General features: G+C 37.6%; 39 protein-coding genes, 1 tRNA gene and 1 pseudogene. 26 read left to right on the forward strand and 15 right to left on the reverse strand.

The window, feature by feature from the left end; translation table 11 throughout:
• Positions 1 to 169: 169 nt before the first annotated feature.
• Both PVV70_RS08260 and PVV70_RS08265 read right to left on the reverse strand, forming a co-directional pair.
• Positions 170 to 441, reverse strand: a pseudogene (locus PVV70_RS08260) (type II toxin-antitoxin system YafQ family toxin).
• 1 nt (position 442) lies between these two features.
• Positions 443 to 700, reverse strand: coding sequence for a type II toxin-antitoxin system RelB/DinJ family antitoxin (locus tag PVV70_RS08265; protein WP_273758791.1), 258 nt, complete (start codon positions 698 to 700; stop codon positions 443 to 445).
• Between the two features lie 204 nt (positions 701 to 904).
• Here PVV70_RS08265 and PVV70_RS08270 point away from each other — a divergent pair, with 204 nt between their 5' ends.
• Together PVV70_RS08270 and PVV70_RS08275 are read left to right on the forward strand one after the other, a co-directional pair.
• Positions 905 to 1,273 carry a helix-turn-helix domain-containing protein gene (locus PVV70_RS08270; protein ID WP_273758792.1) on the forward strand — a complete coding sequence of 123 codons (369 nt, stop codon included), beginning with the start codon at positions 905 to 907 and terminating at the stop codon, positions 1,271 to 1,273.
• 356 nt (positions 1,274 to 1,629) lie between these two features.
• A complete protein-coding gene (locus PVV70_RS08275) occupies positions 1,630 to 3,021 on the forward strand; it encodes an L-serine ammonia-lyase (protein WP_273758793.1) in 1,392 nt (463 codons plus the stop codon).
• Positions 3,022 to 4,287: 1,266 nt separating this feature from the next.
• Here the strand turns inward: PVV70_RS08275 and PVV70_RS08280 are convergent.
• Together PVV70_RS08280 and PVV70_RS08285 are read right to left on the reverse strand one after the other, a co-directional pair.
• Entirely contained in the window at positions 4,288 to 4,566 is a 279-nt protein-coding gene (locus PVV70_RS08280) for a hypothetical protein (protein WP_273758794.1), read from the reverse strand.
• A gap of 32 nt (positions 4,567 to 4,598) precedes the next feature.
• Positions 4,599 to 5,948 (reverse strand): D-alanyl-D-alanine carboxypeptidase, encoded by a 1,350-nt coding sequence (locus tag PVV70_RS08285; protein WP_273758795.1) that lies wholly within the window; start codon positions 5,946 to 5,948, stop codon positions 4,599 to 4,601.
• Positions 5,949 to 6,179: 231 nt separating this feature from the next.
• Between PVV70_RS08285 and clpS the strand changes: the two genes are divergently transcribed.
• Positions 6,180 to 6,575, forward strand: coding sequence for an ATP-dependent Clp protease adapter ClpS (gene clpS, locus PVV70_RS08290; protein WP_273758828.1), 396 nt, complete (start codon positions 6,180 to 6,182; stop codon positions 6,573 to 6,575).
• Positions 6,576 to 6,581: 6 nt separating this feature from the next.
• Positions 6,582 to 8,933, forward strand: coding sequence for an ATP-dependent Clp protease ATP-binding subunit ClpA (gene clpA, locus PVV70_RS08295; RefSeq protein WP_273758796.1), 2,352 nt, complete (start codon positions 6,582 to 6,584; stop codon positions 8,931 to 8,933).
• 22 nt (positions 8,934 to 8,955) lie between these two features.
• On the opposite strand, the gene PVV70_RS08300 is transcribed toward clpA, so the two are convergent.
• Together PVV70_RS08300 and PVV70_RS08305 are read right to left on the reverse strand one after the other, a co-directional pair.
• Positions 8,956 to 9,378, reverse strand: a complete 423-nt coding sequence (locus PVV70_RS08300) for an HIT family protein (RefSeq protein WP_273758797.1) — start codon at positions 9,376 to 9,378, stop codon at positions 8,956 to 8,958.
• Positions 9,379 to 9,511: 133 nt separating this feature from the next.
• A complete protein-coding gene (locus PVV70_RS08305; RefSeq protein ID WP_273758798.1) occupies positions 9,512 to 9,973 on the reverse strand; it encodes a RidA family protein in 462 nt (153 codons plus the stop codon).
• A 145-nt stretch (positions 9,974 to 10,118) separates the two neighbouring features.
• Between PVV70_RS08305 and PVV70_RS08310 the strand changes: the two genes are divergently transcribed.
• The 14 genes from PVV70_RS08310 (at position 10,119) to lpxB (ending at position 24,183) form a co-directional block, all read left to right on the forward strand.
• A complete protein-coding gene (locus PVV70_RS08310) occupies positions 10,119 to 10,955 on the forward strand; it encodes a cell envelope integrity EipB family protein (RefSeq protein ID WP_273758799.1) in 837 nt (278 codons plus the stop codon).
• A 181-nt stretch (positions 10,956 to 11,136) separates the two neighbouring features.
• Positions 11,137 to 11,916 carry a 30S ribosomal protein S2 gene (gene rpsB / locus PVV70_RS08315; protein WP_273758800.1) on the forward strand — a complete coding sequence of 260 codons (780 nt, stop codon included), beginning with the start codon at positions 11,137 to 11,139 and terminating at the stop codon, positions 11,914 to 11,916.
• Between the two features lie 102 nt (positions 11,917 to 12,018).
• On the forward strand, positions 12,019 to 12,942 hold the full coding sequence (gene tsf / locus PVV70_RS08320; RefSeq protein WP_273758801.1) for a translation elongation factor Ts: 924 nt from the start codon (positions 12,019 to 12,021) through the stop codon (positions 12,940 to 12,942).
• 3 nt (positions 12,943 to 12,945) lie between these two features.
• Complete coding sequence (locus tag PVV70_RS08325; protein ID WP_273758802.1) at positions 12,946 to 13,107, forward strand: hypothetical protein; 162 nt, start codon at positions 12,946 to 12,948, stop codon at positions 13,105 to 13,107.
• Positions 13,098 to 13,817 carry a UMP kinase gene (gene pyrH, locus PVV70_RS08330; protein WP_273758803.1) on the forward strand — a complete coding sequence of 240 codons (720 nt, stop codon included), beginning with the start codon at positions 13,098 to 13,100 and terminating at the stop codon, positions 13,815 to 13,817. Before PVV70_RS08325 ends, pyrH begins: the two co-directional genes overlap by 10 nt.
• Positions 13,818 to 13,854: 37 nt before the next feature.
• The gene (frr, locus tag PVV70_RS08335; protein WP_139413154.1) at positions 13,855 to 14,415 is read left to right on the forward strand and encodes a ribosome recycling factor; all 561 of its coding nucleotides are present in this window, start codon (positions 13,855 to 13,857) and stop codon (positions 14,413 to 14,415) included.
• Positions 14,416 to 15,109: 694 nt separating this feature from the next.
• Positions 15,110 to 15,925, forward strand: coding sequence for a phosphatidate cytidylyltransferase (locus PVV70_RS08340; protein WP_273758804.1), 816 nt, complete (start codon positions 15,110 to 15,112; stop codon positions 15,923 to 15,925).
• Positions 15,926 to 15,940: 15 nt separating this feature from the next.
• Positions 15,941 to 17,089: an RIP metalloprotease gene (locus PVV70_RS08345; RefSeq protein ID WP_273758805.1), complete on the forward strand. Its 1,149-nt coding sequence runs from the start codon at positions 15,941 to 15,943 to the stop codon at positions 17,087 to 17,089.
• 203 nt (positions 17,090 to 17,292) lie between these two features.
• Entirely contained in the window at positions 17,293 to 19,689 is a 2,397-nt protein-coding gene (gene bamA, locus PVV70_RS08350) for an outer membrane protein assembly factor BamA (RefSeq protein ID WP_273758806.1), read from the forward strand.
• A 65-nt stretch (positions 19,690 to 19,754) separates the two neighbouring features.
• Entirely contained in the window at positions 19,755 to 20,801 is a 1,047-nt protein-coding gene (gene lpxD, locus PVV70_RS08355; RefSeq protein ID WP_273758807.1) for a UDP-3-O-(3-hydroxymyristoyl)glucosamine N-acyltransferase, read from the forward strand.
• Position 20,802: 1 nt separating this feature from the next.
• Positions 20,803 to 21,270 (forward strand): 3-hydroxyacyl-ACP dehydratase FabZ, encoded by a 468-nt coding sequence (gene fabZ, locus PVV70_RS08360; RefSeq protein ID WP_273758808.1) that lies wholly within the window; start codon positions 20,803 to 20,805, stop codon positions 21,268 to 21,270.
• A gap of 24 nt (positions 21,271 to 21,294) precedes the next feature.
• Positions 21,295 to 22,119 (forward strand): acyl-ACP--UDP-N-acetylglucosamine O-acyltransferase, encoded by an 825-nt coding sequence (gene lpxA, locus PVV70_RS08365; protein WP_273758809.1) that lies wholly within the window; start codon positions 21,295 to 21,297, stop codon positions 22,117 to 22,119.
• Between the two features lie 2 nt (positions 22,120 to 22,121).
• Complete coding sequence (locus tag PVV70_RS08370; protein ID WP_273758810.1) at positions 22,122 to 22,994, forward strand: LpxI family protein; 873 nt, start codon at positions 22,122 to 22,124, stop codon at positions 22,992 to 22,994.
• A complete protein-coding gene (lpxB, locus tag PVV70_RS08375; RefSeq protein WP_273758829.1) occupies positions 22,987 to 24,183 on the forward strand; it encodes a lipid-A-disaccharide synthase in 1,197 nt (398 codons plus the stop codon). The genes PVV70_RS08370 and lpxB overlap by 8 nt, the downstream gene beginning before the upstream one ends.
• Positions 24,184 to 24,203: 20 nt before the next feature.
• Here the strand turns inward: lpxB and PVV70_RS08380 are convergent, their stop codons facing one another.
• The 7 genes from PVV70_RS08380 to gltX (PVV70_RS08410) form a co-directional block, all read right to left on the reverse strand.
• Positions 24,204 to 24,977 (reverse strand): amino acid ABC transporter ATP-binding protein, encoded by a 774-nt coding sequence (locus tag PVV70_RS08380; RefSeq protein ID WP_273758811.1) that lies wholly within the window; start codon positions 24,975 to 24,977, stop codon positions 24,204 to 24,206.
• Positions 24,978 to 25,058: 81 nt separating this feature from the next.
• On the reverse strand, positions 25,059 to 25,766 hold the full coding sequence (locus PVV70_RS08385) for an ABC transporter permease (RefSeq protein WP_273758812.1): 708 nt from the start codon (positions 25,764 to 25,766) through the stop codon (positions 25,059 to 25,061).
• On the reverse strand, positions 25,763 to 26,485 hold the full coding sequence (locus PVV70_RS08390) for an ABC transporter permease (protein ID WP_273758813.1): 723 nt from the start codon (positions 26,483 to 26,485) through the stop codon (positions 25,763 to 25,765). Before PVV70_RS08390 ends, PVV70_RS08385 begins: the two co-directional genes overlap by 4 nt.
• Before the next feature lie 78 nt (positions 26,486 to 26,563).
• The gene (locus PVV70_RS08395; RefSeq protein ID WP_273758814.1) at positions 26,564 to 27,316 is read right to left on the reverse strand and encodes a transporter substrate-binding domain-containing protein; all 753 of its coding nucleotides are present in this window, start codon (positions 27,314 to 27,316) and stop codon (positions 26,564 to 26,566) included.
• A gap of 468 nt (positions 27,317 to 27,784) precedes the next feature.
• The gene (locus PVV70_RS08400; RefSeq protein WP_273758815.1) at positions 27,785 to 28,537 is read right to left on the reverse strand and encodes a transporter substrate-binding domain-containing protein; all 753 of its coding nucleotides are present in this window, start codon (positions 28,535 to 28,537) and stop codon (positions 27,785 to 27,787) included.
• 673 nt (positions 28,538 to 29,210) lie between these two features.
• Positions 29,211 to 30,506 (reverse strand): citrate synthase, encoded by a 1,296-nt coding sequence (gene gltA / locus PVV70_RS08405; RefSeq protein WP_273758816.1) that lies wholly within the window; start codon positions 30,504 to 30,506, stop codon positions 29,211 to 29,213.
• Between the two features lie 268 nt (positions 30,507 to 30,774).
• Positions 30,775 to 32,205 (reverse strand): glutamate--tRNA ligase, encoded by a 1,431-nt coding sequence (gene gltX, locus PVV70_RS08410; protein WP_273758817.1) that lies wholly within the window; start codon positions 32,203 to 32,205, stop codon positions 30,775 to 30,777.
• Between the two features lie 112 nt (positions 32,206 to 32,317).
• On the opposite strand from gltX (PVV70_RS08410), the gene PVV70_RS08415 reads away from it, so the two are divergent.
• The 7 genes from PVV70_RS08415 to gltX (PVV70_RS08445) all read left to right on the forward strand — a co-directional run bounded on the left by PVV70_RS08415 (position 32,318) and on the right by gltX (PVV70_RS08445) (position 42,506).
• Complete coding sequence (locus PVV70_RS08415) at positions 32,318 to 34,594, forward strand: ComEC/Rec2 family competence protein (RefSeq protein ID WP_273718629.1); 2,277 nt, start codon at positions 32,318 to 32,320, stop codon at positions 34,592 to 34,594.
• Between the two features lie 332 nt (positions 34,595 to 34,926).
• On the forward strand, positions 34,927 to 35,631 hold the full coding sequence (gene rpiA / locus PVV70_RS08420) for a ribose-5-phosphate isomerase RpiA (RefSeq protein ID WP_273758818.1): 705 nt from the start codon (positions 34,927 to 34,929) through the stop codon (positions 35,629 to 35,631).
• A gap of 97 nt (positions 35,632 to 35,728) precedes the next feature.
• Positions 35,729 to 36,286, forward strand: coding sequence for a DUF2059 domain-containing protein (locus PVV70_RS08425; protein ID WP_273758819.1), 558 nt, complete (start codon positions 35,729 to 35,731; stop codon positions 36,284 to 36,286).
• A 205-nt stretch (positions 36,287 to 36,491) separates the two neighbouring features.
• Positions 36,492 to 37,883 carry a glutathione-disulfide reductase gene (gene gor, locus PVV70_RS08430; protein WP_273758821.1) on the forward strand — a complete coding sequence of 464 codons (1,392 nt, stop codon included), beginning with the start codon at positions 36,492 to 36,494 and terminating at the stop codon, positions 37,881 to 37,883.
• A 72-nt stretch (positions 37,884 to 37,955) separates the two neighbouring features.
• Positions 37,956 to 39,335, forward strand: a complete 1,380-nt coding sequence (locus PVV70_RS08435) for a class II 3-deoxy-7-phosphoheptulonate synthase (RefSeq protein WP_273758822.1) — start codon at positions 37,956 to 37,958, stop codon at positions 39,333 to 39,335.
• 125 nt (positions 39,336 to 39,460) lie between these two features.
• Entirely contained in the window at positions 39,461 to 41,122 is a 1,662-nt protein-coding gene (locus PVV70_RS08440; protein ID WP_273758823.1) for an NAD+ synthase, read from the forward strand.
• Between the two features lie 10 nt (positions 41,123 to 41,132).
• Positions 41,133 to 42,506, forward strand: a complete 1,374-nt coding sequence (gene gltX, locus PVV70_RS08445) for a glutamate--tRNA ligase (protein ID WP_273758825.1) — start codon at positions 41,133 to 41,135, stop codon at positions 42,504 to 42,506.
• A gap of 56 nt (positions 42,507 to 42,562) precedes the next feature.
• On the opposite strand, the gene PVV70_RS08450 is transcribed toward gltX (PVV70_RS08445), so the two are convergent.
• On the reverse strand, positions 42,563 to 43,966 hold the full coding sequence (locus tag PVV70_RS08450) for a DEAD/DEAH box helicase (RefSeq protein WP_273758826.1): 1,404 nt from the start codon (positions 43,964 to 43,966) through the stop codon (positions 42,563 to 42,565).
• Between the two features lie 145 nt (positions 43,967 to 44,111).
• A complete protein-coding gene (locus PVV70_RS08455; RefSeq protein ID WP_273758827.1) occupies positions 44,112 to 44,885 on the reverse strand; it encodes an NAD kinase in 774 nt (257 codons plus the stop codon).
• Positions 44,886 to 45,116: 231 nt separating this feature from the next.
• On the opposite strand from PVV70_RS08455, the gene PVV70_RS08460 reads away from it, so the two are divergent.
• Positions 45,117 to 45,193: transfer RNA gene (locus PVV70_RS08460), tRNA-Arg, on the forward strand.
• The last annotated feature ends 614 nt before the right edge of the window (positions 45,194 to 45,807 follow it).

Raw genomic sequence — 45,807 nt, forward strand, 5'->3', positions numbered from 1 at the left:
AAACCTATCAAGGCTTAAAGATGATGTCACGTATTGTGAAGTGGTTAGCCTTTATTGTCTTTATGTTTGTAATTGATTTATCCCGTTTCATGGACGCATTAGGGAATAGCTTCTCACATTTAAAAAAATGGATAGCTAAAAGTTAGAGTATTTTTAATTTTTCATACAATTATTCTTTGAAAAGGTCGGAGTGAGTTCCAGTACGAATAAGATGTAATGTATCTCCTTCAATTCGATAAATAAGCAGCCAATCTGGTTCGATATGACTATCACGGAATCCCGCCCAATCGCCCTTTAGTGGATATCACAATAATGATTTGGTAATGGCTTCTCTTCAATTAGCAGACTCAACAGTGTACGCAGCTTATTCATATTTTTACCGCGTTTTTCCACCTTGCGCACGTCACGCTTAAATTGTCGTGAGCGAACAGGTATCAGCATATTAAATGCCTAAGTCCTTTAAAAGGGCATCAGCGTTCTTAAATGTTTTCCCTTTACCTTCGTCTAATTCCTTTATAGCTTTACGTGTGACACTATTAGGTACTTTAAGCTCAAAAGGTAAACAACCTTCTTCAGCGACACGCAAGAATGTTATGCGGATAAGGTCTGATGCACTTAATCCCATGCGTTCCAAAGTAATCATAGCTTGTTTTTTCATTTCAGCAGGAATACGAGCGCGAACAACAGAATCGGCTTTCATGATTGGTACCTCCATTCATAACCTTTATTATAATGTAGCTACATTGCAGCTTCAAGTCAATTTTTAGAAGTTGATACCCTTTGGGTAGCAGGTATGGCAAAAAAACACCTCGAAAAGAAGTTCTGATTCGTAATAATTGAGGAAAGTTTGAAAAAGATTTGTTAGAATCAGAAGGAATATTTCTTCTCTAACAGGACCTTTTATATGGTTACATCTTTTGGTAAAATTTTACGTAAACTTCGCGTTGAGCACTCAGAACGTCTCTTAGATATGGCTGAGAAATTAGACGTATCTGTATCATTTTTATCTTCAGTCGAGATTGGCAAAAAATCTGTACCTGTTGGTATGGAAGAAAAGATCATAGAGCTTTATGGTTTAGATCAAAAGGAAGCATTACTTTTAAGAAAAGAAGCCTATGCATGTCGAAAGAGTTTTACAATAAAGCCTTCTAATTCATGCAGATGTGAAATTGTTGGCATGTTTGTTAGAAACTTAGAAAATTTTTCGCAACAAGATATAGCAAGATTAAAAAAATTACTGGAGAAATTCGTTAAAAAAGAAGGCGTCCTATAGGACATGTTGCAAACCCTATTCCCTTAACTTTATTCGAGGATCCCTCACAGTAAAAAAGATATGTAAATACAGTAAATTATAACTTTAAAAAAGGTTTGTTAAATTCTAGTCTTGCATGTTAACACTTATTTTACTACGCTTGAAAAATTAAGAGAGTGATGACTCTAAGGGTATTGTCCATTTTAAAGGTTGACTATGGAAAGCACTATAGAAAGAAAGTGTTGGGTGGTAGCAAGACGAGCAACATTCGTGTTTATTGCTGTCATTTTTTTGGTTTATCTCGCAATTTGATTTTAAACGAGACAAACGTTATAAAAAGCGTATGCTCAAACCATACTACAGTTTTGAGGTGATACGTGTTTTTATCTGTTTTTGAACTTTTTAAAATTGGAATTGGTCCTTCTAGCTCGCACACGATGGGGCCGATGACAGCTGCTAATATGTTTTTGCAAAAGATACGAGATTTTTCTCAGTCATCCGATATTCAAGTTTCTCGTATACGTGTTTATCTTTACGGTTCTTTAGCTTTTACAGGTATTGGTCATGCGACAGATAGGGCTATTGTATTAGGACTTTTAGGAGAAAAAGCTTCGACTGTTGATCCTGATAATATGGAATTTCTGTTAGAAAAAGTTATCCGTGAAAAAAAAGTGCAATCAGAAGACCATCCCGCTTACCAGTTTGATTTGCAAAGTGATCTTATTTTTGAACGAAAAGAAATCTTACCTGGACATACGAATGGGTTGGCATTTGAAGGACTTGATACGGATGGGAATGTTCTGTTAAGGCAGATTTATTATTCTATCGGGGGTGGTTTTGTTGTGACTGAGGATGAATTAAGCCATATGAATGGTGACATGCAACCAGAAGCATTTGAGGTGCCATACCCTTTTGATTCTGCGCGTACAATGTTATCAATGGCGGAAAAATCTGGACTTTCGATTGCTGAAATGAAGCGCTTAAATGAAGAAACAAAGATCGAGCGTTCTTCTCTAGATGCAGGACTTGATGAAATTTTTTCAGCGATGACAAATTGTATTGATAGAGGTCTTTCACAAGAAGGTGAGTTGCCTGGTGGATTACGTGTTCTAAGGCGTGCTAAAAAGCTGCATGAAACGCTTTTGAAAAATCAAAAGAAAAATTTCAATTATCCACTTTGGGCAAATGATTGGCTTTCGGTATACGCTATGGCAGTCAATGAGGAAAATGCAGCGGGTGGTCGTGTTGTTACTGCTCCAACAAATGGGGCTGCTGGTGTTGTCCCCGCAGTTTTACGTTACTATCTTCAGTTTAATGATGATTCAGATCAAGAAGGAATACATAATTTTCTATTGACGGCAGCAGCGATTGGCGGTGTTATCAAACATAATGCCTCTATTTCTGGTGCAGAAGTTGGATGTCAAGGTGAAGTTGGAACGGCATCTTCAATGGCGGCGGCGGGGTTGACTGCGGCGTTAGGTGGAACGCCCGCTCAAATTGAAAATGCAGCGGAAATTGCGCTTGAGCATCATTTGGGAATGACGTGTGATCCAGTTGCAGGTCTTGTCCAAGTTCCTTGTATTGAGCGTAATGCAATGGGGGCGGTTAAGGCAGTAACGGCTTCTTCTCTTGCATTATATGGTAATGGGGAACATTTTGTTTCTCTTGATGCTTGTATAGAAACAATGCGTCAGACGGGTCATGATATGAGCGAACGCTATAAAGAAACAAGTAAAGGTGGTCTCGCAGTCAATGCAATATCTTGTTAAGGGCTGGAATATTTTTCAATCCATAACTGGACTCGTTGGGGAAGGATTACATTTCTTTTTCGTAAGAAGGCTTATGTTTTTTGTTTCTTATAAAAAAATTCCAATTTTATTTAAAATCTTGTATCGGTAAAAAATTAAAATAAATAATAGCATATACATTAAAAATATTTGTCAAAATTTTCATGAAGAATAGAATGTAGATATAGGACATTATCGTGTTTCTCATTCGTGAATTTGTTTTACATGAAGATTGTAATACCATTAAAGAACGCGATAAACAAAAGCGTGAGATAATGCATAATCTTCATTATTTAAGGACATCGCTTTAGGTACTTTTGAAAGTTGTAAAGCTGAATTAAAAGGAAATGGCGAGGCTTGGGGTTAATTTTTATCTTTAAAGCTTCATATTTCTTCCCAAATTAGGTTGTCTGCTTATTTCAGAGATTATACAAATAGAGATATGCAATGTTATTGCTTCCATTTGACAGACAAGAGCTGCAACAGCAGAGAAAGCACTAAATCGTCTTAACATTTGTCTGAAACATATTGTTGCTTTGGATTTGGATGTTGATTTGTAGGCAATAGAAAAAGCATGAGCTCTCTTAAGAAAATAACACCATAAAACACAAAATTTATCAGTAATGAACTGAAGAGAAGAGCCTGCTTTTTATATAAAAAACTTGAACAAACGGCAACCATAACACATTTAACTTACGTTTGTTTATTCTTAGAGGTATTCGTAAACACCCATTGCTTTATATTTTTGAGAATTAGATTGAGGATGATTTATGGATAATCCCTGCTGAAGGTATGCTAGGTTGATAAGATGATAAAGAAGAATTTCGTATATCTTTATCATTAGAAGCAATGAAAATAATTAAAAAGCCAGTTGCATCTCTAAAAGTGATTTTATTTTTACAGTGTGTCTGTTGTAGAGGAAATCGTTATTAAGAGAATTTTCTTTATTGCACTTTTACAATAAACTCTAAAATGATAAGCTTTCATCCCATGTAGGGTTCATTTTTTTTTCAGAAAGATATCAAGAACAATTTTTGCTATTAAATCAAAAAGTGAAAAAATATTTTGTATTCTCTGTGTCCTTAAAAAATAGTTTGATTGGAAGCTTGAGGATATTGGATAATTGAAAAAGCCATAAATATAATTCCTACGACTTAATAAAAAAGAATTATGTCTATCAAAGGATTTTCTCAGACTGTAGATGATGGTGCAATAATAAAATAATTTTTTTAGAAAAGGTTTGTATAATTAAATATTTGTCGCTCCTAGACGGATTTTAATAGGTACATTACCAGTTTGACTCGCAACACGTAAATGAATGCGTACAGGAGGCATCATGAGACGACGATTGCGCATTGTTTGACAAATGAGAAGATTAACAAGAGATTGTGTATCTAAGGCAGTTGAATTATATTTTAAACCAGTAAGTTTTACTGCAGCATCGTGAAGAGAAAGCAATGAAAGGAGGGATGATTGCTTCAATAATTTTTCTTTTTCATGGAATGAAGCAAAAGCATTATCTGTCATAATACTATCCTTAACGCAGAATTCAAAAACTTTTAGTAGGCTACAGTATAGCAGTTAAAATTTGCTTTCTTTAGTGTAGAACAAGCATCAAATGCAGCTTTTTTTGATTGAAATCCTGTAAATCGGGCACGGTAATAACGCTGCCCATTTTTTTCAAACAGTTGCATATGTGAAGAGGCACTCTTTAAAGTAGAAAAAGCTGTGTTTTTTGCTTTTAAAAGCAGAGTGTTTGCTTGTTCTTTACTAGGAAGAGAACCAATTTGGATAGCCCATCCGGCATTTGTGGACAAAGAAGCGTTTACAATTTTATGAGTCTCAACCGATATAGCTTTTTGAGGGTTAGGTATTGGTACAATGACTCTATTTACAGCTGTTATTGCAACATTAGAGTTTTTAGGTTGTTCTGCAAATGCTGTCAACATAGTTGAAATTTCATCGTCAAAATCATTTGAATCAGTTTTAATGGTTGGTATAGGAGTTTTTGCGCCAGTGGGTAAGTGATAGTGTACAGAGGCCATTAAACGTTCCCCACTTTTCATTTGGTTTGCTTTGGGCAAATATTGGTTCAATAAGCTAGCCATGTGCTCGTCACGTGCAGTAGATGATTTACCTCCCATAACAACAGCGACAATAGAACGTCCTTCAAGACGCATTGAAGTTGCTAAATTAGAACCTGACATTTGTGTATAACCTGTTTTAATTCCATCGACTCCTTTCATTATTTTGACGAGTTTATTGTGGCTGTTAATTGTATGTCCACGGAAATTAAAACTTTTTATTTTGAACAATTTATATTGTTTTGGAAAATGTTTACGGAGGGCTAATGACAAAGTGGCGATATCTCGTGCCGTAGAGTAATTGTGTACATCTGGAAGTCCTGAAGCATTGGCAAAATGTGTATGTTTCATGCCAAGTTTACGCGCTTTTGCGGTCATCATTCGAGCGAATTTTTTTTCACTCCCTCCAAGATATTCTGCAATGGCTGTAGCAACATCATTTGCAGATCTTGTAATAAGTGCTTTAGCGGCGGCTTCTGCAGAAATTGTTTGGCCTGCTTTAAATCCAATTTTTGTTGGTGGACGCATTGCTGCATAATGTGAAACAGGAATTGGAGTATTGGGTGTCACACGCCCCATCTGCATAGATTCAAACAGGAGGTACAATGTCATCATTTTGGTTAAAGAAGCAGGATAACGTTTCAGTGCTGCATTGGCTTGAAAGAGAGTTTTCCCAGTTGATGCATCTATAACAATAGCCGCATACTTATCAGGATAGGCTCCCTGAGGTGTTGCTGATGCCCAACAACAAGAAAAAACTAACATAACGAAAGAAATTGCTATCTTTTTATAGCAGCGCATAATTTTTTGATCATTAATATACACTTGCAGTATCCTATTTCTCCATTTACCGTGAAAAACCTCTATAAAACTTCCTGTTCTGTAACGTGTTGATGCAGTTTAGACGAATGGTATTACTAATTTGTTTACAGAAATTATTTTATGAGTGACTTAAATTAACCATAAGGGGAAAGTTTTTTCTTATACAAAAGAGTTATTGCAATAGTTTTGAAAGAACTTAAAATTAATAAAAAATTTGCTGCATGGAAAACAATAATGGGACAAATACTCATAATAAACTCTATATCTCATATTATGCATAATGAAAAATCCCGCATTATGCATAATGAAAAGGGCAAGAATTGGGAGGAAGGTAGGCAGGGTGCGGTTATAATACCTAAGGCTAGAACAAAACTCCAAAAACCTAAATTATATCGCGTTCTTTTACTGAATGATGATTACACGCCTATGGATTTTGTTGTTTTCGTTTTGAAAAACTTTTTTAAAAAAAATTTCGAGGAGGCAACGCGGATTATGTTAAATGTTCATCACAATGGGATAGGGGAATGTGGAATTTATACTTATGAAGTTGCTGAAATGAAAATCGTACAAGTGAGGGAATGTGCTCGTCAAAATGAACATCCGTTACAATGTGTAATGGAATGGAAGTGAGGAATTATGCCATCTTTTACACCTAGTCTTGAAGAGGTTTTGCATCGTGCATTAACAATTGCCACTCAAGCGCGGCATGAATATGCAACATTAGAACATCTTCTCCTTGCACTGTTAGATGATGCCGATGCAAATTCCGTTATTCAAGCATGCCAAGTAGATGTGGAGGAATTGCGCGAGCGATTAACCAACTATCTTCGCTCAGAGTTAGATGAACAGATTAGAGCTGATGAGGATACAAAGCCTACAGCTTTTTTCCAGCGTGTCATCCAACGTGCGGTGATACATGCTCAATCTGCTGGAAAAGATGAAGTATCAGGGGCAAATGTTCTTGTTGCAATTTTTTCTGAACGTGAAAGCCATGCAGCCTATTTTCTTCAAGAGATGGGAATGACACGCTATGATGCTGTCCGTTTTATTTCACATGGTATGACGCGTGATGATGGATTATCCATGTTACTTGAAGGACTTGAAGAGCAATTAGATCAGCAGATTTCAGACAATGATGAAAGGGTAACAAGTGCTTTAACGGGTTATTGTATTGATCTCAACTGTAAAGCACGAAATGGAAAAACTGATTTATTAATTGGTCGTGAAAGAGAAATTTCACGCATGATTCAGATTTTATGTCGAAGATCAAAAAATAATCCACTTTTGGTTGGTGATCCTGGAGTAGGGAAAACCGCTATCATTGAGGGATTGGCAAAGCGTATTGTTGATGGGCAAGTGCCTGAATTTTTATCAAATGCTACGATCTTTTCTCTTGATATGGGGGGGCTTGTTGCTGGTACACGTTATCGCGGTGATTTTGAAGAACGATTAAAGCAAGTTATTAAAGAGTTTGAGCTTTATCCAGATGCTATTTTATTTATTGATGAAATTCATACCTTAATTGGAGCTGGAGCAACATTAGGGGGAAATATGGATGCAGCAAATCTTTTAAAACCTGCGTTATCTTCTGGAACTATGCGATGTATTGGGTCGACAACTTACAGAGAATATCGAAAATTCTTTGAACAGGATCGTGCTTTAGAGCGCCGTTTTCAAAAGATTGATATTAATGAACCTTCTGTTTCTGATGCGATTAAGATTTTGCAAGGGATGAAGCCTTACTTTGAAGATTTTCATCAGATTAAATATACAGATCAGGCGATGAAGGCATCTGTAGAATTATCTTCACGCTATATGGTTGATCGTAGATTACCTGACAAAGCAATTGATATTATTGATGAAAGTGGCGCAGCACAAAAGCTGTTGCCACGAAAACAGCGCAAAAAGACTATCGGTGTTAAAGAAATTGAAGCGACCGTTGCGACAATTGCAAGGATTCCACCCAAAACAGTTTCACGGAATGATCAGAAGATATTGAGTAAGCTTGAGAGAGAACTCAAGCATGTTGTTTACGGGCAAGATCAGGCAATTTCCGCCTTGGTTTCATCCATAAAATTGGCGCGAGCAGGTTTACGCGAACCAGATAAACCAATAGGAAGTTATTTATTTTCCGGACCAACTGGGGTTGGAAAAACTGAAGTTGCAAAACAGCTTGCATCATCTTTAGGCATTGAACTCTTACGTTTTGATATGTCAGAATATATGGAACGCCATACGGTAGCGCGCTTAATCGGTGCTCCTCCAGGCTACATAGGGTTTGATCAAGGAGGTCTCCTTACAGATGCCGTTGATCAGAAACCTCACGCAGTCTTATTGCTCGATGAGATTGAAAAAGCCCATCCAGAGTTATTTAATATTTTATTGCAGGTCATGGATTATGGTCGATTAACAGACCATAACGGCAAGAAAATTGATTTCCGCAATATTATTTTGATTATGACAACCAATGCTGGTGCTTCAGATATGGCAAAATCAGCGATTGGATTTGGGAAAGCCCGCCGTGATGGTGAAGATATAGAAGCAATTAATCGGTTATTTACGCCAGAATTTCGTAATCGGTTGGATGCAATTATTCCGTTTGCACCTTTATCTTACTTAACGATCAATCAGATCGTGCAAAAATTTATTTTTCAGCTTGAAGGACAATTAGCTGATCGAGGGATCTGTTTTGAATTAAGCTCTTCTGCAACTTTATGGCTTTCCAATAAAGGATATGATTCTCAGATGGGAGCACGCCCATTAGGACGGGTTATACAAGAATATATTAAAAAGCCATTAGCAGATGAAATTTTATTTGGAAAGTTACGCAACGGTGGCATCGTTCGCGTATTGACACAAAAATCAAATGGCGAAAAAGAAAGATTACAGTTAAAAATTTCCTCTTCTAATCTATCTGTTGGCTCAAAGAAAAGTAAAACGAAAAATTTTAATAAAGAAACTGTAGGAAAGAAAAGCGCAACATCTTAAGAACACGCTACAAGAGGACTTATTACAGGGCAGCACGAATTTTTTTGGCATTCTCTTCAAGTATTTCTGTAGGTGTTATCACTTCATTATGAGGGGTAAGTTCTATTCCTTCCATACGTGGTATAATATGGAAATGGAGATGATAAACGGTTTGTTGACTAGCCGCTTCATTAAATTGCATGATCGTTATGCCATCGGCTTGAAAGGCTTTTTTAACAGCATTAGCGATTTTTTGAACAGCTTTAATAACAGGAAATAATGTTTCAGTATCGGCATCGAGTAAGTTTCGAGAGCCTTTTTTAGGAATGACCAGTGTATGACCTGGTGCTTGTGGCATGATATCCATAAATCCAATAACATCATCATCTTCGTAAACGCGAACAGAAGGGATTTCATTACGAATGAGTTTAGCAAAAATATTGTTATTGTCATAAGCTTGTTTCATACGAATATTTCCTTTTATTGTAAGGGTGAAATTTTAATATCAAAATAGAAAAGTGCAAGGTTTATCAGAGTGTAAGATAAAAAATATTTTGACTTCAGGGATCTTTAAAGAACGCACTGTCTTTAATGAAGATTTAGATTTCTATGATGGCTTCAACTTCTACAGGAACATCCATAGGGAGAGAGGAAACACCAATAGCAGAACGGGCGTGTTTCCCAATTTCACCAAGAATATTGACAAATAAATCAGAAGCCCCATTGGCGACAAAAGGGATATCGGTAAAATGGGAATCAACAGCCACAAAAACAGTAATTTTTACCACGCGTTTTATTCTATTGAGGTCACCCAGAGTTGCTTTGAGTTGAGCGAGAATATTAAGAGCACAAACTTCAGATGCTTTTTTGGCTTGCTCAGTATTCACAGTGCTACCAACTTTCCCGATGGCTATAGGTTTTCCATTCATAAGAGGGAGCTGTCCAGAAATAAAGAGTTGATGGCCACTTTGTGCAGTTGTGATGTAATTAGCAAGGGGTTGCGTTGCTGCAGGAAGAGTGATTCCGAATTTTTCTAAGTTTCTTTCAATCACATTGGTCATAATTTAAACTCCATAGCTATTCTATAAACAGATCATTGCATAACCTATTTTTTTATTGAAGGAAATGTGTGGTTAATTGAGAAATTAGCCTTTTTTGCCTTATTGTATGATGTTATGGAACAGGAATAAAGTTTGGAAGTTGGGAATGATTAGAGCATTATTTACAATAATTTTATATATTGTTTTTTTCTGTACGGTGAGAGCTGAAGAGCCTGTTTTTATTGTGCCTCATCGAGCAATTTATGATTTTCAGCTCGATAATGTTTCTCATGAAATGACAATTTCTGGAATGTCAGGGCGAATGGTTTACGAGCTGACTGGTTCAGCATGCCAAGGCTATAGCACACGGTTTCGTTTCATTAGCCGTCTTCATGTTGAAGATATGCCGGTCCGTTTAACAGATCAACAGACGACGAGTTATGAAGCAGGAGATAGCCGTACGTTTCGTTTTAATGTTACCGATCAAGAAGGGGAAGAGGTTGCGCATCGTGCTGAAGGGGTCGCTGAGCGGACAGGAGATGGTATTACAGTTACCTTAAAAAAGCCAAAGGAAAAAGAGTATAAGCTTGCAATGGCTGAATTTCCAATAATGCAATTAAAGAATATTATTCGCCATGCAAAAGCGGGGGATCATTTTTATAATGTTACTGTCTTTGATGGGACAAATAAAGCGGATAAAGTTATAAAAGAAAGTATTGTTATCGGGGAAAAGAAAGCGCTTTTATCTGATAGCGAGACGGAAAAAATAAAAAAATTGGATAAAGAAAAATATTGGCCTATTACAATCTCTTATTTTGATGATGGTGAAAATAAAGATGGTTTGCCAATTTATCAGAGCAGTTTTCTCTTACATGAGAATGGTGTCATGCGTGATCTTCATATAGATTATGGAACTTTTTCAGTGCGTGCAAAATTGAACAGTCTTGAATTCCTTGAACTTGGACAAGATCTTGATCAATGTGAAAATGCAAATATTAAATGATTGAAGAAAATAGCTTGAAAAAGAATCAAATATTAGTATGTTTGCGCTATTCCACACGCGGAGTTTGGGTGTTTGTAGATAATTTTTTGTAGATAATCTGTGAGAAAAGTCTAGCAAGCATCCGCCGGTAGTAGGTTTTCCTGCTTTTTCCGCGGAGGTTGAACCGGAAAGGATAAGATTTATGGCACTACCCGATTTTACTATGCACCAGCTTTTAGAAGCAGGTGTGCATTTTGGTCACCAGACTCATCGCTGGAATCCCAAAATGACTCCCTATATTTATGGTCAGCGTAATAATATTCATATTATTGATCTTGCTCAGACTGTTCCACTTTTACATCAAGCGCTTAAACTTGTTTCAGACACTGTTGCGCGCGGTGGTCGTATTCTCTTTGTTGGTACGAAACGTCAGGCATCTGAGATTATAGCTGATGCGGCGAATCGTTCTGCTCAATATTATGTTAATGCGCGTTGGCTTGGCGGCATGCTGACAAATTGGAAAACGATTTCTAATTCTATACATCGTTTGCGGAAGCTTGACAAAATTCTTGCTGCTGAAGCACAAGGCTTTACCAAAAAAGAACGTTTAAATCTTGAACGTGATCGCGAAAAGCTTAATCGTGCGCTTGGTGGTATCAAAGATATGGGGTCTGTTCCAGATCTTATCTTTGTTATCGATACGAATAAAGAAAATATTGCGCTTCAAGAAGCAAAACGTTTGGGAATTCCAGTGATTGCCATTATTGATACCAATTGTGATCCTGATGACGTAACGCATCCAATACCAGGGAATGACGATGCTTCACGTGCAATTTCTCTTTATTGCGATCTTTTTGCTCGTGCTGCTCTTGATGGTATTGCACGCCAGCAAGGTGCAATGGGTATCGATTTAGGAGCTCAAGTTGATGCGCCTGTAGAGCCTATTTTGGAAGAAAATGCGGTTTCAGCAGTTTCTGAGTAATATAAAACGCCTAATTAAGGTGCTTTTATTATCTAAAGAAAAAGTTATAGGCGTGCAGAAGGAGTTTGCACGCTTTCATTGTTACAGAATGAAGAGGCAAATATGAGCGTTACTGCTGCACAAGTAAAAGAACTTCGAGAATTATCTGGCGCCGGAATGATGGACTGTAAAGCAGCGTTGGCAGAAACCAATGGTGATATGGAAGCTGCTGTTGATTGGCTTCGTAAAAAAGGCATAGCAAAAGCAGATAAAAAGGCTGGTCGTACAGCAGCTGAGGGATTAATTGGAGTCGTATCAAAAGATTCACATGCAGTTTTGGTTGAGATTAATTCTGAAACAGATTTTGTTGCACGCAATGATGGATTTCAAGACATTGTGCGCAAAGTAGCAACTGCGGCTTTGGATACGCCAGGTGATGTTGAATCTGTTTCTGTTTCTCTTTATCCAGGCTCTGAGAAGACTGTAGAGCTTGCAATTAAAGATGCAATTGGTACAATTGGCGAAAATATGACGTTTCGTCGTTCCGCTAAATTGTCTGTTGAGAATGGTGTTGTTGCGACTTATATACACAATAGTGTGTCTGATGGGCTTGGAAAGCTTGGTGTTTTGGTTGCAATTGAAACAACGGGAAATAAAGAAGCTGCTCTTGCTTTTGGTCGGCAGGTTGCAATGCATATTGCGGCAACCAATCCATTGGCGCTTACAGCACAAGATGTTGATGCTGGTGCTGTTGAACGTGAAAAAGCAATTTTTTCAGATCAAGCACGTCAGTCTGGAAAACCTGAAAATATCATTGAAAAAATGGTAGAAGGGCGTATGCGTAAGTTTTTTGAAGAGGTTGTTTTGCTTTCTCAAGCTTTTGTTATGAATCCTGATATGACTGTTGAGGCTGCTTTAAAGGACGCTGAGAAATCAATTGGAGCTCCAGCAAAAATCACAGGCTTTGTTCGTTTTGCACTTGGTGAAGGTGTGGAAAAAGAGGAGTCTGATTTTGCTGCAGAAGTTGCGGCAGCAGCAAAAGGCTAGTTATTGAAAATTCTTGATCAGGGATTTAAAATCATCATTGGTTTTAGAAACTCTGATGGAAACGATGTAATTATTGTGAGGGCGTCACGTGAAAAAAGTGGTGCCCTTCGTGGTGTCAAAAGCAAAAAGACAATGTGCTTTTGGGGAGATTATGAATGGCATTAACACGTTCGTATAAGCGTATTCTTTTAAAGGCTTCTGGTGAAGCTCTTATGGGAGGACAAAGTTTTGGCATTGATGTTTCTGTTGTCGACCGTATTGCCGCTGATATTGCAGAAGTACGCGCAATGGGGATAGAAGTTGCGGTTGTTATCGGTGGGGGAAATATTTTTCGTGGTGTTGCTGTTGCTTCGCATGGTGGGGATCGCGTGACAGGTGATCATATGGGAATGCTAGCAACGGCTATTAATTCTTTAGCATTGCGAACATCATTGACAAAATTAGGCGTTGAAACTGTTGTACTCTCTGCGATTGCTATGCCACAAATTTGTGAAAGTTTCTCGCAACGTAAAGCAATAGCTTATATGAATCAGGGAAAAGTTGTTATTTTCGCGGGTGGTACGGGCAATCCATTTTTTACCACTGATTCTGCTGCGACGTTACGTGCAGCAGAAATTGGTGCGGATGTTCTTCTTAAAGGAACACAAGTCGATGGTATTTATTCAGCAGATCCAAAAATAGACCCTACAGCGAAGCGTTTTGACCAATTAACACATGTTGAAATTTTGCAATGGGGATTATCGGTTATGGATTCAACGGCGGTTACTTTAGCCCGTGAGAATAATGTACCGATTATTGTGTATTCCATTCATGAAAAAGGTGGTTTAGCGAAGGTCTTGAATGGAACAGGGCGCTTTACAATAGTATCGGAATAAGAGTAAGCTTCAAAGGACAATTGAAGGAGACAGAAATATGAATGTTGCATCAATTATGGATGATCTGAAACGTCGCATGGATGGCGCTATTACGGCTTTTAAACATGAGTTGGGTGGCTTACGGACGGGACGGGCATCGGCAAGTTTATTAGAACCGTTGACCGTTGAATCTTATGGTTCTGTTGTACACATTAATCAGGTTGCTAATATTTCTGTTCCCGAACCTCGGATGCTGTCTGTTTCTGTATGGGATAAAACGATGGTAGGAGCTGTCGAGCGTGCTATTCGCGATTCTGGTCTTGGTTTGAATCCTATAACTGATGGTACGAATTTACGTATTCCTTTACCTGAGTTGAATGAAGAGCGCCGTAAAGAACTTGTAAAAATTGCGCATCACTATGCGGAGCAAGCGCGTGTTGCGACACGTCATGTTCGTCGTGATGGTATGGACAATTTGAAAAAGTTAGAAAAAGATGGTGAAATTGGACAAGATGAAGCCCATAGTTTATCCGAAAAAGTTCAAAAACTCACAGATGAAACCATTGCTGATATTGATAAAATTTTAGCCGTGAAAGAATCTGAAATTATGCACGTTTAAGACTTTTTCTGCTAGAAAAAATATTTTATTCTCAGCGTGTAAATTATTTTTATGGATAAGAGCAGGGTGTCATGTGCCTTGTGATAGCAATGTTTGATGCAAGGAAGCTATTTGATCACCTTAATAGGGAAAGGATTGATTTTAAAGGGTTTATGCTTTTATTCCTTAATCTATGAGTGAAATCTTCCCTTTAACTGGAGGCATTATTAAACCACATGATGAGAAACTTTATGAGGGATGACTCAAATATTCTAAGGTGGGTTTGAGGTAATATGGCACAAAAATAATACCTTACTCCTTATCATCCATTATAAGACCTGCACGCAAGATAATGGGACAAGCGGATGTTATGGGGCGTAATTCGTTTTTTAATGATGAAGAGTTAATAGAGCAGCTCTTTTATGCGAAAAAAAACCTCTAAGTTAATTTATGTAGGGCGTAGATAACTGCGTTCTCATTTTATGTTTAAGAAAATCTTTGAAAATTTATTTTAAGATTAATCTAGATAAGGAAGATTTTTGATCTGTTTTCATTGATTATTCGTCTTATAAGCGCTATCTTGGTAGACTAAATCATTTATGGTAAATTATAAGAGAAATTTGTACAAGTATGAAATAAAAATACGAGGTAGGGAAATTTTTATTGCATCAATTTTAGAGCTTGTATTTTCTATTTTTATTGTTTGGATGTTGTTTTGTCTAATTTGGTTTATCGTATTCTAACAGCTTTTGTGTTTGGCGTTATTGCTTTGTATCTAACATGGTTGGGGGGGATCTCATTTTTTCTGTTCACATGGTGTATTGGCGGTTTTATTCTTTATGAGTGGATGAGTATTACTCAAGAGAAATGGTGTGTTTTACAAAAGATATTAGCAAGTATTTTTTATTTGCTCTTTGGCTTTTTTTTAATGTTGAATGTATCTGCCCCATTGGTTTTTTGTGTTTTAATCGTATTGGCTGCGGTGTTGGCTATTATATCTATAAAAAACAGTGGTTGGGTTTTTTGTGGTTTTTTATATGCATCTTTTCCTGTTGTAGCTTTATGCTTTTTACGGGATCATGAGATGTTGGGGTTCCAAGTTGTTATTTTCTTATATACGATAGTTTGGGGAACCGATATTGGTGGATATTTTATCGGACGTGCATTGGGGGGGGCTAAATTAGCACCACAATTTTCTCCTAATAAAACATGGTCAGGAGCACTTGGTGGTACATTTGTCGGCGTTTTCGGTGGTATATGGGTTGCTTTTGTATTTTTTGATATAAATTTAGCAAGTTTTTTTGTGCCACTCCTTACACTTGTTTTGTCAATTATTTCACAATTGAGTGATTTAGGACAATCATGGCTTAAAAGACGTTTTTCTGTTAAAGACTCCGGTTCTTTATTGCCTGGACATGGTGGCTTTATGGATCGTATGGATGGATTGGTAGGAGCAACTTGTCTTCTTTATTTAATTGGTTCATTGATGTCTGATATGGATGCACCTTTTAATCTTTTTAGTATGATTTAATGGGGAGAAGATATTTTGGGACTTTTAAATCATATGGTCACTATGGGTGATCTTCTTTTAAGAAGTTTGAGTATTCTTTTTATCATTATGCTTATTATTTTTGTGCATGAATTTGGGCATTATCTCATTGGGCGGTGGTGTGGTATTAAGGCATTAGTTTTTTCCCTTGGGTTTGGACCACAAATAGCCAGTTACATAGATAAGCATGGTACGAAATGGCGTTTAGCACTTATCCCTCTAGGCGGTTATGTAAAGTTTGTTGGGGAGGAGGATAAAAACGAGGCGCTATTATCACCATCATCTCCGATTGTTGATGGTTCGTTTGCCAGTGCGCATGCTTGGAAAAAAGCTGCAACTGTTTTTGCTGGCCCCTTTTTCAATGCTCTTTTTACTATTGTTATTCTAACGTTTTTTTTCTTTATTTATGGTCGTGTCGCCATTGAACCCGTTGTTGGTTCTTTGGTAAAAGAGAGCCCTGCTATTCAGTCCGGTTTGAAATTAGGGGACCGTTTTGTTGAAATGGATGGTCGACGGGTTGAAAGTTTTGAAGATTTGATGAATTATGTTGCTTTTCATGGAAGAGAACCGATAGAGTTTAAAATAGAACGCATGGGGCGCGTGTTTACCACTGTCATTACCCCAAAAGTCATTGAGCGAGATGATGGTTTTGGGAATCGAACACAAAGTGCTATGATCGGTGTAGGTGTTCCTGTTGATTTAAATAATCCTCCACGTTTAGATCCAACTTATATAAAACATATTCGCTATGATTTTGTAACAGCTATAGGAGAATCCTTAAACCGTACTGTGTTTATTGCCACTCAAACTGTTTTTTTTATGAGTCGTTTAATTGGAGGCAAAGAAGATCGTTGTAGGCTAAGTGGGCCTTCTAAAACCGTAAAAATTGCTTGGAAAGTGAGCGAGACAGGTTTTATCTCTTTATTAAATTTGGCCGCTTTTCTTTCAATAAGCGTTGGGCTTATTAACCTTTTCCCGATTCTACCGCTTGATGGTGGGCATCTTTTATTTCATGTCATTGAGGTCATTACTGGGAGAAAAATATCCACTAAAATTCAGGGAATTTTTTTTCGTTTAGGTTTTTCCCTTCTTCTCCTTTTTATGATTTTTGTCTTCTTTAATGATTATTTTTGTTGGTTTAGCTAATTAAATTATGGAAAACACTTTGTAAATTGAGTAATAATAGCAAGAACAAATTGAAGGTTGTTTACCATGTCTGCAAAATATTGTGGCATCGTACATTATAATGAGTAATTAAGGGATGAAAAGTCTCGCTGTAAAAAGGTTGTTATGGCAGTTAGCTTTTTAAGGCATCGTGTCCAAGGAACAAGAGTAAGGTAAAAAAGCCAATGACTACGAATTCAAAGTTTTTAAATGCAGCATCTGTGTTGGTGTTAAAGATGGGGATGATTGCCCCAGCAACGGTTTTTATGTCAATTGCTGCGGTTGGAGAAATACAAGCATCTGTAGTCCGTTCTATTGAGGTTCGTGGGAATAAGTTTGTAAGTTCTCAGGCGATTCGGGACAATATGGGTATTAAGGCTGGACAAGGGATTTCCAGTGGTGATGTTGATCATGCTGTGAAAAATCTTTTCGAATTAGGTTTATTTTATGATGTTAAGATAAATCAAGTGGGTGATAAATTGATTGTATTCGTAAAAGAATATGAGGTTGTCAATCAAATATTATTTCAGGGAAATAAATCTTTTAAAGACCCAGATCTTAAACGGTTTATTTCTTTAAAGCCAAATGAACCTTTTAATTCTGCTAAGCTTTCTGCTGATATCAATACAATTCGTGAAGCTTATAAAACGCTAGGTCGTAATAATATCACTGTTAACGTTCAAACGATTAATCTTGGAAAAGGGCGTGTTAATGTGGTGTTTAATGTTGTTGAAGGACAAAAAACAAAGATTAGTGATATCACTTTTAAGGGAAATACTGTCTTTGCAAGCCGTCGGTTGCGTGATGTGATTTCAACAAAGTCTTCAGGAATTTTTTCGAAGTTGTTGGGAGGCGATGTTTACAGTGAAGAGCGCCTTGCTGCTGATGAAGAAGCTTTACGGCGCTTTTATTATAATCGTGGTTATGCAGATTTTCGTGTTGTTTCTTCTAAAGCGACTTTTGATTCCGCAAGCAATACGTATAAAATTTCTTTCGTTCTCGATGAAGGTCCGCGCTATAAAATTAGTGATATTCAGGTTGAAAGTGATGTTGATGGAATTGACGTTCAATCCGTGAAAGGCAAGCTTAAAACCCAGCCAGGTAATGTTTATAGTGCAGAAGATATTGAACAGTCTGTTGCTATTATTAATAATAAGGTTGCTGATTCAGGATATGCTTTTGCTAAAGTTGAACCACGGGGAAATCGTGATTTAGCAAATCATACGATTTCAATCTTATATAATATTGAACAAGGTACACGTGCATATATTCAGCGTATTGATATACGTGGCAATGAGAAAACGCGTGATTACGTCATTCGTCGTGAGATCGATTTAAATGAAGGAGATGCTTACAATCAAACTTTATTGCAGCGTGCGAAACGTCGTCTAGAAAGTTTAGGTTTCTTCAAAGCTGTTAATATTTCAATGGTTCCCACTGAGCAATCTGATCAGGTTGTTTTAGTGATAGATGTCGTTGAAGCTTCAACAGGAGATCTCTCTCTTTCTGGAGGATATACAACGGGGGGAACAAGCCCTGGTATGTCACTTGAAGTCTCTGTTACTGAGCGGAATCTTGGGGGACGTGGTCAGTACGTTCGTTTAGGGTTAGGAGCGGGGCAAGAAAAATCCCGTAATTATAATTTATCATTTGTTGATCCTTATTTCTTAGGCTACCGTTTATCGGCTGGCGTTGATGTTTTTCGCAGCACTTATCGTGCTGATAAAGCCTATGATGTACGACAGACAGGGGGATCACTGCGGTTTTCACTCCCTATTAATAATCAATTATCTGCGAATGTCGCTTATTCTTATGTACAGGAAGAATATGATTTTGGCGGAGAGTATGATTTCAACAAAGAGAGTGATATAATAGAGTTATACGCGAAATATTCTGGTGCGATTGTTCAAGCAGCTAAGCAAAGTCCTTGGAAACGTTCATCGATTAGTTATGGTTTAACCTATAATACGATTGATGATATGAGAAATCCCCATGATGGATGGTACGTGCATCTTCTTCAGGAATATGCAGGACTTGGCGGGAGTGCGAAGTTCTTGAAGACCACGGGTAAGGCGATGATGTACAAGACTCTTTCTGATCAGAGGGATATTGTTGGTTTACTTTCCTTTGGCGGTGGTTATATCCACGAAATAGGTAAAGAGGGTGTTCGTATTTTCGATATGTTTAAAGCGAATACTGATATGATCCGAGGATTCAAATACAATGGGATAGGTCCTCGTCAAGTTTCCAGTAAGGGTGAAGTTTATTTCTTAGGGGGAACGACATATATGAATGCGACTGCTGAAGTACAGTTTCCTATTCCTGTTGTGCCTGAAGGATTTGGATTGCGCGGTGCTTTATTTGCGGATGTTGCTACACTCTATGGTAATAATTATAAAGCCGTTTTTAAGGGTGAACCACCTGTTACCCATACCAAAAGTGCGTGGCGCTCATCTGCAGGTGTGAGTTTGATGTGGGATTCTCCGTTTGGTCCTTTGCGTTTTGATTATGCTTGGCCAATAACAAAGCAGGAGGGTGATCGTTTGCAGCAATTGAATTTTGGTATTTCTACGAAGTTCTGATTTGAGTATTTTTAAGAAGGAAAAACTTGAAGAGAATAACTTAAGCTGGGAGAGAAAGTGTTTTGATGGCGGATACATTTTTTTTTACGCCGTCCCGGCAATTGACAGTTGCAAATGTTGCTGAGTTGACGGGTGCAAAGCTTCTTAATCCAGAGTTTTCTCATAAAGTTATCAATACTCTTTCTTCGCTTGAGAGTGCTGTGGAAGGCTCTCTTGTTTTCGTGGAGCATCGGAGATTTTCTGATGCTCTACGAGATAGTTCTGCTGTTGCTGTTTTTTGTACGAATGATATTGTTTTTAAAGTTCCTGACACAATGGCAATTTTGGTGACATCCACACCGCAGCGTGATTTTGCTCAGGTTGGTCGTGTTTTGTTTCCTGATTCTGTCAAGCCAATGCCTTGGTTAGGACAGAAAGAGATTTCACCGCATGCGCATATTCATCCGACGGCTAAGTTTGCTCATGATGTGTGTATTGAAGCGGGAGCTGTTATCGGTAGAAATGTTGAGATTGGTGCAGGAACTCTTATTTCATCCACAGCTGTTATTGGTGAAAATTGCCGTATTGGACGTGACTGCTATATTGCTCCTAAAGTAACCGTCCAGTGTTCCTTAATAGGTGATAGGGTTCAGCTTTATCCTGGTGTTTGCATTGGGCAAGATGGTTTTGGTTATGTCGGGGGGGAAGATGGAATCGAGAAAATTCCACAACTTGGTCGCGTTATTATTGAAGATAGTGTGGAAATTGGGGCGAATACCACGATTGATCGAGGAACATTTCAAGATACTTTTATTGGAGAAGGAAGCAAGATTGATAATCTTGTACAAATTGCCCACAATGTAAAAATTGGTCGTTATTGTCTTATTGCTGCTCAATGTGGCATTGCGGGAAGTACATCGATAGGGGATATGTCTCAACTTGGCGGGGGAGTTGGAGTAGCGGATCATATCGTAATAGGTAAATGTGTTCGGATCGCTGCGCGTAGTGGTGTTATGAATGACATTCCGGATGGTGAAAAATGGGGAGGGAGTCCAGCGCGACCATTTAAACAATGGTTTCGTGAAGTAGCGACGTTGCGCAATATGGGAAAAGTTAAAAAGGAGAAAAGCTGAGATGATCAGCACTGAAGGAGCTAAAGATTTAGAGGCTGTTGATATTGAAAGACTCTTATCAATATTACCGCATCGTTATCCATTTTTATTAATCGATCGTATCATTGACATTGATGGTGAACAAGAAGCGATTGGTATTAAAAATATAACGATTAACGAGCCACATTTTACGGGACATTTTCCCACAAAGCCTGTTATGCCTGGAGTTTTGATTTTAGAAGCTATGGCACAAACGGCAGGAGCAATAGCACTTTTAAATTTAGGCAATAAGCGAACAAATTTAGTTTACCTTATGACGGTTGATAATGCGAAATTTCGTAAACCTGTTATGCCTGGTGATCAGCTTAAAATTCATGTTCAGCTTTTGAAAAAGAGATCTGGTATGAGACGTTTTTCATGCGTTGCAAAAGTAGAAGATGTCCGTGTCGCTGAAGCAGAGATTGCTGCGATGATTGTTGAAGAAGAATAAACGATATTTGATGGGAATTTAAAAATGTCCGGTACGAGAATCCATCCAACGGCTCTTGTAGAGAAGGGAGCGCAGCTTGGTGAGAATGTACGCGTTGGACCATTTTGCCATATTAGTTCAGAGGCTGTTATTGGTGATGAATGTAGTTTGACAAGTCATGTTGTAGTTATGGGGAAGACAACGTTAGGAGCTAAGAGCAAAGTATTTTCTCATGCAGTTTTGGGAGCAGAGCCGCAAAATAATAAACATAAAGGAGGGGCTACGACTCTTTCTATTGGTAAGAATTGTACGATTCGTGAGGGCGTAACTATGCATAGAGGCTCCGATTCGAGCGTTGGAATGACAGTTGTTGGTGATCATTGCCAATTTTTTTGTTATGCGCATATCGCTCATGATTGCCGTGTAGGCAATCATGTAACATTTGCTAATAATGTAATGATTGCTGGTCATGTTACTATTGGTGACTATGTGATTATCGGTGGTGGTGCTGCTGTTCATCAATTTGTTCGTGTTGGACATCATGCATTTATCGGTGGTGTATCTGCACTGGTGGGTGATCTAATTCCTTATGGAACAGCTGTTGGTGTGCAGGCAAAACTTGCCGGAATCAATATTATTGGTATGAAACGTGCAGGTTTTGATCGTCAAGATATTCATGCACTGCGTCATGCGATTACGATGCTTTTTGATCATAGCAAGCCCTTTAAAGAGCGTGTTAATGATGTTGCTTCTTTCTATTCTTCTTTTCAGTCTGTTTCTGACGTTGTTAATTTTATTAAAGAAGAAGGAAAGCGTTTTTATTGTACACCAAAATTTGAAGGTGATAGAATAAAGGAACATAAGGATTAAAAATGCCTATGTGGGGTGCCAGAAATTTTCTTTCCGGCCGTACTGCTATTATAGCAGGAAGTGGTGTTCTACCGATTACTGTTGCGCAAGCTCTCGAGAAGAATGGAGAGAATCCTTTTCTTGTGCTTTTGCATGGTGAGGCAGATTCTGTTCTTTATCGTTATGAGCACTGCGAGCTATCAATTGTAGAGTTAGCGCGACTCGTTAAAATCTTAAAAGAGGTTGGAGTTTATAATGTTGTTTTGGCAGGTGGTGTGAAAAAGCGACCACTCCTTACACAATTGCGATTGGACTGGACAACATTTTTAGCTCTTCCTAAGTTAATTGGGGCTTTGAGGAGGGGAGACGATGCGTTATTAAAAGCTTTTGTACGGGTTATTGAAGCGCATGGTTTTTGTGTTATCGGTGCTCACGAAATAGTTCCAGATCTTTTAGCGCCCGTAGAATTTAATTTAACAGTACGGCGTGCTACACAGAAAGAAAAGAAAGATATTGTTTTAGCAGCAGAAGCAGCAAAGCTTTTAGGTCAATTGGATATTGGACAAGCTGTTGTCGTTGTTCAAGGAAGGGTGGTTGCTCTGGAAGGCGCTGAGGGAACCGATAATATGTTATGGCGTGTTTGTGAGATGCGAGAAAGAGGGCAAATTCCCCCTCAAGGTGGTGTCCTTGTTAAATGTGCAAAGCCACAACAGGATAATCGCGTTGATTTGCCATCAATTGGGCCTGTGACAATAATGAATATTGCAAAGAGTGGTTTATCTGGTATTGCGGTGGAGGCAAATAGAAGTCTCATATTATCGGTGAAAACAACAATAGAAAAAGCTAACAAATATTCTCTATTTATAGAAACTTTTGAAAAGTTTGGTCATGAATGATTGTTTCTTAAAAGTTGCTGTGGTTGCAGGTGAGGAATCTGGTGATTTGCTTGGAGCGGATTTAATTTCTTGTTTATCACAACAAATAGGAGGCAACATTCATTTGATAGGTGTTGGAGGGCAGCATTTAAAGGCATTAGGTTTAAAAAGCTTTTTTGATTCTCATGATATTGCTTTAATAGGCTTAAAGGAGGTATTGAAAAAATTACCGTTGCTGCTACTGCATATTCGTAATTTATCCAAATTTATTGCACAAGAACAACCTGATTGTTTAATTATTATTGATAGTCCCGATTTCACGCATCGTGTTGCAAAAAAGGTTCGCGCTTTAGCGCCTTCTATTCCGATTATTAAATATATTGCACCAACCGTTTGGGCATGGAGGCCAGAGCGTGCAAAAGCTATGCGGGGATTTGTTGATCATGTTTTAGCGGTTTTTCCTTTTGAAGAAAAGGTTATGCAGGATTTGGGAGGTCCTTCTACCACTTATGTTGGACATCGTCTTTTGACATATCCTCCTCTTTTGAGAGTTCAGTTAGAAAAAAAGCGCCAAGAAGAACAAAGAAATTTGTGTGGTCAACAAACATCATCGCCTACATTGGTTATTTTGCCAGGATCACGCAATTTAGAGATTCGTTCCTTAATGCCAGTTTTTCAAGAAACAGTGGAGATTCTCGTACAACGTATCCCTCATTTACAGATTATTTTACCAACTTTGCCCCATTTGGTGGATAGAATCTGTGACTTTGTGCAGGGCTGGAGAAGCAAAGTAGAAATTGTTGTGGGTGAAGATGAAAAATGGCATGCTTTTGCACAAGCAGATGTTGCTCTTGCAGCCCATGGAACGGTTTCTCTTGAATTAGCTTTAGCAAAAATTCCTATGGCTCTTTGCTATAAACTTGATCATTTTTCTAAATTATTTATTTTTCCTAAAATGATGTTATGGAGTGCTGCTCTTCCAAATATTATTGCTGATAAGCCGATTATTCCAGAATATTTGAATGAATTGATCCGTCCTGGCATGTTAGCAAGACAGGTAGAACAACTTTTATCTAATCCTTTATTGCGCCAAGCTCAACTCGATGCTTTTGAGATAGTGCAACAGAAAATGAAAACTGAAATCCCATCAGGGATTGTTGGCGCGCAAAAAATTATCACTCTTTTAAAAAGAAAGGGTAAAATTATATAAATAGAGCAATAGTTTGAGGACTAATGTTTAATTTTAGCAAGAAAATCACAAGCACGTTGGCTTTTAGGGTTGGTAAAAAATTTATCAGAAGCTGTATCTTCAACAATTTTTCCATTTTCTAGAAAGAGTATTCTTTCTGAGACTTTTTTTGCGAAGCCCATCTCATGGGTAACACAAAGCATTGTAATTCCAGTATCGGCCAATTGAGCGATCACTTCCAAAACTTCTCCCACACTTTCTGGATCAAGAGCTGAAGTGGGTTCATCAAAAAGCATGACTTCAGGTTCCATGCAAAGTGCACGAGCAATCGCGACACGCTGTTGTTGTCCACCAGAAAGTTGTAAAGGATATTTTTCGCAGTGTTTTTCAATACCGACACGCGTTAAGTAACGAATTGCCCGTTCTTTTGCTTGTTGGTTGGAAAGCCCTTGAACTGTCATAGGGGCTAAAATACAATTTTGTAGAACGCTCATGTGAGGAAATAAATTAAAGTTCTGAAAAACCATTCCTATCTTTCGCAGAACATTTCTTTGCTGTTGTATAGGAGCGGTATTAATATCAACGTTATGAATACAGATTGAACCTTTTTGTGCTTGTTCTAATTGGTTAATACAACGAATTAACGTTGATTTTCCTGATCCGGATGGTCCACAAATAACGATATGTTCACCGGCTTGAACATCAAAGTTGATATCGTGTAAGACTTGAAAGTTTCCATACCATTTATTGAGGTTTTGAATGGAAATTACAGAGTTTTTACTGGGAGAGGTTGATTTATTATTTTTTAAATTCATCTTGTTTTATTCTTTCATTGATGAATAAATTGATTAATGTACCATTTTGATTTGGTAAAGTTTTTTATGATCATTTTATTTTTACCGTAAATATCGCGTGAGGTGATGTTCGATAAAAACAATAAAACGATGAATGAGTTCAACAATAAAAAGATAGATAAGTGCGGACCAAACGTAAACTTGGAAGTCGAATGTACGTGAATAAGTGAGTTTAGCAATTCCCATTAAATCATAAACAGTAACAAGTGAGGCGATGGCACTGGATTTAATCATTAAAATCAACTCATTTCCTAAGGGGCGTAATGCTACAATCATTGCTTGTGGAAGAATAACTCTAAAAAATGTAACAGAATTGCTCAGACCTAAAGCTTTTGACGCTTCACGTTGTCCAGTGTTTACGGATAGAAAACTTCCTTTAAAGATCTCAGATTGATAGGCAGCAGAATTGAGCGTGAAAATAAAAAGACAGCAATACCACGCGTTTTGAAAAAACCACCATAGACCAACCTGTTGCCAAAAACTGTTCATTGAACCAAGTCCATAATAAAAAAGGAAGAGTTGGGCTAACAAAGGAGAGCCGCGGAAAAAATAGACATAAGCATTTGCAAAATATTGTAAAAACGTATTCTTTGATAAACGTGCAAAAGCGATAAGCATTCCAAGGAAAAAACCAAGAGAACAAGAGATAGAAACAAGCGCGACAGTAACAATAAAGCCATCAATAAATTTTGGCCCATAACGGCTTAAAAGATCAGGGTTAAAAAGGAAATAAAGCCATTCAGGAATCATTGACTTGGTACCTTTTTATAGCCTATTTGAGTGTATGTTTCCAAATGGCGTAAGATTGTGCCAAAAAACGCTGAAAATAATAAATAGAGTAAGCAGGCAACAAGGTAAAATAGCATGGGTTTATTGGTCGCAGCGACAGCTAAATTCGTTTGTCGCATGAGATCAACAAGCGCGATGGTTGAAACGAGGGACGTATCTTTCAGTAAAGTAAGCCAATTATTAGAAAGTCCTGGCAAGGCATTTTGGATGAGCTGAGGGAAGACTATACGAAAGAATGTGGTTGAGCGTGAAAGCCCTAAAGCTTTGGCTGCCTCATATTGCCCTTTATCAAAAATATTGAATGCTCCAAGCCAAACTTCACAAGAGAAAGCGGCAAGAACCATACTCAGTGCAAGAACACCAGCAACAAAAGCATTGATACTAAACATGACTTCAAGATTAAAATAGTCAAAGATATTTTGAATAAGACTTTGTAATCCGTAGTACACTAAAAACAAGGTTAAAAGCTCTGGTAGCCCACGAAACACCGTTGAAAAGAGACGTGCTATAGCTTTAGCCATCTTAATATTGGATCGAATCATCACTGCATTTAGAAGTCCTAGAGGAAGTCCTAGAAGTCCACAACATAAGGCCAATGACAATGTCATTCCTGCACTAGAAAGTATAACCGCTCCCCATCCACCATTGCTAAACGATAGCAATGCTAAATTTTCAATCATTCTTGTGTTCCTCATGAAAGAGTTAGATAATGTTTTTAGAAATCAACAGTGAGTTTCATTTAAATATCATAGTGATATTTAATAAACATCGCTTGTAAAATATTTTTTCATAATTTTCTCATAAGTTCCATCCAAACGGATTTCTTTTATTGCTTCATTGAACTTACTTTTAAGATCATTATTGTTTTGACGCAGCGCAATTGCAACAGGAAATTTTGTTTCTTCCAAAGTTCCTAGGAGGAGACAGCAATTTTTTCCTTCATTTTTAAGCCAATTTAATGCTTGTAATTTATCAACAATAATCACATCAAGTCGATGATTTAAAAGGTCACGATTCACTTCTATTGTAGAAGGATAGAGTTTGATGTTTACCTCTTCAGAGGCATAATGATCTTCTGCATAAACAGCTTGTGTTGTATTTGATTGTACACCAAGACTTTTGCCTCTAAAGCTTTGTGTCGAGATTTCTTTAATTCCCGAATCTTTGGTAACAATGACAGCCAGTGCTGTATCGTAGTAAGGATCTGTGAAGTCAATTTTTTGTAAACGCTCTTGTGTATGGGAAAGGGAAGCAACGATAGCATCATATTTTTTTGCAATAAGTCCGGGGATCATCCCCTCGAAATCTTGCGTGACAATTGTACACTCAATATTCATTTTTTTACAAAGAGCATAAGATATATCAATATCAAATCCTTTAAGCTCATTATTTGAGTCAATGTAACTAAAGGGAGGATAAGTGCCTTCACTGGCGATTTTTAATGTTTTCGCATCAGCCAATGGGGTGAATAGCGCGGCGCTTATTATAAGAGCTCCTGCTAGTAGTTTCATGATATTCTCCTATTGGATAAGCGGGCAAATATGAAATCGTCACGTTTTTATAATCTGTAAGCTTTTCTGGAGCAATGCAAAAATTTATCGGTATTTATTTTAGATTATGATACTAGACATTATTATCAGAAAAATTGTCTTCTTTATTGATTGAAAGGAGAATAAATATCTTACTCAGTACAAGGCTTAATTTTTATGAAATGCTAAGTTCACATCATTTTACGAGTAAAAACTGAGGGCTTTTCTTTAAAAATAAGCTCTTCAATTTGTACATAAAAATTAGATTTAGATAAGATAAAAATACAATCTCATTGTTGTTATTGGATTCCATAAACATTTAACTATCGAGAAACAATTAAAAATTAATTTTCTGATAAGTGTAAATTTTTCTTATAAAAGTGCTGAATTTCTAGCTATTTTTTCCATGTTCAACAAAAGGCTAAAGATATTTCTTAAAAAGATCCAATTTTAATTGGTATCGAATATAAAATATTTTCTCATAATTCTCTCATAAGTTCCATCTGCGCGTATTTCTTCTATTGCTTTATTAAAGCTGTTTTTAAGATCATTATTGTTTTGACGGATTGCAATTGCGACAGGAAATTTTTTCTCTTCTAAAGTTCCTAAAAGCTTACAGCAATCTTTTCCTTCATTTTCAAGCCAATTTAATGCCTTTAATTGATCAAAGATGATGATATCAAGCCGGTGGCTTAAAAGATCACGATTTACTTCTATTGCTGTAGGATAAAGTTTGATATTCACGCCTTCAGAGGCATAATGATCCTCTGCATAGGCAGCTTGTGTTGTATTTGATTGTACACCAAGGTTTTTACCCCTAAAGGCTTGTATTGAGATTTCTGTAATTTCCGAATTTTTGGTCACAATGACAGCTAGTGCTGTGTTGTAATAAGGATCTGTAAAATCAATTTTTTGTAAGCGCTCTTTTGTAGGAGAAAGGGAAGAAACAATCGCATCATATTTTTTGGACAGAAGGCCGGGAATCATCCCCTCGAAGTCTTGCGTGACAATCGTACATTCAACATTCATTTTTTCGCAAAGGGCATAAGATATATCAATATCAAACCCTTTAAGCTCATTATTTGAGTCAATGTAACTAAACGGGGGATAAGAAGCATCACTTGCAATTTTCAGCGTTTGAGAATTAGCCGATAGAGTAAAGAGTGTTGCGCTTATTATAAGAGCTTTTCCTAATAACTTCATTATGTTCTCCTATTCAATAAGCTGACAAATATAAAACTATGAGGCATTTTTATAATCTGTAAGCTCTTTAGGAGCAATGTAAAAATTTATCTGTCTCCTTTTTGCTATCATTACGTTGGTCTTAACAAGATAGAATATTTTCATCTGTTATATAAAATGTCTCGACATTAAAGAATATCAAAATAAATTTATTTTCTGATATTTTGAAAGATTTTTCTTGTAAAAAGAAGTGTGGTTTTAACAGATGATGTGAAGTAAATACTTGCACGGGACATAATCATTATAAAGTGATTTTAATAAAAAGTGTCATTTTGGCTAGAAAATTTTAAGAGTATATTTCGTGTTTATTCTAATTACTTCAAGAGAATAAGAAGTTTTTGGCATAGTAAAAAAGCATTAAGGTAAGACTTTATATAGAGTAAGATAGAGAGTGAAATATAAGGTTTTTAAACCTAAGGGAATGATGAGGAATATGTTTCCTTAAAGATAATGAGAATTATAAGGTAAAAATTTTTAATTTTCTTTACGTTTGAATCATTTCTGAAAGAATATTCTCAATTCATTGACAGAGCCAATACTTAGAGTTTTTTCATAAACTTATGATGCTGTTATCTCTGTAAACAGAGTTTAAAAATAAAGCTTCAGTTTACTGAAGCTTTATTGATTTCTTTCTTTAATTGACACGTTTATCTATAGGAACATAATCACGCATAGCATAGCCTGTATAGAGTTGTCGAGGGCGACCAATTTTCTGTGCAGGATCTTCAATCATTTCTTTCCACTGTGCTACCCACCCGACACTGCGTGCTAATGCAAAAAGAACAGTAAACATTTCGGTTGGAAAGCCTAGAGCTTTTAATATAATACCGGAATAGAAATCAACATTGGGATAAAGCTTTTTCTCAATAAAGTATTCATCACTCAAGGCAATTTTTTCCAGTTCTATTGCAATATCAAGAAGCGGATCATCTTGAATATTGAGTTCTTTTAAAACTTCATGACAGGTTTTTTGCATGATTTTTGCACGTGGATCATAATTTTTATAGACACGGTGACCAAAGCCCATAAGACGGAAAGGGTCATTTTTATCTTTTGCACGAGCAATAAATTCAGGAATTCTTTTAATAGAACCGATTTCCTGTAGCATTTTTAGACATGCTTCATTGGCGCCACCATGTGCTGGTCCCCAAAGGCACGCAACACCTGCTGCAATACAGGCAAACGGATTAGCCCCTGATGATCCAGCAAGACGTACCGTAGATGTAGAAGCATTTTGTTCATGATCTGCATGAAGGATAAAGATTTGATCCATCGCCCGAGCAAGTACGGGGTTTATTTTATATTCTTCACAAGGAACAGCAAAGCACATACGGAGGAAATTTGCAGCATAACTCAGATCATTGCGTGGATAAACAAATGCTTGTCCAATACTATATTTATAGGCCATAGCAGCCAGTGTTGGAACTTTTGAGATAAGACGAACAGAAGCGATCATTCTCTGGTGAGGATCTGTAATATCAATAGAGTCGTGATAGAACGCAGACATAGCGCCAAGGCAGGCAACCATGACGGCCATGGGATGTGAGTCACGACGAAAGCCATGGAAAAAGCGCGCAAACTGTTCGTGGACCATGGTATGCTGCATGATACATCGATCAAAGTCGTTTTTTTCTTGCTGTGTTGGGAGTTCCCCATAAAGGAGAAGATAACAACTTTCGAGGAAGTCACCTTTTTCAGCCAATTGGTCGATAGGGTATCCACGATAAAGCAATATTCCTTTATCGCCATCAATATAAGTAATTTTTGATTCACAAGAAGCTGTTGAAGTAAAACCAGGATCATAAGTAAAAATATTGGTTTTTTTGTAGAGAGAAGCAATTTCGATGACCTCGGGTCCACTCGTGCCTTTACGCAAGGGAAGCTCTACTTTTTTATCATTCACAATAATATGTGCGTTATTCTCAGACATTCGGTATTCCTTTCAGATCCTTCTCTTCTAAAAATTAAGACTCTGCTTCATGAGAGTACGAGATATATAATAATTGAAGCTTTTCTTACTTATATTGAGGGTAGATTGCCTCTAAAAATGAGGACATGCAATCTAAAAATATTTCATTATTGATCATTATTACTCAATAAAAACTGTATTTCAATGATATAAAATAAAAAAACTCTTTTAGATTACGTTGAAGGATCTACATGAGATACTCATTGTAAGGAGATATACTCAGTACACATTATGAACCTATTGTTGTGATAAGCTGATCATTGATGCGATGAAGAGATTCATCGCGTCCCAACAAAGTCAGAATATCCACAACACCTGGCGATGTGGTACATCCTGTAAGAGCCGCACGAAGGGGTTGGGCGATAGATCCAAATTTGAGATTCTGTGTTTGGATATAAGAGCGAAGCGTTTCATCGAGGTTTTTTGTATCCCAAGAGGGGCAAGCTTTCAGGGCAAGATAAAGATCGTTTAAAATGGTTTGTCCATTTTTATCTAAGAGCATTTGTGCTTTTTCGTTAAGCTGTAATGGTCGTTGCGTAAAAATGAAGGAGGCATTGTTAATCAGTTCGCACAGTGTTTTTGAACGTTCTTTCAAATGTGGGATGGCTTTGAAAAATTGAACACGGCGTTGTTCATCAAGTCTTTCAATGATTTGTGCTCCCCCATCGGTTTCTGGTAGAATATCAAGAGCGGCATCAAAAAGTTCTGCATCATTGCTCATGCGCATATAGTGTCCGTTGATGGAATCGAGCTTTTTGAGATCAAAACGAGCAGCACCTTTGTTAATATCTTCAATATCAAACCAAGAAATCATATCTTGAAGTGACATGAGTTCGTCATCACCATGGCTCCACCCTAAACGGACAAGGTAATTGCGCAAAGCAGCAGGAAGGTATCCCATTGTTCGATAAGCATCAACACCGAGTGCACCATGCCGCTTTGATAATTTTGCACCGTTTTCACCATGGATAAGAGGAATATGGGCCATAACAGGAATATCCCATCCCATCGCTTTAAAGATGATCGTTTGTCTGGCTGCATTGGTTAGATGATCATCACCCCGTATGATATGTGTAACCCCCATATCATGATCATCAACGACAACAGCGTGCATATAGGTAGGCGAACCATCAGAACGCAAAATAATAAAGTCATCTAAATCTTTATTAGGAAAACGAACATCACCTTGAACACGGTCGTGTACAATCGTTTCTCCATCTTCAGGGGTTTTGATACGAATAACAGGTTTGACACCTTGAGGAGCTTCAGAACGATCACGGTTACGCCAACGTCCATCATAACGTGGTGGGCGTCCTTCTGCACGGGCTTTTTCACGCATTTCAGCTAACTCTTCAGGTGAGGCATAACAATAATATGCTTTACCATTTTCGACCAACTGTTCGGCGATTTGGCGGTGACGTTCTGCACGTTCGAATTGCGAAATAGGGGGACCATCATAACTAAGCCCCATCCATTGCAAGCCATCTATAATGGCTTTTACAGCTGCTTCTGTTGAACGCTCTCGGTCTGTATCTTCAATGCGTAGAAGCATTTTCCCACCGGTATGTTTTGCATAAAGCCAATTAAAAAGAGCAGTACGAGCGCCACCAATATGAAGGAAGCCTGTGGGGGAGGGAGCAAAACGAGTAATAACAGACACGAATATTTTCCTTTAAATTGAGATATTACTTATGGAATTTTATAGAAAGGTTATGTTAGCATAGGTGATGGGGTGTGCAATAGATGCATTGCAAGTTAAAGTGGGGGGGCGGATGTTTAATCAAAATAAAGTTAAAGAGGGTTTATTCGTAACATCTGCTACAGAAAGAAAAGGCGCCTGTCAAATAGAGCAGGATGTTTTTTCTAGGTATGATGATGCAAAGAATGGCAGTTATAGCCAACAAAAACTTTCTTTATTGACGTTCTTAAAAGAAGCAATCATTTTTATGAGACAATGGTTAGCGGATTGTATCAATAAAGAGGTTTCTTTTGGGATCCTTTTTTCGCTGATTTTAGTCTTTTTTTCCCTAGGAATCATTTTTTATTTTCATTTAGAACAGGAGCCAAGTTGGGGACAATTGGGGGCATTGATCGGCATCTTTCTAGGAATATTCTATATTACACGTTTTTATCGAAAAGTATGGATTCCTACGGGATTTTTGTTTTGTATCGTATTGGGGGCTTTGGCGGCAAAAATAGAAACATGGCGTATTGCAACACCCATGTTAAGCAGTGACATTGTCACCACATTGACGGGAAGAATTGTTTCTATTGAGTCAGTTACCAAAGGGGGATTTCGTTTAGTCGTGGATGTTTTGAGTACAGAAAAGCCCATATTACGCCATAGTCTTCATCGTATTCGTTTATCGGCAAGATATTTGCCATCTGGATTAGCAATTGGTGATGGCTTGTATGGGAAAGCTAAGATTCGTGCATTTTCTGGGCCGGTGCGTCCAGGAGGCTACGATTTTAGTTTTCATAATTATTTTAAAGGAATTGGGGCTCAAGGCGTTTATTTAGGAAAACCAAAAAAAATATCCGTTTCGCAACCTGATGGAATATTCGCTATCATTCTACAGAAAATTGAAAATTTACGCCTGAAGATGACGCAAAGAATCCATATAGCGCTTGAAGGAGAAAAGGGGAGTGTTGCGGCGGCTCTCATAACAGGACAGCGTGCTGGGATTTCAAGTGAGACAAATGAAGCATTACGTAAAGCTGGATTAGCGCATATTTTGTCAATATCAGGTTTACATATGGCTCTGTTGAGCGGTCTAGTTCTTTTGAGTATCCGTAGTTTTTTAGCATTTTTTCCAGTTTTTTCTTCCTATTATTCCAGTAAAAAATTTGCTGCTATCGTTGCATTTATGATAACATCTTTTTATTTGCTCTTGTCGGGCTTAGCGATATCAGCGCAAAGAAGTTTTGTGATGATTGCTGTTATGTTGGTTGCTATATTGTGTAATCGCTCGGCTGTAACAATGCGTAATTTTTCTATTGCGGGGTTGATAACTCTAGCAATTAGGCCCCATGAAATATTAGGCCCTAGCTTTCAAATGTCCTTTTCTGCGACGGCAGCTTTGATTGCGTTTTTTGATTGGTGGAGCAGAAGGTCACTTTTTCGTAAAAGAAAAACAGTCTCCTCTTATGTTGGAGGGGGAGTGATAAATTTTGCTTTTTTATCAATATGTTCGACATGTGCGTCTTCGTTTGTAGCAGGGAGTGCAAGTGGAATTTATGCTGCTTATCATTTTTCTAATACGGCATCTTTGAGCGTTATCAGTAATGCTTTTGCTTTGCCTATCATCTCTATTTTCGTCATTCCTTTTGGCTTAATCGCAGTTCTGGCAATGTTAGGAGGTGTCGAATGGCTTCCCCTTCAAATTATGGGTTTTGGTGTTGATCTTGTGATAAAGATTGCACACGCTATCAAGGCTATTTCTCCTGATTTGAATCCTGGTTTTATGCCGTTGTCTGCGTTGCTTTTATTGAGTATAGGCTTGGTTGGACTGACTTTTTGCAAAACACCCATCAGGCTTTTTTTTAGTCTTTTTATTTTGGCTGGTATTTCTATTTGTATCACGCATTCACCTGTACAATTGATTATAGCAGATAATATGCGTCTTGTGGGCGTTATCCAGGATAAAAAATTATATATTGATCGTTATCATCATTCTAAGTTTACGACATCCATATGGAAAAAGTCATTTCGTTTGAATGAAACGATTAAATCAACAAGGTATGGACCTTCGTTTCACGGACAATTTATTTGTGATCACTATGTCTGTACATCCTTATTAGAGAATGGATTAAAAGTTATCGTTTTACGTGGAGAAATAGATCACTGCATAGAGGCAGATATCCTCATTCAGACATTTGTAATGCATACTCCAACATGTCACAAGAGGGCAAAAATAATATTTACTCCCCGGCAATTATTATCAAGAGGAAGCGTTATGATGACTAAAGATGGGGATATTATTTGGTCTTCGCTAGGATTTCATAGACCATGGAATATGCACAGACAGCATTTACAAAAAAACATATAATTTATCGCATTTTTTTCATATCTGGATAATTGATAGAAAAAAAATAAGAGAAGATTTTTCTGATATATTTTGCGTTTTTTAATTGATCAGTTTATCAATTTTATTGTGAATGAGGGAAATACCAACAATTTTTTTGAAAAAATAGAAAAGATAATTGTTGATTATCCCATTTTATTCTTATCATATATTTTTATAACGAGTAACATCTTTTCAAGAAAAAGGTAATGGTTAAGTTCAAAGAAAGTGAGTCAAAAGGCTGCCTTTTATTCTCATTGTTATTGGTGGCAAGAGTGGTGATAAATGTTGTTTGTGGATAAAAGGTAAAATCATTCATGGATGTTCAGCAGTTAAAAAAGAGGGCGGCTGCTAAAGCGCTTGAATTTATTGAAGATGATATGCGGCTTGGTATCGGATCTGGTTCAACGGTTAATGAGTTTATTCGTCTTCTTGGTGAGCGTGTTGCGGATGGTCTGCGGGTGACTGGTGTTGCGACTTCACAATATTCTGAACAACTTTGTCATAAGTTTGGGGTGCCTGTTAGCACTTTAGAACAAATACCTGAACTGGATCTTGATATTGACGGAGCAGATGAGATTGGTCCCCAGATGATGCTCATTAAAGGAGGAGGGGGAGCATTGTTGTATGAAAAAATTGTTGCATCGGCGTCTCGTGCAATGCTTGTCATTGCTGATGAAACAAAGATAGTCAAAAGACTTGGTGCTTTTGCACTACCCATTGAAGTGAATCCGTTTGGTGTCCATACAACACGCAAAGCCATCGAAAAAGTTGCGGGTGATTTAGGACTTTCTGGAGAAATTGCATTGCGAATGAATGGAAAAAATCCTTTTAAAACAGATGGCGGTCATTTTATTCTTGATGCATTTTGGGGATGCATTTTGCAACCCAAATTATTATCGGATGCGCTTCTTGCCATTCCTGGTGTTGTTGAGCATGGTCTTTTTTTGGGGGTGGCCTCACGTGCAATTGTCGCTATGTCGGATGGTCAAATAAAAGTTTTAGAACCATTTGATTTTTAGAAAAGACATTTACATGATGATATGTTAGCACAATAAAAAAGATTTTGAGTAGAATAACAAATTTTAAATTATAATTAGCGATTGGGGTAATCATTAAATGAGAGCAATATTTTCTTTTCAACGTTTTTTTGTATATTTTGGTGCAATTACCATTTTTTTTGTGAATATTGGAATGGTTCATGCCCAAGGTGTGAGTGATCAACATTTAGATTCAGCCCGAAAGGCGATTAGGGCCATTCATGCAACGGATCAATTTGATAGTTTTTTACCAGATGCGGTCCATGATTTCAAAAATGAACTGATCCGTGATGATCCGAATTTGGCAACAGCTATTTCTAATATCGTTGATAAGCAGGCGCTTGCTTTAATTAAAAGGCGCTCTGATCTAGAAAAAGAGATTGCTCATGTGTATGCAAAATATTTTACGCAAAAAGAGCTTGATGCAATCACAGCATTTTATAATTCTGATACCGGTAAAAAGTTTTTAACAGAAGTTCCTAATATTGCACGTGATTCCTATTCTGCATTTGATGTATGGCGTTCTGCTCTTATGCAGGATCTTGTAGAAAATGTGAAAAAAGAAATGTCTGAAACACTTAATTTGAATAATGCTACGATGCCTATAAAATCAGAAGCTCCAGAAAATAAAAAATAACTTGATTAATATCATGACAGTAATCAGCAATTTCTAATTTTTAAAGAGCGGCGGTTTTTCCGCCGTTTTTAATATTTTGATTTAAGAGTCTGTCCTTTTAGACTATTGTTTTATAGAAAAATGTTTTTTTTAAAAGAAAAAAGACTTTCATTTAATAATAAATGACCTTAGCCTATCATTGCAAATATATGAGAAGGAATAGTTTGTGAGCTCTTTTGATTTTGATTTATTTGTTATTGGAAGTGGTTCTGGTGGGGTGCGTGCAGCACGGCTTGTTGGAGGTCTTGGGAAGCGTGTCGCTATAGCAGAAGAATATCGTATAGGGGGAACTTGTGTTATTCGTGGTTGTGTTCCCAAAAAGCTTTATGTTTATGCTTCACAATATGCAAAAGAATTTAAGAAAAGCGTTGGTTTTGGGTGGAAATATGCGGATCCAATTTTTAGCTGGGAGAAGTTGGTTGCAGCTAAAAATAAAGAAATATCAAGATTAGAAGGGCTGTATCGTCAGGGGTTAGAAAATAACAATGTGCACATTTATGAAAGCCGTGCTACTTTTATCGATGATCACACATTAGAGCTTTCTGCTACGGGTGAGCGGGTAACTGCGGAAAAGATTTTGATTGCAACGGGGGCAAAAGTTGCACCAAATACGACCATAGAAGGCGCTGATTTTTGCTTGACGTCTAATGAAATTTTTGATCTCGATGAACTCCCGAAATCAATAGTCATTGTTGGTGGAGGGTATATTGGTGTTGAATTTGCTAATATTTTTCATGAGCTAGGTGTAAAAACAACACTTCTTCATCGTGGTGATTTAATTCTCCGTGATTTTGATCATGATTTACGACAATTGCTCAATAATGCAATGATTGAAAAAGGGATTTCTATTCTCTATGAAGTAACAGTTTCTAAAGTGAAGGCTGCAGAAAATTATTATAGTGTCCTTTTATCAAATGGGCAAACGATCAACACGGATCAAGTTATGTTAGCCACGGGACGTATGCCCAATACAGTGGGTTTAGGGCTTGAGAGGGCAGGTATAGAAGTTAATGCGTTTGGTGGTGTTATTGTTGATAAGAAAATGACGACAAATATCCCCCATATTTGGGCTGTAGGAGATGTAACGGGTCATATTCAATTAACACCTGTTGCAATACATGATGCAATGTGTTTTGTTAAGACAGCATTTGAGAATATTCCCACAAAACCTAATTATGACTTAATTACAACGGCTGTTTTTTCACAGCCAGAGATTGGAACGGTAGGTCTTTCAGAAGAAGAGGCGATACAGCGTTATAAGCGTCTTGAAATTTATCGGACAGTTTTTCGTCCTATGCGGAATGTTCTTTCCGGTAGTTCAGAGAAGATGTTTATGAAGCTCATTGTTGATGGCGAAAGTCGTATTGTTATAGGCGCTCATATTTTAGGAGAAAACGCTGGTGAGATGGCACAACTTATTGGAATATCTCTCAAGGGCAAGCTGACGAAGGATATTTTTGATGAAACGATGGCGGTGCATCCAACGATGGCAGAAGAATTAGTAACGATGTATAAGCCAAGTTATATGTATGAAGATGGGAAGAAAATAGAAAATTAAACAACATCCTATAGTGTGGTAAAAAGTTTTTGATATGCTAAGCTGGAAGCTTAATTTTTTAGAGAGAGTGTAATGATAAAAGAATGGGCGCCTGACTCTTGGAGGAAAAGGCCAATTAAGCAAGTTCCGACTTATCCGGATAAGTCTATGTTAGAAGATGTCGAACGAAAGCTGAGAAGATATCCCCCTTTGGTTTTTGCTGGTGAAGCACGTGATTTAAAAAATGAATTAGCAGCTGTTGCGAAAGGTAGAGCTTTTTTATTACAAGGTGGTGATTGTGCTGAAAGCTTTGCAGAACATGAAGCTGATAATATACGTGATTTTTTTCGTGTATTTTTGCAAATGGCGATTGTTTTAACCTTTGGGAGTTCTAAACCCGTTGTTAAAATTGGTCGTATTGCTGGTCAATTTGCAAAGCCCCGTTCTTCTGATATCGAAAGCAAAGAGGGAGTCGAGCTTCCTTCTTATCGGGGGGATATTATTAATGGTATTGAATTTGGAGCCGATTCTCGTATTCCAGATCCGCAACGGATGTCTATGGCTTATCGCCAATCTGCGGCAACACTTAATCTGTTGCGTGCTTTTTCACAAGGCGGGTATGCTAATTTAGAAAATGTTCACACATGGATGTTGAGTTTCGTTTCTAACAGTCCACAGGGGGAACGTTATGAATTATTGGCAGAGCGTATTTCTGAAGCAATTGATTTTATGCGTTCCATAGGGATTACATCCAAAACGCATTCTTCATTGCGTGAGACATCTTTTTATACCAGTCATGAAGCACTTTTGCTTGGTTATGAGGAGGCTTTGACTCGGATTGATTCAACTTCAGGAAATTGGTACGCAACATCTGGCCATATGTTATGGATTGGTGACCGCACACGTCAAATTGATCATGCTCACGTTGAATATTGTCGCGGCATTAAAAATCCTATAGGATTAAAGTGTGGTCCTTCCATGGAGTCTGATGAGCTTCTAAAATTAATTGATATTTTAAATCCTGAAAATGAACTGGGGCGGCTTACTCTCATTACGCGCTTTGGTTATGATAAGGTTGAAAGTTATCTACCTAAACTCATCCGTGCCGTTGAACGCGAGAAGCGTGAGGTTATATGGTCATGTGATCCAATGCATGGCAATACAATTACTGCCAATCGTTATAAGACGCGTCCCTTTGATTATGTTCTAAAAGAAGTAGAGAGTTTTTTTGCAGTGCATCGTGGAGAGGGAACCTATCCAGGAGGTATTCATATTGAGATGACAGGTCGTGATGTAACGGAATGTACGGGTGGAGCACATGCTATTTCTGTCGATGACTTATCTGATCGTTATCATACGCAATGTGATCCACGATTAAATGCAGATCAAGCGTTAGAATTAGCTTTTCTTGTTGCTGAACTTCTTAAAAAAAATCGTGCGACTGACCCGTTAGCACTTGTTGCTGAAAGATAAACAAAAACTTGTCTGACATTTTTTATTTTAGACTATTATGGACGAAAAGAAGTTTTAAAAAGTAATATTTTCAATGGTGAAGAATAAAATTTGGTTGCCAAACTGATGAAGTGATACAAAGGCTTATGAAAAATGATTTTCGGGTAGCAATTGCCCAATTAAATCCTATTGTCGGTGATATTGAGGGGAATTTTTCTCTAGCTGTCATGGCACATCAAAAGGCTAAAGAAGAGGGGGCTGATCTTGTTTTATTCACAGAACTTTTTATAAGCGCTTATCCGCCGGAAGATCTTATTTTAAAACCTGTTTTTACAAAAACATGTGAAGAGGCTATTGAGAAATTAGCAAAAAAAACTGTAAGCGGACCAGGAATTGTCATTGGTCTTCCTTTAAGGCGTAATGGCAATATTTACAATGGCGTCATGCTCCTTGATGAAGGGCGAGTCATCGCGGAAAGCTTTAAGTTTGATTTACCTAATTATGCTGAGTTTGATGAAAAGCGTCTATTTTCTTCCGGACCACGTCCTGAACCTATTGTTTATCATGGGATAAAATTGGGAATAGTGATTTGTGAAGATATTTGGAATGATTCCTCTTTGTGTGTAGAACTTGGCAATAAAGGGGCTGAAATGATTCTGGTCCTTAACGGATCTCCTTACTATCGTAATAAAACCTTGAAACGTATAGACGTTGTTCATACGCAAGCACTTCAATCTGGAGTGCCAATTATCTATGCTAATCAAGTTGGTGGTCAAGATGAGCTGGTTTTTGATGGGGGATCTTTTGCCTTGAATGGTCAAGGTCAAAAGGTGTTTCAAATGAAACACTTTGACAGTCATCTTGCTTTGAGCCATTGGCAACGAACAACGAGCGGATGGCACTGTGCTTCAGGTCCTAATGAAAGTCTTCTCAATGGATTAGCCGCTGATTATCAAGCTTGTGTTTTGGGTTTGAGAGATTACGTCAATAAAAATCGCTTTAAAGATGTTATTCTTGGTCTTTCAGGAGGAATTGATTCAGCTCTTTGTACGACAATGGCAGTGGATGCTCTTGGAGCTGAGAGGGTCCGCACCCTTATGATGCCTTATCATTATACTTCACAAGGATCATTGAACGATGCCGAAAAATGTGCCAATCTTTTGGGATGTTACTATAAAATCATACCGATTGAGCAAGCTGTTGAGGCTTTTTTGAATATAGTATCGCCTCTTTTTTTAGGTTTACCCTCTGATGTGACGGAAGAAAATCTTCAAAGTCGTATACGCGGTACACTTTTAATGGCTCTTTCAAATAAATTTGGCTCAATGGTGGTAACGACAGGCAATAAGTCAGAAATGGCTGTGGGGTATGCAACATTATATGGTGATATGAATGGAGGTTTTAATCCTCTTAAAGATATTTATAAAATGCAAGTTTATGCATTAGCTGAGTGGCGCAATAAAAATCACTTGCATCATTTAAAGGGACCAGAAGGAATTGTCATACCACCCAATATTATAGAAAAAGCACCTTCTGCAGAGCTGCGGGAAAATCAAAGAGATGAAGATTCTCTTCCTCCTTATCCTATTCTAGATGATATCTTGCAATCTCTTGTAGAAAATGACATGAGTGTTTATGATGTTGTTCAACGTGGGCATGTACGAGAAACTGTTGAGAAAATTGAACAGCTTCTTTATGGTGCTGAATATAAAAGGCGACAATCTGCACCCGGTGTAAAAATCAGTTACAAGAATTTCGGACGCGATCGTCGTTATCCCATTGTCAATCATTTTCGCGATAAAAATTGAGTATTCTTTTATGGTTAAAGTTCGTTTTGCTCCTTCTCCAACAGGTTATATTCATATTGGCAATATCCGTATTGCGCTTTTCAATTGGCTTTATGCGCAAGCGCATAAGGGGGAATTTATTTTGCGCTATGATGATACAGATATTGAGCGTTCTAAACAGGAATATATCGATGCTATTGCTATTGATCTTGAATGGCTTAGCATTCAACCAGATGCAATTTATTACCAATCTAAACGATTTAATCGATATGATGAAGTGGCAGAAATCCTCAAACAACGTGGTTTACTTTATCCCTGTTATGAAACAGCAGAAGAATTAGAGCGACGTCGTAAAATAAAGCTTTCACGCAAGCTGCCTCCCATTTATGACCGTGCAGCATTGAAGTTGACAGCAGAAGAGAAAAAAAACTTTGAATCACAAGGGCGTAAACCCCATTGGCGTTTTCTTCTTCCTAATTTTGAAAATAATCCTTTGCAAACAAAGCGAACAGAAGTTTGCTGGAATGATGCCGTAAAGGGAAAGCAAACGATTGATTTGGCTTCTCTTTCAGATCCTGTTCTTATTCGTGAAGATGGAACCTATCTTTATACATTACCGTCTGTTGTGGATGATGTCGATATGGCTATTACACATATTATTCGTGGCGATGATCATATTACAAATACAGGTGCTCAGATTGCTCTTTTTAAAGCTCTGGGTGCGGAATTACCGGTTTTTGGTCATATCAATTTATTGGCGACAGTTTTAGGAAAAGGACTTTCAAAACGTAACAATGATCTTTCTATTCGTTCTCTACGAGAAGAAGGATTTGAATCGATAGCTGTCCAGTGTCTTGCTGTTTTGATTGGAACATCACAAAATGTGCATCCCTATCCCAATCAAGCAGCGCTTTTAGAACATTTCAATTTACAAGATACATCAAAATCAGTTGCAAAATTTGATATTGCTGATCTTTATACTTTGAATAGTCATCTTGTTCATGAACTAAATTATGAGGACGTTAAAACGCACCTTCAAAATCTTTCTATTGAAGGAGAAAAGGTGGAATATTTCTGGAATGCAATAAGAAGCAATATTAATAAAGTCAATGATGCTGTCTTGTGGTGGAAAATTATTCATGATGAAAAGAGTTTTGATACCGTGGCACCAGAGGACCGTGCTTTCGTGCAGCAGTCACTCAATTTCTTGCCTGAAGGTGTGTTGAAGGATGAAAGTTGGCAAGTCTGGACAACAGTATTAAAAGAAAAAACGGGGCGGAAAGGAAAGTCTTTATTTATGCCATTACGTCAAGCACTTACGGGCATGGATCATGGACCTGAAATGGGAAAGCTTTTACAACTTTTAGGGCGCGAAAAGGTAATAGGAAGACTCTCTAGGAAATAAGAGAAATTTTTTAAAAGCATTTTTTATTTATTTTACGCAGAGAATGAAACGCAGGGTTATCTACGCGTTTTTATGAGCATGAATGCTGGAATATCGTCACCAAATCCAAGGGGCGCGTAATTCCTATTTTTTTGTGAGTGTTGTTGCTCGGATAGATTTTCTTTACGCTTTACATTTTTGATATAATCTATTTTATTCTCTTTTACAGTTTTTTTAGGGGGGAAAAGAGAGTCTTTAGCGGTAGTTTTTTTTGATGATTGTGAAGATTTTTTCTTTACAACAATATCTTCTGCCTGATCATCGGTTATTAAAGTCGAGAGATCTCCATTGAGCCATTCAATTTTTTCATTGCTTATTTCTTCAATGGCGTCGATATATTTTTGATCATCTTTCGTGACGATTGTAAAAGCTTTTCCACGACGGTTTGCACGTCCTGTACGACCAATTCGATGGATGTAGTCTTCAGCATGTGTAGGAACATCATAATTAAATACATGACTTACCGCTGGGATATCAAGTCCACGGGCTGCAACATCAGAAGCAACCAGAAGCGTAAGTTTATTATTTTTAAAATCGGCTAGGGTATTCATGCGTGAATATTGGTCCATATCTCCATGAAGTGCACCTACATTAAAGTTATGTTTGATGAGCGATCTAAAAAGTTCAGAGATATCTCTCTTTCGATTACAGAAAATAATAGCATTTTGAAGCTTAGAACCTTCATTTTGGATAAGCTCTCGTAAAACTGCTCTTTTATCCCATGATTTATTTCCAGACTTGACAAGCCTTTGTGTAATTGTAGTCGCTGTTGAGGATGCTTTTGTCACTTCAACGGATACAGGGGAATGTAAAAATTGTTTTGTTAACTTTGTAATTTCTGGCGCCATTGTTGCAGAAAAGAACAAAGTTTGACGTGTGAAAGGGGTTAGTTTACAGATACGTTCAATATCAGGAATAAAGCCCATATCTAACATGCGATCAGCTTCATCAATAACAAGGATTTCAACGCCCATCAGGAGTAATTTACCACGCTCGAAATGATCAAGAAGACGCCCTGGCGTTGCGATAAGAACATCCGCTCCCCGTTCCAGTTTACGATCTTGGTGTTCAAAAGAAACTCCACCAATCAAAAGAGCAACATTTAAACGATGATTTATGCCGTATTTATCGAAATTTTCTTCAACTTGAGCTGCGATTTCCCGTGTTGGTTCTAGGATGAGTGTACGGGGCATTCGTGCTCTTGCACGACCTTTTTCAAGGAGAGTGAGCATAGGTAATACGAAAGAGGCGGTTTTACCCGTTCCTGTTTGAGCGATTCCTAGAACGTCTTTTCTTTGAAGGACATGAGGAATTGTTTCACTTTGAATAGGGGTTGGAACTGTATATCCTGCTGACTTTACTGCATTAATAACCTTTGCGGAAAGGCCTAAATCATCAAAACTATTCAAAGATGGTATCATTTTTTTATCAATTGCTCTGTGCTTTTAACTTCGCTATCTCAATAATAAGTACAACCAATACTCTCTACTCTTAAAGAGTATTAAGATGCTTTCAAAAAAAGCCAACTATAACAATCATATACATATAAAGCGCATAATACAATCATTAATAGCGAAATTGTTCTGATAAAATGCGTTCATCCCATGAATGACTCGAGTCAAAAAGGATTGAAGCTGTTACTTCTGTTGCCATTGAAATAGTTACTGAATGGACAGATTTAACCTCAACATTATCTGCAGCAGCATTGACAGGGCGTTTGTCAGGTTCGAGCATATCAAAATGCACCGTTACGGTGTTGGGGAGTAATGCACCATGCCAACGCCTTGGGCGAAAAGGGCTAACAGGGGTGAGGGCCATGAGGGGGGCCATAAGGGGGAGAATAGGTCCTTGTGCTGATAAATTATAGGCTGTTGATCCTGCGGGTGTCGCGACGAGGATACCATCACAACTTAATTGTTCCATGCGTATGTCGTTATCAATGGTGATACGAATTTTTGCTGCTTGATAAGATTGCCGAAAAAGAGATACTTCATTAATTGCAAGTGCCTCGATAGATTCTTGATATTCAGCTTTTGCAATCATGCGTAAGGGATGAATTTCTTTTTTATGGGCGACAGCAATACGATTGGGCAATTTTTGTTCATGAAATTCATTCATAAGAAATCCTACAGAACCTTGATTCATACCGTAAATGGGTTTTCCAGTGTTCATAACATCTCGTACGGTTTGTAACATTGTTCCATCACCACCGATTGCAACAACAATATCAGTTTCTTCCAGAGACGAATGACCGTAGACGGAAATTAATTTCTGGGTAGCTTTAATAGCTTCCTCAGTTTCTGCGGAAATAAAATGAAAGCGACTTGGTAATGTAGTCATTTAAGAATTATCCTGATACTTATAATTTATCTTGTAACTTATTTTTTGAGAGTCTTGAAGACAAAAAGAGAAGCTATTTCAATATAAAGTATCATTGTAGAAAAGAAAGAAGATTGCGTTGTTAGATAAATTGCAAATAAGTAATTTTTTTATTAGAACGATCATTTAAACATTGAAGCTGAGCGTATGATTAGTTAAAAGATCACAACTGATTTTGATAATCCGTGTGAAGCACCCGTAGCTCAGCTGGATAGAGCGCTGCCCTCCGAAGGCAGAGGTCACAGATTCGAATTCTGTCGGGTGCACCAAATGTCTCAATTTAACATTATCCTTAATCACAATTTTCCTCATTCCCTAAATGAGAAGAAAGTTTTATGAAAATGTCATTTGAGTTATTTATTAAGTTGTATGGCGAATAAGCAAAAGATTTTAAGAGAAGTAAAATTTACGGCTTATAATCTTTTGGTTAGGCATTTTGAATATCGAGATAAAAAGCAAGATTAATATGCTTTTAATTTAATTATGAACATATACAATATGAAAATACCTTGAATTCGATATGTTATTATAATCGCTAAGATAGATGGATCTGCTTTTATTCTTAGAGCTAAAGGCTACTATAATGAGATAGGATGCGGATGAGGAATATAACCAGTTAAAGAAATAAATTAAGTAATGGGCGAAATAGTCGTCCAGATTTGAATACTTTCAAATCAGCCCATACCACAATTTGCGGGGGCTGGTCGTGCCAATGCGCCTCTCACAGAAGCAAAAGACAAAGACCGCTCCTCTATCACGCACAATCAAAATGTCACGGTGCATGTCAATGGCGCGCGTGATCCCATGGCGACTGGATATGCGGTTCGCCATGCATTGCAACGGGCAGGGGCTAATGCCTTGCATGGTGGAACAGAATGAGGGC

The sequence above is a fragment of the Bartonella sp. AU55XJBT genome, from assembly GCF_028618525.1.

Coding starts and splice junctions, on each gene's coding strand:
- PVV70_RS08265 (WP_273758791.1), bottom strand. CDS start 700: ATGAAAGCCGATTCTGTTGTTCGCGCTCGTATTCCTGCTGAAATGAAA.
- PVV70_RS08270 (WP_273758792.1), top strand. CDS start 905: ATGGTTACATCTTTTGGTAAAATTTTACGTAAACTTCGCGTTGAGCAC.
- PVV70_RS08280 (WP_273758794.1), bottom strand. CDS start 4,566: ATGACAGATAATGCTTTTGCTTCATTCCATGAAAAAGAAAAATTATTG.
- clpS (WP_273758828.1), top strand. CDS start 6,180: ATGGGACAAATACTCATAATAAACTCTATATCTCATATTATGCATAAT.
- clpA (WP_273758796.1), top strand. CDS start 6,582: ATGCCATCTTTTACACCTAGTCTTGAAGAGGTTTTGCATCGTGCATTA.
- PVV70_RS08300 (WP_273758797.1), bottom strand. CDS start 9,378: ATGAAACAAGCTTATGACAATAACAATATTTTTGCTAAACTCATTCGT.
- PVV70_RS08305 (WP_273758798.1), bottom strand. CDS start 9,973: ATGACCAATGTGATTGAAAGAAACTTAGAAAAATTCGGAATCACTCTT.
- PVV70_RS08310 (WP_273758799.1), top strand. CDS start 10,119: ATGATTAGAGCATTATTTACAATAATTTTATATATTGTTTTTTTCTGT.
- rpsB (WP_273758800.1), top strand. CDS start 11,137: ATGGCACTACCCGATTTTACTATGCACCAGCTTTTAGAAGCAGGTGTG.
- tsf (WP_273758801.1), top strand. CDS start 12,019: ATGAGCGTTACTGCTGCACAAGTAAAAGAACTTCGAGAATTATCTGGC.
- pyrH (WP_273758803.1), top strand. CDS start 13,098: ATGGCATTAACACGTTCGTATAAGCGTATTCTTTTAAAGGCTTCTGGT.
- frr (WP_139413154.1), top strand. CDS start 13,855: ATGAATGTTGCATCAATTATGGATGATCTGAAACGTCGCATGGATGGC.
- bamA (WP_273758806.1), top strand. CDS start 17,293: ATGACTACGAATTCAAAGTTTTTAAATGCAGCATCTGTGTTGGTGTTA.
- lpxD (WP_273758807.1), top strand. CDS start 19,755: ATGGCGGATACATTTTTTTTTACGCCGTCCCGGCAATTGACAGTTGCA.
- fabZ (WP_273758808.1), top strand. CDS start 20,803: ATGATCAGCACTGAAGGAGCTAAAGATTTAGAGGCTGTTGATATTGAA.
- lpxA (WP_273758809.1), top strand. CDS start 21,295: ATGTCCGGTACGAGAATCCATCCAACGGCTCTTGTAGAGAAGGGAGCG.
- PVV70_RS08370 (WP_273758810.1), top strand. CDS start 22,122: ATGCCTATGTGGGGTGCCAGAAATTTTCTTTCCGGCCGTACTGCTATT.
- lpxB (WP_273758829.1), top strand. CDS start 22,987: ATGAATGATTGTTTCTTAAAAGTTGCTGTGGTTGCAGGTGAGGAATCT.
- PVV70_RS08380 (WP_273758811.1), bottom strand. CDS start 24,977: ATGAATTTAAAAAATAATAAATCAACCTCTCCCAGTAAAAACTCTGTA.
- PVV70_RS08385 (WP_273758812.1), bottom strand. CDS start 25,766: ATGATTCCTGAATGGCTTTATTTCCTTTTTAACCCTGATCTTTTAAGC.
- PVV70_RS08390 (WP_273758813.1), bottom strand. CDS start 26,485: ATGATTGAAAATTTAGCATTGCTATCGTTTAGCAATGGTGGATGGGGA.
- PVV70_RS08395 (WP_273758814.1), bottom strand. CDS start 27,316: ATGAAACTACTAGCAGGAGCTCTTATAATAAGCGCCGCGCTATTCACC.
- PVV70_RS08400 (WP_273758815.1), bottom strand. CDS start 28,537: ATGAAGTTATTAGGAAAAGCTCTTATAATAAGCGCAACACTCTTTACT.
- gltA (WP_273758816.1), bottom strand. CDS start 30,506: ATGTCTGAGAATAACGCACATATTATTGTGAATGATAAAAAAGTAGAG.
- PVV70_RS08415 (WP_273718629.1), top strand. CDS start 32,318: ATGTTTAATCAAAATAAAGTTAAAGAGGGTTTATTCGTAACATCTGCT.
- rpiA (WP_273758818.1), top strand. CDS start 34,927: ATGGATGTTCAGCAGTTAAAAAAGAGGGCGGCTGCTAAAGCGCTTGAA.
- PVV70_RS08425 (WP_273758819.1), top strand. CDS start 35,729: ATGAGAGCAATATTTTCTTTTCAACGTTTTTTTGTATATTTTGGTGCA.
- PVV70_RS08435 (WP_273758822.1), top strand. CDS start 37,956: ATGATAAAAGAATGGGCGCCTGACTCTTGGAGGAAAAGGCCAATTAAG.
- PVV70_RS08440 (WP_273758823.1), top strand. CDS start 39,461: ATGAAAAATGATTTTCGGGTAGCAATTGCCCAATTAAATCCTATTGTC.
- gltX (WP_273758825.1), top strand. CDS start 41,133: ATGGTTAAAGTTCGTTTTGCTCCTTCTCCAACAGGTTATATTCATATT.
- PVV70_RS08450 (WP_273758826.1), bottom strand. CDS start 43,966: ATGATACCATCTTTGAATAGTTTTGATGATTTAGGCCTTTCCGCAAAG.
- PVV70_RS08455 (WP_273758827.1), bottom strand. CDS start 44,885: ATGACTACATTACCAAGTCGCTTTCATTTTATTTCCGCAGAAACTGAG.